We start from the raw sequence: 55,366 nt of genomic DNA, 5'->3' as shown, positions 1-55,366 counted from the left end.
GGTCGGTGATGGTAGCAGAGAAAGACGAGTCGGGGCCGAGCATCACGCGCTGGAACATACGCAGCAGGTACACGGCGGCCAGAATGATGGTAATACCAGCTACGGCACCCATCCAGGCATTGTACTGGTACACGCCACCAAGCAGCAGAAACTCCCCCACAAACCCGTTGGTGAGCGGTAGCGCCACCGTACCTAATAGGAGCACCAAGAAGCACACCGTCAGGATAGGGGTGTTGCGGGTAAGGCCGCCAAGGTCCGGAATCAGGCGGGTGCCAGTACGGCGCTCAATGCAGTCGGCAATGAAGAACATCCCCACCACGTTCACACCGTGGGCCAGCATCTGAATGCTGGCGCCCTGCAAGCCAATTTGGGTGAGCGAAAACACACCGGCTGCCATCAGCCCCACGTGGGAGAGCGAAGAGTAAGCAATAAGCCGCTTCACATCCTGCTGCCGAATGGCAATGATGGCGCCGTAGATGATGCCGATGATGGATAGAATCAGTACCAGATTCTGCCACTGGCTCACGCCTAGCGGCACCACCGGCAGCAACCAGCGCATGCAGCCGTAAATACCCATTTTCAGCATGATGCCCGAGAGCAGCATAGTTGCCGGGGCCGGCGACTCGGTGTAGGTGTCAGGCTGCCAGGTGTGGAAAGGGAAGATGGGCATCTTTACGGCAAAGGCCGCGAAAATCAGCCAGAACAGCCAGGACTGCTGCTGCGCGCTCAAACTCAGGTTGTAGAACGAAGCTAGGTCGGAGTTGTGCGCTGCAAGGCCGTTAGCGGCCGGACCAGTCTGGAAATACAGGTACACAAAGCCCGCCAGCATGAACAGCGAACCGACGATGGTGTACAGGAAAAACTTGAACGTGACCTTGGCGCGGTTTACCCCGCCCCACACGCCGGCCAGGAAGTAAATCGGAATGAGCGCTACTTCCCAGAAAAAGTAGAATAGAAAGGCATCCTGCGCCGTGAATACGCCCACCAGTCCGGTTTCCATGAACAGCACCAACGCATAAAACGCTGAGGCATTCTCGAAGCTGCGGCGAAACGAAGCCAGCAGGATAATGGGTACCAGAAACGTAGTGAGCAGCACCAGCAGTAAGCTCAGCCCGTCCATTCCCACATGGAAGTTGATGCCAGCCGAAGCAATCCAGGGCAGGTTCACTGAGAACTGGTCGGCGTTGCTACCGTTGAAAGTAAGAGCCGCGTAAGCCGCCAGTACAAATTCAATCAGCGCCGCGCCAAATGCTGCCACCCGGGCAACACTGCCTTTGAAGAAGTGCAAAAGCAGGGCGGCCGCCACGGGCCAGAGTAGGAGGAGAACTGTGAGCATTAGCTAAGCAGGTTGTTCCGATGACGTACAGACTGGTAGAGGAAATCTAGGCAGTTGACGACAGTTTAAGCGAAAGATGAATAGCTGTATTCCTACAGCTTTCCGGAGTTCAGCGCCAATATCAACACGATACCGACTACCATCAAGATGAGGTAGGTTTCAACCGAGCCGGTTTGCACGTAGCGCAGCAGTCGGCCGCCACCCATCGTAACGCGGCCAAAGCCGTTCACAATAGGGTCGATAACGCCATTTTCCACGTAGCGATGCAAGCCTTTCGAGAGCCACATAGTTGGGCGCACGAACAAGGCGTTGTACAGCTCGTCGATGTAGTACTTGTGGTAAATCAGAGTTTCAAGGAAGCCGCGCGACTCACCTTCTTCCACCGGGCGCACACCGCGGCTCACGTACTGCACATACGCCAAGATGATGCCCAGCACGCCAGCCCCTACCGAAAGGCCGATGAGCATCAGCTCGGTGGCATGGTCGGCGTGTACGCTGAAGGCCGCCGGATTGAGGCGTTGCGAATAGGTGAAAAGTGGCGCCAGATAATTGGCGAGGTAGGCCTTGTCTTCGCCCAGGAAGAACGGCGCATTCATGAAACCACCCACGGCGGCCAGAATAGCCAGCACAACGAGCGGCAGCGTCATGGAAGCCGGCGACTCGTGTAGGTGATGCTTCTGCTCCTCGGTGCCCCGGAACTCCCCAAAGAAAGTGAGGAACAACAAGCGGAACATGTAGAACGCCGTCAGGAAAGCCGTGAACAAGCCCACGGCGTACAGCACCTTGCTGTGCTCGTAAGCGTGTAGCAGGATTTCGTCTTTCGAGAAGAAGCCCGAGAAAGGCGGGATGCCGGCAATGGCCAGGCAGCCAATCAGGAAGGTGATAAACGTAATCGGCAGGGCTTTGCGGAGGCCGCCCATGCGGCGCATATCCTGCTCGTTGCTCATGGCGTGAATCACCGAACCCGCGCCCAAGAACATCAGCGCCTTGAAGAAAGCGTGGGTCAACACGTGGAACAAGCTGGTGCTGTAGCCCATTACGCCCAAGGCCAGGAACATGTAGCCCAGCTGCGAAACAGTGGAGTAGGCCAGTACCTTCTTGATGTCATTCTGGGCCAAGCCGATGGTAGCGGCAAACAGCGCCGTAGCCGCCCCGATGATGGCAATAACTTCCAGCGTGTGGGGCGCCAGCGTAAACAGCACGTTAGCCCGCAGAATCATGTAGATGCCCGCCGTTACCATGGTAGCCGCGTGAATCAGGGCCGAAACCGGGGTAGGGCCGGCCATGGCGTCGGGCAGCCAGGTGTAGAGCGGCAACTGCGCCGATTTACCCATTGCGCCTACAAACAGCAGCAACGTAATAGCTGTAACCGTGAAAGTGCCAATCTGCAGGGTGCTGGCTTTCTGGAACACCTCGGCGTACTGTACCGAATCGAAAGTGAGGTAAATCAGGAAGATGCCAAGCAAAAAGCCCAGGTCACCAACCCGGTTGATGATGAAGGCTTTCTTGGCGGCGTTGTTGTAGCTGGTGTTTTTGTTCCAGAAGCCGATAAGCAGGTAGGAGCAGAGCCCTACGCCTTCCCAGCCAATGAACAGAATCACGAAGTTGGACCCCAGTACCAGCACCAGCATGCTGAATACGAACAGGTTCAGGAAGCTGAAAAACTTGCCCACGTTCTCGTCGTGGTGCATGTAGCCGATGCTGTACACGTGAATCAGAAACCCAACCCCCGTTACAAGCAGCAGCATAATCAGGCTGAGCTGGTCGATTTGGTAGGAGAAGGGAATCTGCATGGAGCCCACCGAAATCCAGTCGAACAGCTTAACGGTGTACTGATACTGGAAATTCAGGAACAGATACCCCGAAATCAGGAACGAGCCCAGCACTGCCAGGCTGCCTATGGCGCCGGCTAACGTGCCGGAGAGGCGCTTGTTGAGCAGGCCATTGAGGAGAAAGCCCAGGAAAGGCAGCAGCGGAATCAGTACGTACAGGAAAGTTGCGTACGGGGCGCTGGCGGCAGGTAAAACAGTTTCTTGCATCTAGTTAATGGCTAAATGGCTGCATTGTTTAATTGTTAGTGGTTCTGATGAGTTGTTGAACTACCTCAACCATTTAACAATTAAGCAATGCAGCCATCAACTTAGAACTTCAGTCGGTTTAACAGATTGACGTCGGTGTTCTGTAGGTTACGGTAAATCATGACGATAATAGCCAGCCCCACTGCTACTTCGGCGGCGGCAACAGCCATGATGAAGAACACGAAAACCTGGCCATTGGCATCGGAACGATACGCTGCAAAGGCCGTTAGCAGCACGTTAACCGCATTTAGCATCAGCTCTATGCACATAAAGATGATGATGGCGTTGCGCCGGGTAAGCACCCCAACAACGCCAATAGCGAAAAGCGCCGTGGCGAAGAAAACGTAGTATTGAAGCGGAACCGTTTGAATAACCTGCGGTATGTTCTGATCCATGCGGGGCGGTTGACGGCAAAAATGAAGCGGCACGCCGAAGCGCAGCCGTAATGAATAGGCTGGCAAAGGTATCCTGAAAATTGGAAAACGCCACCCTTAAATAGCATGCTACGCATGGCCATTGGGGGGATAAATGCCTTATGGCCTTATAATGTAAGGCAAAATGCGCTTCACCTACCAACCCAGTGGCCTTGGCGCTATTCAGCATTTAGTAGCAGCAACTGCCAAGCACAACCGGCAGGCTGAAGAAAATGCAGTAGCAATGAAGTATTTTTCAGCGTCGTTCGTCTGTGCTAGCAGAATGGAAACGCTACCCCTCACCATGACGCTACCGATGACGGCCGGCCACCAGGACCAGCAGATACAGGAGGCCGTGCGCGCGCAGCGCGGCCGGCTGTTGCAGTTCATCCGTCGCCGCATCCCCGACCCCGCTGAGGCTGAAGACGTATTGCAAGACGTCTTTGCTGAACTCGTAGAAAGCTACCGGGTGCTCAAACCCGTGGAGCAAGCCGCAGCTTGGCTGTTTCGCGTAGCTCGCAACAAAATCACCGACCTCTACCGCCGCAAAAAAACCACTTCGCTCGAAGACGAACTGGCCCGTAGCTTCTCCGGCGACGAGGAAAACTCGCTGCTGCTCGCCGACATCCTGCCCGCCCCCGACGATGCCCCAGAGAATCGGCTGCTCCGCGAAACGCTGATGGAAGCCCTTTCGGATGCTTTGGCTGAACTACCGGCTGCCCAGCGCGAGGTGTTCATCTGGCACGAACTGGAAGACAAAACTTTCCGCGAAATGGAGGAGGAAACCGGCGTGCCGCTCAAAACCCTGATTTCGCGTAAACACTATGCCGTGCAGCACCTGCGCAAGCGGCTACAAAAGCTATACACCGAGCTTTTCACCGACTAACATCCCGAAAACGTCATGCCGAGCTTGTAGAAGCATCTCGCGTGCTGACGTTAAAAACAACAAGCAGGAATAGTATCAGCGAGATGCTTCTTTCGTCAACCGACGTTTTTTTAGTAACTCAACCCAATGAATCGTTCATTTCGGCCATTGTTTGGCCTCAAATTCATTCTTCTAGGCGGTCTGTTCGTGGCCGTCATCGGCTTCGTCACAATGACCCTTTGGAACCGGCTGGTTCCAGAGTTATTCAACGGGCCTATTATCAACTTTTGGCAAACGCTAGGGTTGCTGGTGCTTTCCCGAATCTTATTCGGAGGCTGGGGCCGCGGCGGACGTTCCGGAGCGTGGGCCCGCCGCCGCAAAATGATGCGCGAAAAAATGGAGTCCCGTATGGCGAGCCTGTCTCCCGAAGAGCAGGAGAAGTTCCGCCAGAAAATGCGCGCCACCTGCGGCCCCGCCTGGATGCGCCGCCCTGCTCCGGAGGAGCCTCAACAGGTTTCGGTATAACGCAGAAACACAAAGCGGCCCCTGATGTATCAGGGGCCGCTTTGTGTTTCTGCTTCGGGATATTCAACGCAAATAGTGCACAGCCAGGATAATACCATATATCCAAAAATTGTAGAGTAGCGTGTACGCCAGACCATAGCGCAGGCTCATACTGAAGCGCCCTTTGCACATGCGGGAGTGACGAAATACGAGGCGTAATGCCCGGAAAAATACCCAATAGAGCATACCAGCAAATACCAATAGCACAACCCAGGCTACCGCTGCAAAACACCACAGCAAAAATATTGCTGCTACGGCGGCTAGCAACCAAAGAAATACAGCTATGATTATGCCTCCGCACCCTTCACCATCATCTAAATCAGCCTTCGGTAGCTCTAGGCTTACATCTGCAAAGCTTTCAGGGAAAGGCACCCGCCTAATATAATCTAGTAGGTTACCTACGTCATCGTGCAGCCTCACACCTTCATAGAGCCCCACGGTTATGAATGTTAAGAAGGCGGTTGAAAGGATGGTCAACGAGATAAGTGAATCCTTGAAAATGCTCCATTGTTGCTGTAGGCCCACAAACCAAACAGCTAACAGCGTAAGAGTGGCAATAGAAATAGTGGTGTAGAATACTTGTTTAGAAGGTAGTCTCATAAGATCCCCATCGGGTTATAGAACAGGCTAAGGATAGTTAATAAACGAAAAGCGGCAACTGAAACCAGTTGCCGCTTTTCGTTTATTAAATTCAATATCTCTAGAAATGCCGCTCGCCAGTTTCGCGCTTGCCTAGCATTACCGCGCCCACCATAGCTACCAGCAGTAGGATAGAAGCCAGCTCGAATGGTAGTTTATAGGTAGTGAACAACACCATACCAAGCTTGTCTACCATACCAATCTGCGAGTCGAACGTGGTGCCGTTTACGGCAGGCAATTGAATGTCGCGTAGCGCCACAATCATAATGACGAACAATGAGCCTCCGGCAATAGCCGCCGCAATTTTAGCTAATGCTGGCTTGTGAGGCTCCGTGTCCACGTTCAGGTTCAGGAACATAATCACGAACAGGAACAGCACCATAATGGCGCCGGCGTATACGATGATGTTCACCGCCGCCAAGAACTGCGCGTTTAGCAACAAGTAGTGCCCGGATAGTGAGAAAAACGTCAGAATCAGAAACAACACGCTGTGTATCGGATTCTTGGCAAATACCACGCCCAGCGCACTCAGTAGTGCTACAAAGGACAGAAAGAGGAAGAGTGGAGACATTTCGGAAGGTTGTTGCTGTCCTGCGTTTACAAAGGTTTTCGCTCTGTTTAGGACAGCAAATGTAGTAGTTACGCCGGTTGCTGCGCCATCTTGTTGCTGAGCGCTGCTGCCTGCTCAGGTGTCAGCTGAATGCCCCGTACTGAGCGTTTGGTAGGGTCAACGGGCTCCACGAGCCGGTCTTTGCCGTAGATGAACTCGTCCCGCTCGAAACGTGGCGGGGCCATTTTATCGGCTTGGAGGTACACGGCAGCTTTCGGGCAAGCTTCTTCGCAGAGGCCGCAGAAGATGCACCGTAGCATGTTTACCTCGTAGCTGATGGCGTACTTCTCTTCGCGGTACAGGCCTTCCTCGCCTTTTTTCCGCTCGCCGGCTACCATCGTAATGGCTTCGGCAGGGCAGGCTACGGCGCAAAGACCACAGGCCGTGCACCGCTCCCGGCCCTGCTCGTCGCGCTTGAGCACGTGCAAGCCACGGAAGATAGGGGAGAAGGGCCGCACCTCTTCGGGGTACCGCACGGTGGCCTTCTTCATAAAGAAGTGGCGCATCGTGATGCTCAGGCCCTGGAAGATAGCCGGCAAATACGCCCGCTCCGCCAGTGTCATCGGCTTCTTTTCTAGTTTCTTGGCTCTATTGGTGAGAGGCTGCATAAGTCAGTTCAGTTACTTAATCACCCCGAACGTGATGAGTCCGCCGGTAATCAGAATGTTGACAACGGCCAGCGGAATCAGAATGGTCCAGCCGAGGCGCATCAGTTGGTCGTAGCGGAAGCGCGGGAGCGTCCAGCGAATCCACATAAAGAAGAAAATAAAGGCGAAGATTTTGCCGAATAGCAGCACGGTGCCAAGTGCCGTAATCAGGTTTTGGGCCGAAGCCAGCTCCCAGCCTTGGCTGCTCGCCAACCAGTCGCGCAGCTCATATTGGAACGGAAAGTTGAAGCCCCCGAAGTACAGTACGCTCATCACCGCCGAAACCACGAAGATGTTCACATACTCCGAGAACAAATACAAGCCCAGTTTCATTGAGGAATACTCGGTGTGGTAGCCACCTACTAGCTCGGTTTCGCACTCGGGCAAGTCAAACGGCGTCCGGTTGGTTTCCGCAAAAGCGCACACCAGGAAGATGATAAAGCCTAATGGCTGCCGCACAATATTCCACATGGCCCATTCGCCAGGTATCGACTGTTGTATCGTGATTTCGCGCAAGGAAAGCGTGCCCGAAATCATCAACACCGCAATCAGCGACAAGCCCATGGCCAGTTCGTAGCTGATGTTCTGTGAAGCGGCCCGGATAGCGCCAAGCAGTGAGAATTTGTTGTTGGAAGCCCAGCCGCCAATCATCACGCCATACACGCCCAACGAAACCACCCCGAATACCCACAGCATCCCGATATTCACCTCGATTCCTTGCAGGAAAAAGGCGTTGTTACCGAAGCTAATGTTGTTGCCAAACGGAATTACCGCCGACGACATCAGGGCCGTAATCATGGCCAGGCAGGGGCCAAATACGAACAGCGCCTTATTGGCACCGCCGGGAAAGAACTCTTCTTTCGTGAACATCTTCACGGCGTCGGCCAGGGGCTGCGCCAAGCCGTATGGGCCCGCACGGTCCGGACCAACCCGGTCTTGTAGAAACGCGGCAATGACACGCTCGGCATACGTGCAATACGTTGCAATCAGCAGCGAAACTGCGAATACAACGAAGATGACAATGGATTGCCAACCAAGGGCGGGTAGTTCAATCATTAGTGCGTAGTGCTTGGTGCCTAGTGCTTAGTTACTTACTGCTCAAGGATAGAAGATCCGTCTAAGCACCAAGCACCAAGCACTACGCACTATCCTAGTTTCAGTGGAGGATTCTTTTCCAAATCGCGCTGCGTGCTTTCAGGCAAGTCGGCTATTACCGACTGATTGAGTACGGGCAGTTCGTAGTGGTTGGCCGAAATTACTGAAGAACGCTCGATATGTGCCGGTCCTTCGATGGTCCAGTCAGTCGTTTCCTTTTTGTCGAAGCGGCATTCGTTGCAAATCCACTCTTTCACTTCGCCGTACTGGTCTTTGCGGCCGGTTACGCGCAGTACGTCTTTGCCTTTATACCAGAGCGTTACGTTACCGGCGCATTTTGGGCAGTCTCGGTGCGCATTCACGGGTTTGGTGAACCACACGCGCTGCTTGAAGCGGAAGGTTTTATCGGTGAGGGCGCCTACCGGGCACACGTCGATGACGTTGCCGGAGAAGTCGTTGTCGATGATGTTCTCGATATACGTGCCGATTTCAGCCGCGTCGCCCCGGCCCAATACGCCGTGTACCCGGTCGCCTTTGGCAATCTGGTCGGCGGTGTACACGCAACGGTAGCACAGGATGCACCGCGTCATGTGCAACTGAATCAGCGGCCCGATATCGATTTTCTCGAACGTGCGACGCTCTTCCTGGTAGCGGGTAGTAGATACGCCGTGCTCAAAAGCAAAATCTTGCAGGCTGCATTCCCCGGCTTGATCGCACACGGGGCAGTCCAGCGGGTGGTTGATGAGCAGCATCTCCACAATGCCTTTGCGCACATCCAATACCTGTTCAGATTTGGTGTTTTCGACCACCATACCGTCTTGTACGGGTGTCACGCACGACGCTACCAGTTTGGGCATCGGGCGGGGGTCTTTGGTGGAGCCGGCCGCTACCCGCACCAAGCAAGCGCGGCATTTGCCACCCGAGCCCTTCAGTGGCGTGTAATAGCACATGGCCGGAGGCACAATGCTACCACCGATCTGGCGGGCTGCGTTGAGGATGGTTGTTCCGTCCGGAACTTCCACCTCGATGCCATCGAAAGTTATTTTAGCCATTGGGTTTCTATAGAAGAGCTTAGAAGTGAGAACTTAGAGCTTAGACCAGATAAGCCTTACACTTTTGTCGTTCAAAAAATCTAAGCTCTAAGTTCTCACTTCTAAGCTCTAACTAATACGCCTTGGTACACCGCGCCGGGTTGGGCGGCTTCCTTGGCGTGGGTGACGTGCCACTCGAATTCGTCGCGGAAGTGACGCACGGCGGCGGCCACCGGCCAAGCCGCGGCTTCCCCAAGCGGGCAAATGGTGTTGCCCTCAATTTGCTTGGCTACACTCACCAGCAAGTCGATGTCTTCCATGTGACCGTGGCCGTGCTCCAAGCGGTGCAGCACCTTTTCCAGCCAGCCCGTACCCTCCCGGCAAGGTGAGCATTGCCCACATGACTCGTGGTGGTAGAAGCGGGAGAAGCTCCAGGTGTTGCGCACAATGCAGGTCGTTTCGTCCATGGCAATAAAGCCACCCGAGCCAAGCATGGTGCCCGTCACGAAACCACCATCCGAAAGCGACTCGTAGCTCATGAGGCGAGGCTCACCAGCCGCCGTTTTCAGGATCAGCTCTTTGGGCAGAATCGGAACAGACGAACCACCGGCCACTACCGCCTTCAGGTCGCGGCCTTTCCAAATGCCGCCGCAGTACTCATCGGAATAGATGAATTCCTCAACCGGCAAGCCTAACTCGATTTCGTAGATACCGGGCTTGTTGAGGTGGCCGCAAGCCGAGAACAGCTTGGTACCGGTGCTCCGGCCCACGCCAATCTTCGCGTATTCCTCGCCGCCATCGTTCACGATAACCGGCACGGCCGCAATAGATTCCACGTTGTTTACCACTGTCGGGCGGGCGTAGAGGCCCTGCACGGCTGGAAATGGCGGCTTGTTGCGCGGGTTGCCCCGCTTGCCTTCCAACGATTCCAGCAAGGCAGTTTCTTCACCGCAGATATACGCGCCGCCACCAGGGTGCACGTGCAAATCCAGGTCGTAACCCGAGCCTAAGATATTCTTGCCGAGGAAACCAGCCGCGTAAGCTTCTGCAATGGCTTTTTCCAGAATGCGCAGCACGTACAACAACTCGCCGCGGATGTAGATGTACGAGGTATTAGCGCCCAGCGCATACGAGCTCGTAATCATGCCTTCCACCAGCAAGTGCGGCAGCTTCGACATCAGCTGACGGTCCTTGAAAGTGCCTGGCTCCGATTCGTCGGCGTTGCAGACGAGGTAGCGCGGCACACCTTCTGGCTTGGCCAGAAAGCTCCACTTCATACCGGTAGGGAAGCCAGCACCGCCGCGCCCACGCAGGCCCGACTTCTTCACTTCTTCCACTACCTCATCGGGGGTCATCGTTTTCAGCGCTTTCTCCACCGAGCGGTACCCGCCGTGTTTGCGGTATATCTCAAAGGTGTCGATGCCTTCAACGTTAATATGTTCGGTCAGCAGTTTGCGTCCCATATCGTTTATTTCTTATCGTCCTGTTTGCGCTCTACTCGTTCCAGCCGCTCATCTACTTGATCGATGCGCGTTTGCACCATGTCGAAGCCCCGATTGAATACTTCCAGCAGGCGTTCCGTATTCTTGCGGCTCTCCTCAACTATGAGTTGCATGAACTGCCGATTTTCTTCGCGGTCCTGCTGCCGCTCATGGCGCATCTGCTGCATCTCAATCAGGATTTCTGACACAATCAGTGGTAGATCCTTGTTGCGCTCATCCATGACAGTTGTGGATTAATTGTTAGCCAGGGCGTTTGGCAAACCAGTTTCCTCCCATGGCAAAGCCGGACGGTGAACTTGGTTGCGCAACTCGGTGAGCATGGCATCTACGGCAGCCGGGGTATCCAATTGCTCGTAGTACTTCTCGCGCACCTGCACAATGGGGGCGAAGCCGCAAGCGGCCAAGCACTCCACTTCCTTAAGCGTAAAGAGGCCATCGGGAGAGGTAGCGCCGTTCACCTTCGCGCCGGTGATGCGCTCCAAGTGAGCGGTTAGCTCATCGGAGCCGCGCAGCATGCAGGGACCCGTGCGGCAGATTTCCAGCACGTGCTTGCCAACTGGCTTGAGGTTGAACATGGTGTAGAAAGACGACACCTCGTATACCTCAATGGGTTTGATGCCGATAACCTCGGCTACCAAATCCTGCACCTCCGGGCTTACCCACCCGCCAAATTCGGCCTGGGCAATGTGTAGCACCGGCAGCAACGCCGACTTGCGGCGCTCCGGTGGGTATTGCTTGCAAATGCGCTCAATCTCCGCTTTAGCGGCTTCGGAAAATTGCGGCTTAACGCTCGTCGTCTCCATGTACTTACTTGAAAATCAACAAAAACTACGCGTCCAGCTCGCCAGCAATTACGTTCATCGACGACAGCGTCACGATGGCGTCGGAGAGGGTCTGGCCCACTACCATTTCCGTGTAGGCTTGGTAGTAGATAAAGCACGGACGGCGGAAATGCAGGCGGTACGGTGTGCGGCCGCCGTCCGAAACCAAGTAAAAACCTAACTCGCCGTTGCCGCCTTCCACACTGTGGTATACCTCACCAACCGGGGCGTCAATTTCGCCCATGATGATTTTGAAGTGGTAGATGAGCGCCTCCATGTTCTGGTACACGGCCTGTTTGGGCGGCAGGTAGAAGTGCGGTGCATCGGCGTGGTAAGGTCCTTCGGGGAGATTTTCCAGGGCCTGCTCGATAATGCGCAAGCTCTGCCAGATTTCCTCGTTGCGCACCATAAACCGGTCGTAGGTGTCGCCTTTGGTGCCCACCGGAATTTCAAAGTCGAAATCCTGGTAGCTGGAATAGGGGTTCATCACCCGCACGTCGTAATCAACGCCAGCGGCGCGCAGGTTAGGACCGGTGAAACCGTAGTTAAGGGCACGCTCAGCAGAAATACCGCCCACGTCCACTACCCGGTCCATGAAGATGCGGTTGCGGTTGAACATCTTCTCAAACTCACGCATTACGGCCGGGAACGACTTCAGCCAGGCCCGCAGCTTCTGAATAGCTACCGGCGTAAAGTCGCGCTCCATTCCGCCTACGCGGCCCATATTGGTGGTCAGACGGGCGCCGCTTACTTCCTCGTAAATCTCGTACACCTTCTCCCGCTCATCCATCAGGTAGAGGAAGCCGGTGAAAGCACCGGTGTCCACACCCAAAATGCCGTTGCAAATCAGGTGGTCAGTGATGCGGGCTAGTTCCATCAGAATCACGCGCATGTACTGCGCACGCTTCGGAACGGTTACGCCGAGCAGTTTCTCCACTGTCATGTGCCAGCCCATGTTGTTGATGGGCGACGAACAGTAGTTCATCCGGTCGGTGAGGGGCGTAATCTGGTAGAAAGGCCGCCGCTCGGCAATCTTCTCAAAGGCGCGATGGATGTAGCCGATAGTAGGCACTCCCGATACAATCCGCTCGCCGTCCATCTGCAGAATATTCTGGAAGATGCCGTGCGTAGCGGGGTGAGTCGGCCCGAGGTTGAGCGTGGTTAGCTCCTGGTTGAAGTCGTTAACGGTTGGAGCCAGCGGATGAAGGTTGGGCCGTTGCTCTTCGGCCTCTTCAACAATCTTGCGGGTGCCTTCCAGCGTGTCGTTTACTGCCATTGTATAGTAGTGCTTAGTGCTTGGTGCCTCGTGCTTAGCTGGTTTCGATGAATTGCCTATGCACGAAGCACGAGGCACCAAGCACTAAGAGTTTATCGGCCGAAGAATAAGTCGGTTTTGTCTTCACGGGTACCATCCTCCAGCGCGTATTGCTTGCGCATGGGGTGGTAGTCCATGTCTTCCACATTGAGGATGCGGATCAGGTTGGGGTGCCCAACCGCAATGATACCATAGAAGTCGAACGCCTCACGCTCCATCCAGTTGGCGGTGGAGTAGAGGTCGGTCATGGTAGGTACGTGCGGATCGCCAATGGGGAAGAAGATTTTCAACCGCAGGCGGATGTTGTGCACCAGGCTGTGCAGCATATACACCATGCCAAGCTCCTGGTCTTTGCGCTCCGGCCAATGCATACCGCACATCGTGGTCAGGAAGTTGAGTTGCAACTCCTGGTCTTGCTGTAGACCGGCAATGATGTCATGGATTCGCTCCCGTGTGGTCGTGACGGTCAGGAAGCCGTAGGGCTCTTCCACATCAGTGAAAGTATCCTGTCCAAACAAACGATACAGAAGGTCGAGCAACTGCTTGTTCTTCTGCGCGGCCGGATCAAGTTCAGCAGCGGTTTCCTGAGCGTCGGGTGATTCTACGGTTTGGTCAGCCATTTCCTAGTATTGAGTATTTGGTATTGAGTATTGAGATGTCGACTGGCTAAAGTCTAACTACTCAATACCCAATACTCACTACTTATTTAATGTTGTAAGAAGCCAGCAGGGCTTGGTATTCAGGCGAGTTGCGGCGGCGGATTGACTCGTTTTTGGCGAGGTCCTGCACGCGCATCAAGCCGTCGAGTACTTGCTCGGGGCGGGGTGGGCAGCCCGGCACGTACACGTCAACCGGAATAATGCGGTCGATGCCTTGCAGCACCGAATAGGTATCGAAGATGCCACCCGAAGAAGCGCAGGCACCCATGGCCAGTACCCACCGAGGCTCGGCCATCTGCTCGTACACTTGCTTTACAATGGGGGCCATTTTCTTGGCAATGGTCCCCATTACCATCAGCAAGTCGGCTTGGCGGGGTGAGAAGCTGGGGCGCTCGGAACCGAAGCGTGAAATATCGTAGCGGGCCCCCATGGTAGCCATGAACTCGATGCCGCAGCACGAGGTAGCAAAAGGCAGGGGCCAGAGCGAGTTGGCGCGGGCAATACCCACCACTTTCTCCAGCGACGTAGCGAAGAAGCCAGCTCCTTCGAGGCCATCCGGCGCCTCCGTCATTTTGATTTCAGGAACTCTATTATCCATGATAAAAAGTCAGATTGAAGAAGTATAACCTCCTCTTAGCCAACACCAGCCAGCCAATAAAGGTTTGCTGGCTTACGCCTCGTTCCAGCGCAAAATTCCCTTTTTAATGACGTAGCCGAAGCCCGCCAACAGGAAGGCCAGGAACACCACCATTTCAATAAAGCCACTGGTGCCCAACGCCCGAAAGTTTACGGCCCAGGGGTACATGAAAATTACTTCAATGTCGAAGAGCACGAACAGGATGGCCGTGAGGAAGTACTTCACCGAAATCGGGGTGCGGGCATTGCCCACCGACTCGATACCGCACTCGAAGGCTTCGTCCTTCACCACGCTTTTGCGGCGTGGCCCGAGGAGGTGCGAGGTTATCATGGCAAAGGCCACGAAAGCAACCGCCAGCCCAAACTGCACGATGATGGGCAGAAAGTCCTGCGGCTGATAATTGGTAGTTACAGCGAGAAGCATAGACGACAACGGGAAAAGGCCGTTCAAGAACAGCGTTGAAGGGCAAAGGTAACGCGAAATGCCAGCGGAACAAAGGTGAAATCAAGCAGCCCCGGAAAGGCGTATCTTTGAAGAGAAACCCAGTCAGTTTGTATGGAACAAACCCAGCCACCGCAGTATACAGTGGAAGAATACTTGGCCCTGGAGGAAGCGTCCGAGATACGGCACGAATACTACCAAGGTGAGATATTCGCAATGTCCGGCGCGTCACTGGCGCATAACCGGATTATTGGTAATGGATATCGCGCATTAGATGATAGGCTGAATCCTGATCAATGTGAGGTGTTTATTGATGGGGCGTTGCTGAAAATCGACGCTTCTACCATCCTTTATCCTGATCTGATAGTATCGTGCCATCCTGACGACCTGGAGGCCGACCGAATATTGCAACATCCATCGGTGATTGTAGAAGTATTGTCCCCCAAAAGCGCCGATTATGACCGCACGGCCAAACTTCGTTTCTATCAGCGCCTGCCGAGCCTACGCCATTACGTACTGATTCGCCAAGATTATTGCTGGGTGGAATGTCTAACGCGTGTGGTAGAACAGGCAGCCACGGAAAGTGAGTGGACGCTGCAAGTATATGATATGCTTACAGACGAGATTCATCTGGCGGCGCTTGGTATCCGAGTGCCGCTAGCCGAACTCTACGCCAGAGTCAGGCTAGGCGTGCCACCTCAAATGCCGGGTGGGTCAGAGTAATATATGAAAAAGCCGCTTCAGTCATCTGAAGCGGCTTTTTACTGCTGGCTGAGTACCGGCTTAGAAGCCGCCCTGGCCCGTTACGTTCAGGTTTTCGCCGGTTTCTACGCCCATAAAGGGGTAGCGGTAATCAACGGGCGGCACGAAGGTTTCCTTGATGGCGCGCGGTGATACCCAGCGGAGCAGGTTCAGGATGGAACCGGCTTTGTCGTTGGTGCCGGAGGCGCGGGCGCCACCGAAGGGCTGCTGGCCCACTACGGCGCCGGTGGGCTTGTCGTTGATGTAGAAGTTGCCGGCGGCGTGTACGAGGCGCTTGGAGGCCAGGTCGATGGCGTACCGGTCTTGCGAGAAGATGGCGCCGGTGAGAGCGTAGGGCGAGGTGCCATCCACGAGGTCCAGGGTCTTTTCGAAATCCTGCGAATCGTAGACGTACACCGTCAGGACGGGGCCAAACAGCTCGTCGCACATGGTTACGTACTGCGGGTTCTTGGTCACGATAACCGTGGGCTCGATGAAGTAGCCTTTCGACTTGTCGTGGTTGCCGCCGGCCACAATTTCCACCGACTCGTCTTGTTTGGCGGCGTCGATGTAGCGGGCCAGTTTATCGAAGGAAGCCTCGGTGATAACCGCGTTGATGAAGTTCGAGAAGTCCTCGACGTCGCCCATTTTGAACGACTTCAAATCTTCCTGCACGTAGCCTTTCACCTCGTCCCAGATGTTGCTGGGGATATACACTCGGCTGGCGGCCGAGCACTTCTGGCCCTGGTACTCGAACGCACCGCGGCTGATGGCCGTGGCCACCTGGCGCGGGTGCGCCGAGTGGTGCGCCAGAATGAAGTCTTTGCCGCCGGTTTCGCCCACGATGCGCGGGTAGCTCTTGTAGGTGGTGATGTTCTGGCCGATGGTCTTCCAGATTTGCTGGAACACGCCCGTAGAGCCGGTGAAGTGGATGCCCGCAAAGTCGGGGTGCGAGAAGATAACGTCGCCGGCCACGGGGCCGTCCACGTAAATCAGGTTGATAACCCCGTCGGGCAGGCCCGCTTCCTTGAACAGCTCCATCAGCACCTGCGCCGAGTAGATTTGCGGGTAAGCGGGCTTCCAAACCACCACGTTGCCCATCATGGCCACTGAGGCGGGCAGGTTGGCGGCAATGGAGGTGAAGTTGAACGGCGTGAGGGCAAACACGAAGCCTTCCAGCGGCCGGTGCTCCAGGCGGTTCCACATGCCCGGCGACGACACCGGCTGCTGCTTGTAGATTTCCTGCATGAAGTGCACGTTGTAGCGGAAAAAGTCGATTAGCTCGCACGCCGCATCGATTTCCGCTTGGTAGGCATTCTTGCTTTGAGCCAGCATGGTAGCCGCGTTGAGGCGGGCACGATAGGGACCAGCCAGCAACTCGGCAGCTTTCAGGAAGATGGAAGCCCGGTGCTCCCAAGGCAGGGCGGCCCAACTGGCGCGGGCGGCCAGGGCGGCATCAATGGCCTGGGTTACGTGGCCGGCGTCGCCCTCGTGAAACTGGCCCAGCACGTGCTGGTGGTCGTGGGGCGGGCGGATATCCAGCGTGTTGCCGGTGCGTACTTCCTTGCCGCCGATGTGCATAGGAATGTCGCGCTGCACCTGCTTGAGCTCCTTGAGGGTTTTGAGCAGCTCCAGACGCTCGGGCGAGTTGGGCGCGTAGGCCTTCACCGGCTCATTAACGGGGGCGGGAACGTTGAAAAAGGCGTTGGACATGGGTGGTATGGCTGGTTTACGATGGATGATTGCCACTTCGGGAGGCGCAGCAAAGGTAGCTACCTCCCCGAAATGACGCGCGGTACACGGTGCACCCGAAAGCCCGCCCGCCAGTGGCCCTATCCAACCTTGTGTAACCCAACATCCGTACGGATAAGCATACCCGAAGCCACAATTACCGCTATGCCGCCTACCACCTATACCAACCCCATCTGGGACTACGACTTTGCCGACCCCACCATTATCCGGGCTTCCGACGGCTTGTATTATGCGTACGGTACCCAAACCAAGCGGCCCGGCGGCGTTATTGTCAATATGCAGGTGGCGCGTTCCGCGGATTTGGTGTACTGGGACTACCTCGCCGACGCGCTACCCGTGAAACCTGCGTGGGCCAGCAGCACCCAGAAGCTCTGGGCCCCGCACGTAAGCGAGCATGCCGGGGTGTTCTACCTGTACTACTCCGCCAAACCCGACAACGACCCCGACGGCTTCTGCCTGGCCGTGGCTACTGCCACCACGCCGGCTGGTCCGTTCACCGACTGTGGCACGCCGTTACAGTGCGGCCCCGGTTTCCTGCACATCGACCCCATGGCGTTTGACGACCCGGCTACCGGAAAACGGCTGCTATACTGGGGTTCCGGCTTCGGCCCCTTGATGGTGCGAGAGCTAGCCGAAGACCGAATTTCTTTCGCGCCGAATAGCGAGACGCAGTATCTGATTCAGCCGGCCGGCGCCGGTGACCCCAAGCGCTATGACCAGCTGATTGAAGGCAGCTGGGTGGTGCTGCGCAACGGCTGGTACTACCTGTTCTATTCCGGCAACAACTGCTGCGGCGACGATGCCCACTACGGCGTGCTGATAGCCCGGTCCCGCGCCGCCACCGGCCCCTTCGAAACCCTGGCCGACGCTACCAACAACCCCTACGCCATGCTGCTCGAAGGCAACGAACACTGGCTTGCCCCCGGCCACAACTGCGTGGTAACCGACGCCGCCGACCAGGATTGGCTAGCCTACCACGCCATTGACCCGCGCCAACCCAAATTCGACGCCATCGATGCCGAGCAGGGCTACTCCCGCCGCGTCCTGCTTCTCGACCGACTGGAATACGTGAACGGCTGGCCCCGGCTGGTTACGGGCGGTACTCCGTCGTGGGAGGCGCAGGAGGGGCCGGTGGGGTAATGAATTCTAGTTCCTATAATTCGTCGTCAGAGAATGAGTGGGTATAGAATTTGTGTGGCGCAAAGCTCCCTCTAATCGATATTCAGCTAAGTTGATAATCAAATCTGGGTTAGTAGTGCTGTGAATCAACAAACGCTGCTTACCCTTCCACTCGGTTGTAAGGTCGTTGTAGGTGAGAAACGCATCCGGCGCATACAACTCGTACACACCAATTTCCTTTTTCTGGTCCTTCCGAAATAAGCTGGTCGGACAACCGTAGATAATATGAATGAACTGATGGGCTGTTAACCAACCACCTTCTCGTAGCTCTACGTCAATATAGGCTCCGGTCTTATCAGTCGGAATGAGAATTCTAAAACGCTCTTGAGGAACACATCTACTCACTCCATAGGCCAAGCCAATAAGCAAGAGTAATGTTTTAGGTCGTAATAGCTTCATATAGAAATGACCGGTCCTAAACTGACCACTGTTTCAACCACTCCCGCACCTGCCGTTCTAACTCCTCAATCGAGCCGCTATTCTGAATCGTAGCGGCGAAATGGGGATAGTCATCAAGGGCGGTTTCGCTGGGGTGGGTGTCGTCGCGGGTGCCGTCGCCGCGCTGCTGGAGCGGGTCGCCTTCTACGCGCAGCATGAGGCCGCCGCGGCTGCGGATGAGGTCGGCTTCGTTGGGGAAACGGACGTCGGCAATTACGATGAACTGTTCGGGCGGCAGCTGCGAGAAGAACGCCTGCACCCAGATGTCCGGCTCCCACTGGCGCAACGCCAGCCCCACTTGTTGCAGCATCTCACCGCGGGTACGGCCGAATATCGGCAGCAATTCTGTTTTGCCTTCCTGCGAGAAGTAAGGGGCCACGTCCTCGCCGGCCAGGGCGGCGCATACCGCTTTAATTGGCTCGCCCACCGAGCGGATATGCCACTGCCGCTCCGGCTGCAACTGCTGAATAAGCCGTGCCACCGTGTCTTTGCCGCTGCCCCGCCGCCCCGAAAGGCCTATTAGCTGTATCATAGCCGGCAAAGGTAGCCGACCACTACGGCTTGTCATTCCGAGCGGAACGAGGAATCTGAGTGAGCCGGAACAAGGCGGTAAAGCAGATTCCTCGCTCCGCTCGGAATGACAGTCGTGCTTACAAAAACGACTTCAACTCGCTCAAACAGCTGATTTCGTAGGTGGTTTCGGCGAAGTGGCGGCGCTTTTCGGGGTTGAAATACACCTGGTCGATGCCGGAATTGCGGGCGCCCAGCACGTCGCACTCCAGGTTGTCGCCTACCATCAGGCTTTCGGCGGCGGTAGCCCCGGTGCGTTCCAGGGCGTGCTCGAAAATGCGGCAGTCGGGCTTGAGGTGCCCGCAGCATTCCGACGTTACGATTTCCTGGAAGTACTCCGTCAGGCCCGACGAGTTCAGCTTGGTGTACTGCATGTCGCGGAAGCCGTTGGTAATCAAGTGCAACTCGTACTTCGGCTTCAGGTAGTCCAGCACTTCAAACGTAAATGGAAACACGGCTGCTTTCAGCGGCAGAATGTCGGTAAATTCCTCCGATAAGCCCGCCGGCGCATCCGATTCCTGCAAACCCAGCTTCACGAAGGTGCGCGGAAAACGGGTAGCGCGAAGTTGCGTCTGCGTGATTTTGTTGCTTTGGTAGAGCCGCCACAACCCGTGGTTGATGTCGCTGTACACCCGGATGAACTCGTCGACGGTGAACGCGCCAAACCGGGCCATATCGTGCTGCTGGTACAAGTGGCGCAACGTTTCGTTGGCGTTGGCTTCAAAATCCCAGAGCGTATGGTCCAGGTCGAAAAAGATGTGGCGGTAGGGTTTCAATTAAAAATTATCAATTAAGAATTAAAAATTATGGCAAGTGATTCGCCTCCGGAACACCGCGTCCTCTGCGCGAACCTCAACGTCTTCTGCGGGCTAAAAATGACTAAGAGCACAGTCTTGCATTTACTCTAGCAACAAACGCTTCACTGGGTGGCCTTCGCCGATATGGTCGCGCACGATGTCGGCGGCGTCTTTGGGCTTTACGTCGCCGTACCAGATGCCTTCGGGGTATACGACTACGGCCGCGCCCGCGCCTTTTTTGCAGTGCTTGCACTGGTCGAGGCAGCTGCACGTTTGCACGCGGGTTTTGTGTTTCTGGCCGCCGGCAAACAACGACTTCAGCCCCTGCTTCTTCAGCTCGATTTTCAGTGCCCGCGCAACATCCTTGCCGACTTCGGTTTTCTGGGCATTACAAACAAACAGGTGAATCACTGATTTCGGGCGTTAAGCAACTGGTGATGGGAACGGAAAACCTAACAAGCTGTGTAGAATAGCAAACGCAGGAACCGGCGCTACTGTTCGGTGGGCGTGCCAGTCCAGCGGCGGTTTTGCAGCTTGTACGCGGCCAGTTCCCGGTTCGACCAGAGCGTTTGGTAAATCTGCTGGTCGCGCACAAGCTGGGCGTCGCGCTCCATGTAGCCCAATAGCTGCTGCACCAGCTCGGTGCCTTCGCCCTGAATGGAGTAGAACATCCAGTTATCGAGGCGCCGGAAATTCACCAAACCTGCATTTTTCAGGTATAATAATTGGCGGGAGGTTTTGGTCTGGGTGAAGTCCAGCACCTGTTCCAGGTCGGAGATGCACATTTCCTGGTTGCGCCACAGCAAGTGCAGGATGCGCACCCGGCTCTCGTCGCCGAAAGCTTTAAATAGTTGCTGGCCGAATGCAACGCTGACGTGTTTGAGGCGCATCTTTAGACGAATGATGGCAGGAAAGGAGCCCCGGCCGTCGTTCAAATTTAGGGGAAAGCCGGCAGCGGGCCCCGAAGAAGTGGTATACTTGTAGTCTGTAATTCCCCTATGCCTGTGATGGTTCGATTTCGTTTTCTGCTGGTTTTCTGCCTGTTGCTGGCGGGGCTGGCCCCTGGTGCCGCGCGGGCACAAGGCCAGCCGCGCGTAGTGCAGTTCACCGGCATTGTAGCCACCGGCGACTCGCTGCTGGGTGTGCCGGGTGCTACGGTGTTTGTGCCCAAAGCTGGCCGTGGTACCGCCACCAATGCCTACGGCTACTTCTCGCTGCCCGTCCTCACCGGCGACAGTATCGTGATTCGGAGCTTGGGCTACCGCAACCAGTACGTGGTTATTCCACCCGATTATCAGCGCCAGAGCTACTCGGTAATTGTGCAGCTGCGCGAAGACGTAACCGTGCTGCCCGAAGTACGCGTGTTCCCGTATGCCACCGAAAAAGCGTTTAAAGAAGCGTTTCTGGCGTTGCGCCTGCCCAAAGAGCGGGGTTCGGCGGCGGCTGAAAACCTGAACCAGGATATTCTGCGCCGTATTTTCAACAATGCCCCGGTTACCAGCATGGGCAACTACCGCCAAACCATGCAGATGCAGCAGCTAGAGCAGCAGCGCCGCATGGGTATGGGCCCGTCGTTGCAAAGCAACAACCCGCTCCTGAACCCCTTCAGCTGGCTGCAACTTATCAAGCAGGTGAAAGACGGCGAGTTCAAGAAGAAAGAAGGCGTTGATTACTAGAGTGAATGAGCGAGTGAGTGAATGAGTGAAGTGGCCTCCGGCGGTACTGGCAAGAACGTCAACAGACGTAGGCTACTTCACTCATTCACTCACTCGCTCATTCACTCTAACACCTCCACCACAACCTCAGAAGCCATTTCGCAGTTAAGGAAGTGTTTGACCTTTCCTTCTCGAAATGGATACCAACATACCTGTCACCTCGCAGCCGCGAATTGTGATTGTAGGCTGCGGTTTTGCCGGGCTACGGCTGGCAAAAGACCTGGCTGATTCGCCCGTGCAGGTGGTCGTAATTGACCGCAACAACTACCACAACTTTCAGCCGCTGCTGTACCAGGTAGCCACCGGCGCACTAGAGGCCGACAGTATTGCCTACCCGATTCGCAAGATTTTTGCGGGGCAGAAGAACTTCTTTTTCCGCATGACGGGTGTGCAGCACGTAGATACCGCCCGCAACACGGTAATAACCAGCATCGGCGAAATTCGCTACGACCATCTGGTGCTGGCTACCGGCTCGCTCACCAACTTCTTTGGCATCGAGAGCATCGAGCGGAACGCCATGCAAATCAAAAGCATCCCGAATGCCTTGAACTTGCGGAGCTACCTGTTCCAGAACTTCGAGAAGGCCCTGCTAAAAGAAAACCCCGAGGAGCGCCAGGCGCTGCTAAACGTGGTGATTGTGGGCGGCGGTCCTACGGGCGTCGAAATTGCTGGTTCGCTGGCTGAAATGCGTAAAGACGTGCTGCCCAAAGACTACCCCGAGCTGGACTTGCGCCAGATGGAAATCTATCTGGTGGAAGCCGGCCCGGCCGTGCTGGGGCCCATGTCCAAAGATTCGCAGGAGAAAGCCAAGCGCTACCTCGAAGACAAGAACATTCATGTGCGGCTGAACACGTCGGTGAAGCGGTTCGAGGATTGCAGAGCCTACGTGTCGGACACCGAATTTATCCGGACCGAAAACCTGATTTGGGCGGCCGGCGTGAACGGGGCCGAGGTGCCCGGCTTGCCAGCCGAAGTGGTGGCCCGCAACAAGCGCATCAGCGTGAACAACTGGAACCGCGTGGAAGGCCAAACCAACGTGTATGCCATCGGCGACGTGGCCAACATGGTGACCGAAGATATGCCCCGCGGCTTCCCGATGCTGGCGCCCGTGGCCATTCAGCAGGCCGAGCAACTCGCCGATAATTTCAAGCGCCTATTGCGCGGTGATGCGCCGGTGCCGTTCAAGTATTTCAATAAGGGCAGTATGGCCATTGTGGGCCGCAACAAAGCCGTAGTAGACTTGCCCGGCGACAAGCATTTTGGCGGTTTCTTCGGCTGGCTTACGTGGCTGTTTGTGCACCTGATGACGCTGGTAGGCTTCCGCAACAAAGTGGTAACGTTCATCGACTGGGCCTTCAGCTACGTTAGCTCCGACCGGGCCCTGCGCCTCATTATCCGGCCCTACAAGCGCACCGATTTCAAGGACGACAAAGGCAAGGCCACTGCCGAGCACAACGCCCAAACCCCGCAGTACAACCCCTCAGTGCCTTCCCCCGACGCGGAAGTGGTCGGTCGGTAGAAGTGAGGTGGCTGTGCAGCCCCAGCGGGACGGTATGTTGGTAGGAACATAGGCAGCCGCATACAGCAAAAGCCCCAGCGGGGCGACACAACTCGTTGAACGGTTGATGTCGCCCCGCTGGGGCTTGCTTGTTTTACTAGTATCCTTTCTGCTACCAACATGCCGCCCCGCTGGGGCTAATTGAGCCGTTAGCACGTCAAAATCACCATTTCACTATCTCACTTCTACAGCGCGTATTCAGCCAGGGCCCGCGCCACGTCGTGGATACTTTTATCGTTGCGGAAGGTTTTGCTGATGGGCTCGGCCTGGCCCCGCACCCAGATTTTTAGCTCCGATTCCAGGTCGAAGTGGCCGGTGGTTTCCATCGAGAACCGCTCTACGCTTCGGTAGGGGATGCTGAGGTATTCGCGCTTTTTGCCCGTTACGCCCTGCTTGTCCACCAGAATCAGGCGCTTGGTGGTAAACACAATCAGGTCGCGCAGCACGGCGTACGATTTTTCCACCCGCTCGCCAGCGGCCAGCACCTGCGTCAGGTCCTGCTGAATTTCCTGCGCGTCGTTTTCCGATGCGTTGCCGAGTAAGCCGTCGAGTAGTCCCATGTGGTTGAGATTGTTAGCGTCTTTAAGTGTTATTGAGTTTTCTTTCTTTTAGTAATAAGAGAAATTAAGCCCTTATTCGACTCATAAATCAAGGTTGAATCTGTGCAGGTAATGTTATCCAAATTTTCATTAATAGGTGAGCAGTTTGATTGGCTAACAACAATGCTCAATTCTTGCCTGGCTCCCCAACTCAGATTAGAGGTGCGAACATAAACGTCGCCGGCATCGCCAAACGTTTCTGCCACCTCACAAGTCGAGGTAACTTGGCCTGTTTGATTGTCAAATACGAAGAGAATTATTTTACTCGGCATATACATTCCCGGAACCCTGGTGAGAAGTCCTGTTTTTTGACTTGGTAAGGGAAGCTTTGCCACGGCGAACATACTACTGTCCTCTCCGGTACTATATTCGCCAAACAGGAACCAGAAATTCCGTGGAATTGGCTGACCCTCCGCCAAAGGGCTTCTATGCCCTGGTCCTTTCTCCAGCACTTCCGTTGATAGTTGTAGTGGGAGAGGATACTCTAGATACAACTTTACCAATTGTGCTAAAGAGTCGCTGAGTGAGGGGCTGGCCGTGGGAAGACTAGGAGGTAGTTTGGTTGTAGCTTCCTCTGATTCATTTTGGTTGTGACAACCTGCTAAGGCAATAGCCAGGAAAACAGTTATGAGAAACAGATTGCGCATAAGCTTAATAAAACGGATAATAAATTGATTGTGAATAACAAGCCGAACATAATGCAAAAAAGAGCCCGGTGACTATTCACCGGGCTCTTTTTTGCTTCTATATAGGCTAAAGCAAATTAGTTGGTCCCGCCGCTGGCGCCGGTGCTGCTGCCCGGCTTCTGCTCCTTCTGCTGCATCGACGTTTGCTGTTGCATTGGGTTCGGCTGAACGCGCTGCTGCTGCTCGAACAGCTCAAAGCGCGACGGGGCGGCTTTCTGCGGCCAGGCGTTGTTGCTCAGGTCGGTGTCGGCGGTTTCCAGGTAGGGGTCCAGCACGAAGCTTACGACGGGCTTTTCGGTGATAAACACCTTGGTTACCTCAGCGTTGTTTTTGCGCCAGATTTCGGCCGGAATGTTCACCACTTCCTGCTTGCCGTCCTCGTAGGTCATCTGCACGACGACCGGCATGGTGAGGCCGCCCAGGTTTTTCAGGCTTAGTTCGTAGAAGTTCAGGCCGGCGCTGAGGCGCTGCTGCTGCTCGGGCGAGAGGCCCTTCACTACTTGCTGGTAACGCTGCTTGTCGGCATCGGTGGTAGCCAGCGGGTCGTAGTTGTTATAGAAGTCCTTCAGCTCGGGCTTGTCGTCTACCAGGGTTCTTTTGATGTCCTGAAGGTTGCGCTGCTGCGAGAGAGTTTGGGGGGCGCTGTTGAGCTGCTGGCGCTTGAAGGCGTTTTCCAACTCCGGGTTCTTGGAGTCCACCTTGTACCACTTCACGCCTTCCAGGGCCAGGTCGGTGTGCTCGGTGGTGTAGAACCAGCCGCGCCAGAACCAATCGAGGTCGGTACCGGAGGCGTCTTCCATGGTACGGAAGAAGTCGGCAGGCTCGGGGTGCTTGTAGGCCCAGCGGCGTGCGTATTCCTTGAAGGCGTAGTCGAAGAGCTGCCGGCCCAGAATGGTTTCGCGCAGAATGTTGAGGCCGGTAGCGGGCTTGGCGTAGGCGTTCGGCCCAAATTGCAGCACCGATTCCGAGTTGGTCATAATCGGGGTTTGCAGGTTGGTGCCGGTGCGCATGTAGTCCACAATGTTCTTGGGCTCCCCGCGGCGCGACGGGTAGTTCCGCTCCCATTCCTGCTCGGTGAGGTACTGCACGAAGGTGTTCAGGCCCTCATCCATCCAGGTCCACTGCCGCTCGTCGGAATTCACAATCATCGGGAAGAAGTTGTGCCCCACCTCGTGGATAATCACCGAAATCATGCCGTATTTCCGGTCGGCGGTGTAGGTGCCGTCTTTCTCGGGGCGGCCGCCGTTGAAGCACAGCATCGGGTACTCCATGCCGCCCACCGGCCCGTGCACCGAAATAGCTACGGGGTAGGCGTACGGAATCGTGAATTTCGAGTAGGTTTTGATGGTGTGCGCCACCACTTCCGTCGAGTACTTGCCCCACAGCGGGTTGCCTTCTTTGGGGTAGTAGCTCATGCACATCACCGGCACGCCTTCCTGCTTGATGCCCATGGCATCCCAGATAAACTTGCGCGACGAAGCCCAGGCGAAGTCCCGTACGTTTTTGGCGGCGTAGGTCCAGGTTTTGGTGCCACCCTTGCGCCGCATTTCAGCCTGCTCGGCTTCCATCGGGGTTACAATCAGCACCGGTTTCTTGGCATTCACGGCCTGCGCCAGCCGCTGCCGCTGCGTAGACGTTAGCACTTCCGAGGCGTTCTGCAGCGTACCGGTAGCGCCCACAATGTGGTCGGAGGGGGCCGTAATGCTTACGCGGTAGTCGCCGAAGGGCAGCGCAAATTCACCGTTGCCGAGGAACTGCTTATGCTGCCAGCCTTGGTTGTCACTGTACACGGCCATGCGCGGGTAGAACTGCGCTATTTCATAGAGGTAGTTTTTGTCCTCGGGGAAATACTCGTAGCCGCTGCGCTGGTTGATTTTGGTTTGGTCGTTGATGTTGTAGCTCCACGCCAGGCTGAACGTTACGGCCTGCCGGGGCCGCAGCGGCGTGGGCAGATCCACGCGCATCATGGTGTGGTTGATAACGTACGGCAAGGCCTTGCCGCCCTTCATTTCCACCTTGGAAATCTTGAACCCGCCATCAAACTCGCTCCGTTGCAAATAGTCCAGCGCCTGAAACGGCATCCGGTCCTGAATCTGCCCCACCTGGGTGGCGGTGGTAATCGAGTTTTTGTCGAGGATGTTTTGGTCGAGCTGCACCCAGAGGTAGGTCAGCACATCGGGTGAGAGGTTGGTATAGGTGATGTCCTCGGAACCGGTAATGGACTGTTTATCATCGTCCAGCTTCACCCGAATATTGTAGTCGGCGCGCTGCTGCCAGTAGTCGGTGCCGGGGGCACCGGAGGCGGTGCGGTAGGCGTTGGGCGTAGGCAGCGTGGTGCCTAGCTGAGCAAACTTATCAGTGCCAGAATTCGTGGTTTGAGCCGTTGCGATACTAGCGCAACAAGCCACCAGGCCCGCTGATAAGAGAAAACGTAGCTGCATGGATTAGTTAGTGAGGCGAAAGTGGGCGTGTAAAGTCAAGCTGTTCTGCGAACAGATAGATGGTTTTAAAAGGTTCTGGCTGCATGAAAGAGCTCCTTTATTCCAACAAATATGTTGGAAACCTGCGCAACAGGCAGCAGTACCCGCCAGATTTTACGGGAGTGGAGTAGCCAATAGGGGGCTGCTGGTGCGGCGGCGGTAGGTGCTCAGGTGCAGTAGCAGGTTGGCAGCCAGCAGCGGGGCCACCAAAAAGCAAGGGTATAAATAGCGCACGTGCTGCACCGGAATAGTAAAAGCAACGCCCACAATAATGCTGGCAATAGGCGCAAGTGCCACCACGTATTTACGGCTGCGGGTAAGCAGAATGGTGAGTAAGCCGCTAATTATAATAAGATAAATATAAAAAGCCGGTCGGTAGAGAATAATGCGGAACAAGGTTTTGTAAAGTGTGGAATAATATTTCTGCTTAATAAATTGATTGAGGGTAGGGGAGAGACTTTTTGTTGTAAGCCCCACGTTATTGGTGTCAATTAGCGGGTGAGCAGCATACGTGTAGCTGCCTTCCTGATGATCGAGCCGCCACACTAATTCCGATACTTTTAACTGATGTTTAATTAACGAATTTGGGTAGCGTTTGGCCAACGAAAACCAGGTTTGAATATACGCCTCTCTGGCGCCGGGCTGCGCTAAATAAGCGTAGTTGAAATGCTCGTTGAACACCAGATTGTCACTGGTAAATGGGTTGTACTCCTTCTGCCAAACGGACAGCGGCTGCACTTTTTCCAACACTTGCTTTTCTGACGCTGAAAGCTGCGCGCCATCGTGTAGCATAGCACCTATCTGGTGGGTAAGCAGAATTTCCAGCGCATACACTTTGCCTTGCACATGAATTGCGCGGTACAGCGGGACTTTCACGACAAACACCAATCCAAAGCAGCAAAGCGCCGCAAGTAACACCCGGTTGCGGTACCGGAAATAGAAACCGAACAGGCAGGCAATAGTGAGCAGCGAGGTAAGCAAGCCGTTGTGCCGAATCAGCCACACGCAAGTAAGGGCCAAGGCTAGGCAAAAGATATTCCGATTGGATTGCAGCCAGGCGCCCTTCGATTCGAATATTTCTACGGCGTAAATCGATAAAACAAAGACAGCTATACCAAAAGGCACGTCTTTGAATAGAGTATTTACATAAAAGCCGTTAAGCGGGAAAAAACTAATGCATAGCGTGAGAAATAACAGCAGCCACTTTGGTGCTCCGCGTTGCTGCAACTTAGTTAGGGCATAAGTAACCGCACTGGCTAAAGCGAGTAGTTGAGCGAGGCAAATAATAGCCGGTGAAAACCAAATGCGCGTTAGCAACCAATAAGAAAACGATACAATAGCCGGGTGCCAATCGTTGAAGCTAAACGTAATAACCTCCTGCCACTGGTCGAGCGAATCGCGGGACATCATGCCCGGAAAGAAAGCCAGGAAGTACAGCAGCCAAACCACTACGCAAGGGCCACCATACAAAATGAATTGCCACGCGTAGTATGGTAGAAAATTAGGCTTTCTAAGTTGCAATAAAGTCATGTGTGATATGTATAAACTGAATATATAAACAAGATATGCTATATAAACCAGAAGGTTATTTTCAAGAAAATAGATAGAAAATAAGCGCGTGTGATAGAGGTGTAAATAAAGTGTAATACGCCACTTGCTCACCTACATCCGTAAGCAAGAAAACCCAAAGCGGCGCGTATCCACACCGCGCCTGGAACGGATAGGTAGCAGCTGCTACCAACGAAACGTACTAAGCAAGCTGCCCCAGCAGCAATACCAGCGCAATGCCTGCCGCTGCGCCGCTCACTACCAATAACCAGTCGCGGTGAGCAGCATTGAAGACCCGGAGTATGATAAAGCCGAGTACCAGGATAACACTTACGATAAGCAACTGCCCCAGTTCCACGCCTACGTTAAAAGCCAGCAACTCGATAATAGGGCGGCTTTGACGGCCCAGCAGCTCCCGCAGGTAGCTGGAAAACCCAAGGCCATGAATCAGCCCAAATACGGCGGCCAGCAAGTTAGGCAGGGCCAGCACAATGGGTTCGGGGCGTAGGCGGCGGGCCAAACGCGGCTCTGCTTTCCCGGCTTTACCCAAATTAACAAGGCAGGTGAGCAGAATGGTAATCGGAATCAGGGCTTCAATAAGCGCGGCACTATAGTTCACTACACCCAGCGTAGCTAACGCCAGCGTCAGGGAATGGCCTACCGTAAAGCTAGTTACCAGGGCTACCACGCGGCGCCAGTCGGCCAGCACGTAGGGGGCGCACAAAGCCAGCAGGAACACGATGTGGTCGTAGGCCCGCAGGTTGAAGATGTGGTAGAAGCCGAGTTGGAGATACGTCTGGAAAACGGACATGCTGCAAAGCTACAGGATGTCCGGATTTTAGGGCATGCCGGCAGTAGCGGAAGCGGCTGGTGGCAAACGCTTGACGCTCAGGCGTTGCCGGAATGCCAGTGGCAACTATCCGCAAATACGCCACGCACTGGTAGCAGATGAAACGAGGCATCTGGCACCAGTGCGTGGCGCGAATCAGTATTCTGGGGCTACTCCGCCTTACGTGGCGGCCGGCCCTGACTATCTTTTGGGGGTTGCGGCCGGTCCTTCTTTTTAGCTTGGTACTTGGTGTATTGCTCGGGCGTCAGCACTTGCTTGAGTTGAGAATCGGTATCGTCGTCGAGGCGGCGCATGGCCGTCATAGTGGCTTCCCGGTCGGTACTGCCGTTGCCGTCTTTGTGCAGCGCCTCCATTTCCTGGCGCTGTTTTTTCATAATCGCCTCAACCTTGGTTTTCTGCTTGTCGGTTAGGTTGAGGTCTTTCAGGTGGTCGGCACCACCTTTAGGCGGGCGCGGGCCATCAGGGCGGCCTTGGCGTGGTCCATCCTGCCCGAAGAACGACGGCAGAACCAGCTTATCGGAATTGGCAACGCTGGCTGTGGCGGCGTACGAAGCGCTAAGCGAAACGCCCAGCAGGCACAGGCGCAAAGGAGAGGTATACATGCGGAAAAAAGAAAAGTGAAATATGCCGGCCCGGGTAAGAAGCAACCCAGTAACGATGCGGCGAAACTACTTGCCAGCTGCTGGCGGCACCCAGCGAAATCGGCCAGGTCTGCACTTTCACCGACTATCCTCGCGTTTCAGTCTCCTGATGGTACCGCGTGCTAGCGTTGCATGGTGGGCTTTGGGGCTAAACCCCAGGTTAACCTTCCGGGCGCGTCCATTGGTCGATGGAAACGCCGCATAGGCAGAGTAGACCAAGCAAGTACCGCAGTTTTAGTGTTGTTTTGAATGCTGCCAACCCTCACGTTCAATCCGGAGCCTACTGCTAAAACGCGCTACTACACCAATTTGCTTTCTGTAATGTCGTTCTTCGTATCACCACATGAAATGGAGCAGGCAGGCTTTCTGCCGGCTGTTGGCTTGCCTTCCGGCACCAGCTACGAGCAAGGCCAGCTATACGTGTGCCTAACCCCGCAAGGAACACTACGCCTCTACGTACCCGATGGCGACGACAACTTGGTGGAACTATCGTCGGGCAACCTCTACGACCCTGTAGTGCATTATGCCGGACCCGTAGCCAACCATGCCGAGCTGTTTCGGCTGATGAGCTACGTGCGCACTGCTGGGTTAGCAGCCTAAAACCGCAATAACTAAGCAGCAAAAGTCCTGTGCAAAGCCGGTTGTCGGCCTATGCACAGCCAAAAAAATCCCGCTGGCTCGGCGCCAGCGGGATTTTCAATAGTAAGCGGTGTTAAGCAGCAGCTGACTATTGCTTAGAATTTCGCCTTTACTATGGCGAAGCGCGGAGAAGTGGCTTGGTAAGGGTAGAGCACGTAAGCATCGGTGCCGCGGCGTGTGATGGTGGTGGGGCTCACCGCACCCGTGGCAAAGCTGCCCGCACTGCTGGCATTGGCCCAGCCGTCGGAGCTGGAAATGCGGAATACGGTCTGCTGGCTACCCGAAACGACCAATAAAGTGCGGTTGTCAACCAGCAGCAGGCCATCGGCACCGGTCAAGCTCTGGCTGGTGGTTACCCGCGTGAAGCCGGTTGGGTTGGTAATAGGTACTTTGAACAAAGCACCGTCGTTGGCCTTCGCCACCAGCAAATACCCATCAGGGTGAAACACAATGCCATTCAGCCCGAAGCCGGTACCACCACTCAACTGCGCGTTTTCCAGAAAGATGCTGGCAATGCCTTGCGGCGTAACCTGGTAGATAATAGGCGAGAGGCTGTCGGTAATGTATGCATTGCCCTGGCTGTCAACGGCAATGTCGTTGGCGAAGTGGTTGCCGGCTTTCAGCGTACCCAGATTGATAAAGTTGCTGAGTGTGCCATTAGTAGTATTGTAGATAGCCAGCGCCGCCAGCTGCCGCAACGTAGCCGCCGTGGATCGGCTGGTGTTGGCCCCATTATCCGACACGGCTACCAGCAGGCGGTTGCGGCTGGCATCCAGGTTTAGGCCAATAGTGGACACCAAGCGGCTGTCATCGGCAAACTGCGTGTACGTGCTGTCATCTGTCACGGTGCCAATGCGCCCCTGCGTGCGCGAACTGACGAAGAACCGCTTACCGGCCTCATCATACTGAATACCTTCGGGGTGGAGTCTTGCCTGCGGCACCGTAATCTTGTCGGGGCCGGCTGGGTCGGCAGAGGTGTCGTCATCGTCGGAGCAGCCGGGAAGTACAAGGGCAAGCCCCGCTAATACTGCCGCCACCCGAACAAAGCGGGGCAGTGCAAACTGCTTGGCGGGGAAAGGAAGGAAAGAATGCATCATAGTGGTAAGTAAAAGTTTGCGGTGCAAGTACTTACCCATACGCTCATAATGATATAAAAGATGACTTTCAGAACATAGCGTAACTGCTGAGTTAGTTTGCCGGATTATCAGGTGAAAACACACTCAGATTTAGGCTTCCAACAAAATGAGCGTTTGGTGTAGACTATGATAATAAGCTGAATGATATATACTAGTTTCGTCCTGACTGTTTACCTCAGATTAAGCTATAGTTTCTTAGTAACACCTCGCTCAGCTTCTATGTAACAACTATGAAAAAAGGAATACTTATCACGGCGCTAGTCTTAAGTAGTGGAATTAATAGCTTGGCTCAGCAGTCTGCTGTTGACTCAACTACCGCCGCAAGTCCTGCCAGCAGCACACAAGCATCGCCTGCCGATGCTGCGGCTCCGCCGGTAACTCAACTGCCGGGTACCTACGCTCCGCTGACCCGGGCCGATACTGCCCGAGCTGTTCACGAACTATTCAAGAGCCGGCGGGGCGGTGGTGCTGGTTGGTTGGCATTAGGTACGGCCGGTATGCTAGCTTCTATTCTGCCAGCTCAGCAGTCTACCAGCGCTGGGGTCTGGACACCTGGTGTGGTGGCAGGTACCGCTTTGGTTGGCATTGGGTTAAATAAGAGTATCCAGTTTTGGTGGAGCCGTGAGAAGCGCGTACTGCGCGAGCTAGCTGCTACCGGCCATTTGCCATATAGTATTAAACGACGTTTAAAGGGCAATTTCATGCCTCTGCACGGCACGGCTTCTGAATACAACCCGTTGCTGGCAAAAGGGGTGGCCCCCAATGGGCCTGCGCCCAGTGTTTCAGTCTCCACGGCGGCCCAAACTCTTGCCGATGCTCGGCAGGATACGCTTGATGCAGTGCAAGGCTTTTTCAATGCCAAGCGCCTTGGTGGACAACTGCCTATCTTGCTGGCGTTACCGGGGCTACGCCTCATGACGGGGTCTAATGCTAGCAGCAGTTCAGGTTCACCTTACGCCCCAACTCAAAACAATGAACCATCTGGGGGGCAGGTAGCTGCGGGGCTGCTATTGGCGGCAGGAGGGGTTGCGTACATGTTTGTGCATAACGCTCCTTACTCCGACGCTAAGTTTGCTGAATTACGCACCAGTTATTTGGCTGGCACGCCATTGCCTGCCGATATTCGGGAACGGCTAAAAGAGAAGCATGTGGCCGCCGGACGTGTCTACCGCGCTAGGATGGAGCGCAAAGCTGCCCGTCGCCGTCGTTAGGCTAGCGTTACATCATATAGTGCCAAACATTCAGACACGGTTATACAAACAAAAAAGCCCCGCCGGCATTGTGCCAGCGGGGCTTTTCTATGCAGTTCAATCCACTTAGCCGACAGCGGGAATTTCCACGTTCAGGAAGCGGATGCTGCCGTCTTCCAGTACGGCTTCCACCACGGCGTCCTTGCTCACGCGGCCGGAGAGAATGTCTTTCGACAGCTCATTCAGCACCAGGCGTTGCAGCACGCGCTTCAATGGCCGGGCACCAAACTGCGGATCGAAGCCCTGCTCGCCGAGGTAATCGAGCACCTCGTCGGTGGCTTCCAACCGGATGCCGGCTTCTTCTAGGCGCAACTGAATCTGCCGGAACTGGATGTCCACAATTTTGCGGATTTCCTTGCGCTTCAGCGGCTGGAACATCACAATCTCGTCGATGCGGTTCAGGAACTCGGGGCGCATGTGCTGCTTGAGGCGGTCCACCACTTCCTCGCGGGTGCGGTCCACTACCTCCTCGTGGTTGTACTCATTCAGCTCCTTGAAATTCTTCTGAATGATGTCGGCCCCGGTGTTGGAGGTCATGATGATGATGGTGTTCTTGAAGTTTGCCACCCGGCCTTTGTTGTCGGTGAGGCGGCCATCATCCAGCACTTGCAGCAAGATATTGAACACATCAGGGTGGGCCTTCTCGATTTCATCGAGCAGAATCACCGAGTACGGCTTGCGGCGCACGGCCTCGGTCAGCTGCCCGCCTTCGTCGTAACCCACGTAGCCGGGAGGTGCCCCGATGAGGCGCGACACGGCGTGGCGCTCCTGATACTCACTCATATCAATGCGCACCATGGCGTTGTCGTCGTTGAACAAGTACTCGGCCAGGGCCTTGGCCAGCTCGGTTTTACCCACGCCGGTAGTACCCAGGAAGATAAACGAACCAATGGGCCGCTTGGGGTCCTGGAGGCCAGCGCGGGAGCGGCGTACGGCATCGGAAATAGCCGCAATGGCTTCGCTCTGGCCCGCCACGCGGCGACCTAGCTCCGCTTCCAAGTTCAGCAACTTCTCGCGGTCCGACTGCAGCATCTTGCTTACCGGAATACCGGTCCACTTGGCTACTACCTCGGCAATATCCTCGGAGGTTACCACTTCCTGCAGCATCGAGTTGCCGTCCTTGCCTTTGTCGGCTTCGGCCTGGGCTTGTAACTCTTTCAGCTTGGTTTCGGCTTCCTGAATCTTGCCGTAGCGCAGCTCCGCCACGCGGCCATAGTCGCCCTGGCGTTCGGCCTGGTCGGCTTCCAGCTTGAAGCGCTCAATGTTCTCCTTCTCAGTCTGGATGCTGGTGAGGGCCGATTTCTCGTTTTCCCACTGCGCTTTCAGGGTGTCGCGCTTGGCGGTCAGCTCGGCCAGCTCCTTGTTGAGCACGGTTTCACGGTCCTTGTTTTCCTCGCGGCGGATGGCCTCGCGCTCAATTTCTAGTTGCATGATGCGGCGCTGCACTTCGTCCAGCTCTACGGGCATGGAGTTCAATTCAATGCGCAGCTTGGCGGCGGCTTCGTCCATCAGGTCGATGGCCTTGTCGGGCAGGAACCGGTCGGTGATGTAGCGCGAACTGAGCTCTACGGCGGCAATTACAGCGTCGTCGGTGATGCGTACGCCGTGGTGCAGCTCGTACTTCTCCTTGATGCCGCGCATGATGCTGATGGCATCCTCAATAGTCGGCTCATCCACCATCACGGCCTGGAAACGGCGCTCCAGGGCCTTGTCCTTCTCAATGTACTTCTGGTACTCCTTGAGGGTAGTGGCCCCGATGGAGTGCAACTCGCCGCGAGCCAGAGCCGGCTTGAGCAGGTTAGCCGCATCCATGGCGCCTTCACCACCGCCTCCGGCCCCAATCAGGGTGTGCATCTCGTCGATGAACAGAATGATCTGGCCTTCGGAATCGGTTACTTCCTTGATGACGGACTTGAGACGCTCCTCAAACTCGCCCTTGTACTTGGCACCCGCAATGAGCAGGCCCATATCCAGGGACATGATGATTTTGTCCTGGAGGTTCTCGGGCACGTCGCCGGCCACGATGCGCTGAGCCAGGCCCTCCACAATGGCGGTTTTACCCACGCCGGGCTCACCGAGCAAGACGGGGTTGTTCTTGGTGCGGCGGCTCAGAATCTGCAGTACGCGGCGGATTTCCTCGTCGCGGCCGATTACTGGGTCCATCTTGCCGGTGCGCACCTGCTCGTTGAGGTTGCGGGCGTAGCGGTTGAGGCTCTGGTACTGGTCTTCGGCGGTTTGCGAGGTCACCTTACGGCCTCCGCGCAGCTCCTTGATGGCCGCTTTCAGGTCTTTCTCGTTGAAGCCGGCGTCCTTCATCAGGGTAGCTACGGCGTCTTTACCGCCCAGCAGCCCCAGCAGCAGGTGCTCCACCGATACATATTCATCGTCGAACTCCTTCAGAAAGCCGGTGGCACGCTGCAGAGCGGCGGCGGCTTCGTTGGAGAGGTAGGGCGAGCCCCCACTTACTTTAGGGTAGCCCGCTACTAGTGCATCGAGGCGGGGCGTGAGGATGTTGAGGTTCACGCCCAGCTTCTTAGCTAGAAACGACAGTACATTCTCGTCGCTCTGGAAGAGGCCTTTCAGCAAGTGGCCGGTTTCAATGGCCTGCTGCTGGTTGCCCCCAGCAATTTCAGTGGCCTTCTGCACGGCCTCCTGTGCCTTGATGGTATAGTTATTAAAGTTCATGGCTTGCTAGAGTCTTGATAGGTGCTTCGGGTTAGTAAGTCTACGAGGGGACTAGCAAACAGGGTGCAGAAGTGGTTTTACTGACGTTTTGGCGGGTGTGCTTTAGGCGAAACCCGTGTAATCAGACAAAATATCAGATTTCGCAGTGTTGGTCTATATCAATAGGATGAATAGACAGTTTTAAGGATGCATGAACTTGTCAAGCGATTTCTCAGGATAGTAAGAAACCAGCATGGTATCTATAAAACAGAATTCCCAATTAATAGGATGTCTTGGGGGAATATAATCGTAATGTCTCTGCTTGAGAGGAGATAGACGTTTTGCTTTAATTCCGTACAGATTGTTCTTCGTATCTGAGTGTATTAAGTAAACGTGTATAGAGTCGTTAAATAGGTCATATGTATCGATAGTATCAATTCTCCATAATGGTAGTTCGTTGGATAGCAGGATGAAAGTGGTGTCTTTATGCTGGTTAATATAAATAACTACCGAGCTGTCATTTTTTGGATGGTATTGTTTGATGCATCTAGCATATGCAGTAATGATGTTGCGGGAAAGCTTTGACTTATATTCTATTGCATTAATGGGTAGCTCTTTTCTGGAATGACTACAGCCTGCTGTTGTGACTACCAATAGAATGATTAATAACCTCATCACGTCAATACTACTCAAGAATTAAGCCTGGAGTGGACGGTGTATCAGTCCAGTTTTCTAACTGAATACCAGTTAGCTCCGCAAAGTGGCGGGTGTTGCGGGTGACTAGGGTGAGGCCGTGGGCTAGGGCGGTGGAGCCAATTAGCATATCAAACTCCCCTTGTAGGCGGCCGATGCGTTTGAGGTGAGCTTTCTGCTGGGCGTAGACTTCGAGGCAGTTGGTGATGGAGAGGATGCGACCGGCGAAGGCTTGTTGCAGATGCTGAACAGATTGGCGGTCTGCTTGGTTGGGGCGCTGTTAGCGACGCCGTAAAGCATCTCGGCAATGGTTATCTCAGAAAGAAAGCAGTTGGCGTACCCCACTTGCCGCAGCTTGGCTACCAAGTCGAATTCGTTCTTGGTTAGGTAAACACAGATGTTGGTGTCGAGCAGGTACTGGCTCATAGCTCGATATCACGGGGCTGATCTTGGCGGGCCTCGCGGAGCTGGCGGTTCAGCTCGTCGCCGTTTTCGTCGGATTGCCAGGAACCGACTAGCTGTTGAAACAGGGCTTCCAGCTCGGCTTCTGATTTGGAAGCGGAGGTGGGCACAGAAGCCGGGTGCGTGAGGATACGGGCCGTGGTGTTGGGTGTATTTTGGAGCAGGCGGAGCACGTTGGCGGCTTGGTCGTCGGGAAATTCGAGTTCGAGGGCGAGTTTCATAACCGGAGCATTAGGAGAGGATGTAAAAAACGAAAAACGCGGCGAAGCGGCGAAATTTATTCTCTCCGCTTCGCCGCGTTTCGTGGGCTGTTCTTTCTACTTTGTTTGTAGCGCTATGACCGTTACCGAGTACGGGTCGAGCATTCGGGTGAAACGCGGCGCTACCCGTTTGATTTTAGATGTGGTTGGGACAATCTTTTTGGGCTCGGTAATGCTGTTCGTTTCCTCGGGCTTGGTGCCTTTCAGCACTACTAGCGTGGCATTTGAGGCCACTTTCGGAACGCCTTGCAGGTTGATGTCAACGGGTTGTTTGGTGCCCAGGGTGTTCACCATTTTCAGGTACACCGTACCCGTTTGCTGGTCCTTGGTGGCGGCGTAGAACAGGGAGGGTACGGGCTGCGGCGTTTTCCCCTCCGCACTGTCGCGCCGGGTGAGCGGGCGCTTGCGCATCGGGATGCTGGCGCCGGTTGTGGGTACGATGTGGCTGCCCAGATACTCACTGAACATCTTTTGCACGTAGTACGAGGGCGACCCGTAGCTGGTCAGCGCATCGTAGCCAATCAGGTCCGAATCCCACTGCCAGGCTTTGGGAGCAGTAGCGGTGGCCGTATTGACATTGACAAACAACGGCGCGTAGCATGACATGACCACCAGGTCGGCGTTGCGTTCCATGCCGATCATCCAGGCGGCATCGCCCAGGGCAGCGTTCAGATTGGTAGTGGGGGCGCCTTCCCGCGTGGCCCATTCGCCCACAAATATCTTCGGTCCGTTGCGGTCGTAGGCGTCGTACTGCGCGGCATTCTGCCACATATCCCAGGCATTGCGGTAGTAATGCTCATCCAGCAGCTCCGGCTTTTTCCCGCTGGTTACCTTTTGGGTCGGAAACTGCGCATCGGCGATGGTGGAAATGCAGTGCAGCTGGGGGTACTTGGCCTCAATGGCTTCCCGAAACTGGTTGAAGCGCCCGTCGTAGCTGTTGGACCGGTCGAACCAGTCTTCGTTGCCAATTTCCACGTACCGCAGCTTGAACGGCGCGGGGTGGCCGTCGGCGGCACGTTTGGCCCCCCAGTAGGTGCTAACGTCGCCTATTATGTACTCTATTTCGTTGAGGGCGTCCTCCACGTGCGGTTTCAGGAGCGGTCCGGCATCAATATGGTCCCCGTTCAGCGAGTAGCCGGCGTACACGCCCAGCAGTGGTTCGGCCTTTATCTCCTCACACCAAAGCAAAAATTCCAGCAGCCCCATGCCGTCCGAGGCGCGGTACCCCCAGGAGCCGCGGTGGCCCGGCCGGCTTTCCAGCGGCCCCAGGGTCGTTTTCCAGGGGAAGGCATCGGTGAGCAGGGGCCCTTCCAAGTAGTTGCCGCCCGGAAAGCGCAGAAACTTCGGCTTCATGTCCAGCATCATCTGCGTCAGATCGGGCCGGTTGCCGTTGGGGCGGTTGTTGTACGTGGGCGGAAACAGCGACACGAGGTTGAAGTAGTACAGGCCCGAGCGGTTGGTGGACAGAACGAACCGGGCGTCTTTGGTCGGTTTCACGTTCGCGCCGGTGGTCAGGGTCACCTGGTACTTCTTCCAGAAGGTACTTTTCTCCAGGTTCACGGTGCCCGAGGCATACACTGTTTTGCCGTCGTTGCTCTCGATGGTCACCTGTATCGGGCCTGCGGTATTGTCTTCGATAACCGGCTTGGCGGGTGGGGCCGGCTGCCCGGGGCGGGGGCGGGGCGGCGGAATACTGCCCGTTCCTTTTAGGTAGAAAGAGGCCTGGTAGGTGGTGGACGGCTTCACCGGAATGCCCCAGTACCCTTCGTTGGCGACGCCTACCCGGCCGTCGGCCTTTTCCACGGTCAGGCGTAGGCAGGTGGTCAGCGCCTCATTGATGGCGTGCCGGCGCTCGTCATACGGCACGTTGTCTTGGGTGGCCGCTACCAGTTGCATGGAGGCTTTGGAGCCGGCGTTGTCTTGCACTAGGCTCCACCCCTCGGCCGCGGTTGGGCTGTCCTTGAAGGTGCGGTTGCGGACAAGTTCGGCGTACAGCCCTCCGTCGTAGGAATGGTTGATTTCCTCAGTCATGAGGCCGTAGAGCATCGGGCTGACTTCGGCACCCGGCTTGGTCAGGTCCAGCGTGACGGTGGGCTTCTGGGCCTGCGCCGGCGAGAGCAGGGCAAGGCTGGTTAAAGCCAAGATGCCAACGCTTGCTTTCGCAAACGCGGTTTTGGTAGCAGTTTTTTTCATGCGGTGGGTAGAGTAGGAACAAAGAGCGTTGAAAAGATGCGCATATCTTATCGTAGTTGCCTTATTCGCTGTGTTTCTGCCCACTCATAGAAAGTGCTGGGTACGACTGTGCCTCGCCAGTTAGTTATATTTCAATTTTCGCCTCGTATAAGTAGCATTCCTCAGGCATACACAACGCCCTGAAACCACTTAGATATCAGGTCGTTGTGTATGCCTGAGGAATGCTACCGCGTAATTCTATACTTTATAGAATGGTCAGCGGCTGCATAATCGAGCCGCTGTTAGTGGTAGCTTCGCATTTCCTGCTGCTACCCCACCTGCCGGCCCAAACCCACGCCAGCCACACTCGCCCGCCGAAACAGCCATCCCGCGGCCACCCACAACCCAGCGAAGATGGTGTTGAGCACAATCACCCACAGCACTCCCATGGTCAACTCGGGCCGCCAGATGGACATTGCAATAAAAGGAACGGCGAACTGCGTAAGTGCCGCAGCAAACATGGCCTTCGCCATACCCAGCGGCTGGAGTTTCGCCAGAATGGCCCCGAGGAAGCCGACAACCAACACCCCGGCATACAGCAGGTTGGCAGGGTTGTCTTCGCTGCCAATGAATCCCACGGCCAGGTTGCCCCACACGAGCAGGAGGGAAGCCGCCACCGCCACGCCCGCAGCCAGCTTATAGGCGCCATTGCGGCCCCAGCTGGCGACCAGCAAATACACGAGGCCAGCAAGCAGTAGCACGATGCCAGCCATTACGAATTGTGATACGGTCATGGAAGTACAGAGTAAGATGCAGAAGTGAATTCAAGATGCTGCGCTTCTAAGCCAGCTGCTGATGTGCATTGGTGGCGCGGCGGAACAGCCAACCCGAAACAGCCCACAGGGTAGCGAAAACACCATTGGCAACCAGCACATTCACTAGGTATACCGAAGGCTCGGCGGCGGCCCCGGTAGGTTTCCAAACGAACAGAGCAATAACTGTAACGGCCACGTAGGTAAGAGCGGCGGCAAACATGGCGTTGGAAGTGCCTAGCGGCCGGAAACGCGCGGCAATGGCGCCGCCAAGAGCCACCAGTAGCACCGCTCCATATAGCAGGTTGGCGAGGTTATGCTCACTACCTACCAGGCCCACGGCCGCGTTGGCCCACACGAGTAGCAGCCCCGCTACCACCCCCACACCAGCCGCCAGCCGGTACGTGCCGTTGGTACCCATTCGGGCAATAAGCACGAACGTGGAGCCCGCCCCAAACAGCACAACAGCGGCAAATACAAAGTCGGAGAAAGTCCAGTTGACTTCGGTGGTGTACTGCATGGCAACCAACGGAATCAGCAAGAGCAGCCCGGTAGCTAAGGCAACCAGAAGAAGGCTTTTGGTGAGTGACATGGGAGGTATAAATTAAGGTTGAGTATGAGAAGTAGCACTGAAAAAGCGGCCCGGAAAAGCCTAGCCAACCGCAACGATACAAAGGATGTAAAAGAACTTTGAATTTCAAAGTGAAAGAATCGTTTTTTATGAATACAGCGTTGCTTTAAGTTGCAAGCCAGTTCTAAATCTGCTTCACCGCACTGAAACCAGCATGATAGTATTTCACTGGCTTTGTGTACCTTACTCTGCGGCGCCGGTTGCCGCACTCATTCCACTCTCTCCCCACCGAACCATGGATATTGCTACGCTTTTAGGTCCTTTGAAAGATGCCACCCGCCGCGAAGTAGGCGGCGTTCAGGTTGATGTAGTGCGCACCGGCAACTCGCGGGTGAAGCGGGTGGTTTATCCAGTGGGCTTTCGGTGGTCGAAGGACATGAAGCCGGTAATTGGCACCGAGCTGTGCCAGCACGCCCACGTGGGGTTTCTGGCGGCCGGTAAGCTGGGCATTCAGTACGCCGATGGCACGCAGGAAGAGTACACGGCGCCGCAGGTAGTAGCCATTGCGCCCGGCCACGATGGTTGGGTGATAGGCGAGGAGCCCGCCGTACTTATTGAGTTCGACTTTGAAGGCGAAACGGTAGAGCGCCTCGGGCTGAAACGTGCGTAGTGAGTGAGCAATAGCCAGTGAAACAGGCACATAGGTTGTTCAGGAGGTAGGCTCAACAACAACCTTACTGGGTAGAGCCAGTAACAAAAGCAGTACCTCTGTTTCTGTTACTGATAACTGCCATGACCACCCACCAAGACTCCAACGAGCTTAACCGCCCCACCGACCCTGCACAACTAGGAGCAGACCAAGGCCCCGGCCTTACCCCGCAAGAAGACCCGCAGGATATGTCGACCGTCGTGACTGATGCCAACGACAATGCAACCAACTCCGCCAGCCAGCCGCAAAGCCACAACGAGCATTCTGCATCAACACAGGCTTCTGATTTCAATCAGTTGCGGCGGCAGGGAGCGGAAGGCACCGCAGACAATTCGCGGGCGGTAGGCCAGGGCGAGGGAATGGGCCGGGCTGGATTTAATGGCGACGAAGACCGGGGCTATGATTCCAGCGGCCACCGTGGCGGCTTAGGAACCAGTGGCGGCCCCGAAGACCTAACCGACCGACAGTTCGACGAAAAGCAAAACCCATTTGCCGGTGGCTACGGTGGTGGCAACTACGCCCAGCCCGATGAGGCCGATAGTCAGCGCATGGGCATGAACCGCTCTGCGCCACCCGCTAATGCAGATGCGCAACAAAACGATATGGAGGAGAAGAGTTGACGCTAGCTCAGCAGTACGCTCACCGCTGCTCATGCGGAAAGGGTACAGAAGCCGCAACAGGGATGTGGCAATATAGCTGCGTGCTGTTGCGGCCTTTTTCTGTGGCACTACTGGCATACTTGCTTTGGCCCCGGCATCTATGCGCACAATACAGGGCCAGCACGTCCACTGAATCGTGCTGATGAGCCATATTGGGGATGGTCAGGTTGGTGGCCTAGCCTTCGGGGTGGCCTATTTTGCGCAGGTCGTTGCCGCGGAGCTTCGAGGTTGCCAGAGCTGGAAAGTGTGGGTGGAACGAGTTGCAGCGCGGTTTCCAGCCACTTGTTTATGGCCGAGTTATTAAGCTACCAGGCAGGCTTCCATGGCCAGCAGCGTTTCAACGGGCGCGCTCAGCTGGGGGCAATGGCCGGCAACGGGCAGCGTAATTAGGGTGGAGCCTGGAATGTGCGCCTCCATGTAGGCCCCCACTTCGGGAGGCGCAATCAGGTCGTTGGCGCTTTGTAGTACCACACAGGGCGTTTTGAGGTGCGCAATGTCCAAGCGGTTGTCGGAGAGAAACGTAACGCGCGCAAACTGCTGCGCAATGGCCGGAATGGTTTGGCAAAAGCTGTGGCTAAGCTCATCGGCCAACGATGGCTGGTCGGGGTTGCCCATGATGAGTGGGGCGAATGTATCAGCCCAGCCCACGTAGTCGGTCTGCATGAACTGAAGCATGGCGTTGATATCGTCCTTGTCGAAACCGCCGTAGTAGCCGGGCTCATTGAAGTAACAAGGCGAGGGACAAAGCAGCAGCAACTGCTGAAACCACTTAGGCTCCGCCACCGCCGCCAGCACCCCAATCATGGCTCCTACAGAATGCCCAATCAGGGTAACTTGCTGGAGGTCGAGTTGCTTGCAAATAGCCAGCACATCGTGGGCGTAACCGTGCAGAGTGGCGTATTTCAGCGGTTCATAGGCATTGGTATCAGACAAGCTACCGCCAACGTGGTCGAATAACACCAGCTTGAAATGCTCGAAAAACGCCGGAGTGATGTAGCGCCACATGGTTTGGTCGCAGCCGAAGCCGTTCACAAATAATAAGGTCCGGGGGCCGTGGCCGCCCATTTGGACGTTGTTGCGTTGTAGGATATTGGTAATCATACTAGGGCGGGTGGGATAGTCTCTTATACGGAATATATAGGCTTTTGCTTAGCGAATACAGTGGTTTACCAAAACAGGATACCGGGCTAAACTGAGAATAGCACCCGAAACAGACTAAAGTGTACGTAAAATAGAAATAAGCCAGAAAATAGAACTTTGCTTTGATAGGATTAGTCTCTAATTGGGATGCAGACCAAGGTTACTTCGTTACGAACCTGCTACCAGAACGGCGCGTTATAGATTTAGTAGTGCCATAAGGCGCTTCTTTCTCTCAATACCTTTCGTTATGTGCGGCCGCTATACCACCCTCGCCCCCAAGCCCGTGCTTGAAAAACGCTTCGACGCTTCTTTCAAGCCGGAAGCCACGCCCAACTACAATGCGGCACCATCGCAGCAGCTTCCCGTCATCCTGAACACCGAGCCCGGCCAAATTCAGTTGTTGCAGTGGGGCCTGATTCCGGGCTGGGTGAAAGACCTGAAAGCCGCTCCCAAACCCATCAACGCCCGCGCTGAAACCCTGCCCGAGAAGCCTTCGTTTCGGCAGTTGCTTCAGCGCCGCCGCTGCCTAGTACCCGCCGACAGCTTCTACGAGTGGCAGGCTACCGCCCAGGGCAAAGTGCCGCATCGTATTCTGCTGCGCAGCGAGCAGCCGTTTGCCTTTGCTGGCCTCTGGGACGAGTGGCTCGACAAATCCACTGGTGAGGTGCGCCCCACGTTCACCATCATCACCACCGAGCCCAACGAACTGATGGCCCCGATTCATAACCGGATGCCGGTGATGCTGCAAAACCGGGAAGCCGAACTGGCCTGGCTCGACGATTCCGTGAGCTTAGCCGATCACCAGGCATTACTGCTGCCGTACCCTGCCGAGCTAATGAAGGAGTACATCATTACCACTCGCGTGAACTCGCCGGCGCACAACGACGCCAGCGTGCTGGAAGCCGCTTAGCCCACTTTCGTCAACAACCAAAAAGCCCCACCTGAACACATTCAGGTGGGGCTTTTTGGTTGAGCGCGTAATCAGAATTACTCTGCTTTGCTGAGCTTGGGTTCCGAAGCGTCGGTGGCTTCGCCTTCATCATCGGAAGCAGCGGCACGGCTTACTACCACTACGGCAACGGCAGCAATGGCGGCAATACCCAGAATCATTTGCGTGGAAGTGAAACGCTGGGCTGCCTTCCGGATCAGGGTGCCGCCGTGCTTCAACAGGTCATCTACGTGGTCATAGTCGCCTTGGAACACCACGTGGTAGGCACTTTCCAGGGTGCGTGAAATGTCTTCGGGCAGAATTTTGTCGATTTGTTTCTCTAGTTGATTGTCCATCGTGACGTTGGAGTAGCAGGTGTACGGTTGGCTTGACAATGGCTAGGCCATCGGAGGGCGTGTACGCAGAAAGCAGGGCTGAGGCTGCCTGTTTGGCTGCTTTTTTCAATAGAATTTCAACAGAGAAGCACGTAGCTGAGCATTAGAAGTACCAGAGGCCAACGGTAGCTTTCCCAGCTAAAAGCGCCGTTGGCCTTTCTGACAATTGCGGTTGCCAGCGGCAGAAACACCAATTCGCAACCTTGGCTAACGCCGCTACGCCGCATAGCGGCGTTAGGGTTGTAGCCCTCTTGCCTTGCGTGGTATAGCGCCGCGTAGCGGTGCAAGAAGCGCCAGATGGTCTTGCACCGCTACGCGGCGCATAGTCTTTCAACTCTGGTATGCTACATGCCTGACGCCGTTACGCGGCTATCCTGCTCTTGCGTTGGCTACTCCACTACCACCAGCCGGGTACTGATGCGCTGACCTTCCTGCACCTGGCAGTGGTAGGAGCCAGCCGCCAGTCCCGCCGCATCCAGCGGAATCTGGCGCAAGCCCCGCGACATAGGTCGGTCGAGGAGGCGCACTACTTCGCGGCCCAGGTTGTCGTAGAGTAGCACTTGCACGTGGCCACCTTCCGAGGTGAATTCCACGGTGGCCCGGTCCCGGATGGGGTTGGGGTACACGCTGAAATTGGCCACATTGGTAGCAGCCGCCGAAGCCGTACCGTTCACCACCGATGGCCGGATGATGGGCATGTAAGGAAACGGGCTGTTGGTGGAAGGCAGCAAGGCATTCAGCGTAGTCTGCGGCACCCGGAACCAGTCTTTCAGCAAGCTGGCGTACACGGCCCGGAAGTCGAACTGCATAGCCACCTGGTCGTTGACGCCAGCATTGGCGGGCAGTACCGGGTTGGTGCCGTGCAGGATTGGGTTTACACTGGTACCAAACACAATGAGCGGCGCAGCGGCGCCGTGGTCGGTGCCCTTGCTGGCATTGGCCTTGATGCGGCGGCCAAACTCCGAGAAGGTCATGCCCACCACCCGGTCCTGCACGTTCAGGCGGCGCAAATCGTCTTGGAAGGCTTCCAGCGCCTGCGAGATTCTACCGAGCAGGGTGGCGTGCGTACCCGTGGTGGTGCTGCCCGTGGTGGGCACCTGGTTGGAGTGGGTATCGAAGCCGCCGAGGTTGCACACGTAAATGCGCGTCTGGAGGCCGCCCGCTACCAGCTGTGCCACAATCTTGAGCTGGTCAGCCAGTGAATTCTGGCCGCTGGCCGGATAGAGCGGCGAGAGGTTGGAGGCCCGGCCCGCCGCGGCCTGAATGGTGGTGGTGTACACCTGCGTCTGGGAAATCACCTGCCTAATAAAGGTCAGCTCGTGGCCGGCGGGCGTGTTGGGGGCTGCATCTACGCCACCGGAAAGCAATTGGTAGAACGAGCTGGTGCTGGCAATGGCCATGCCCATGTTCACGCTCGGGCCCTGCACGCAGTTGCTTACCACCGAGCCAATACTGATGGCCAGCGGGTCGGGGTTGGCGGCGCTGGGGTAGCCGGTGGGGTAGTTGGCGTATTCGCCGTTGAGGTAGCGCCCGGCCCAGCCCGAGGTGATGGTCACGTTGGAATCGGAGCCGGAAGTCCAGATGTCGGTGGCGCGGAAGTGCGAGTAATTGGCATTCGGGTAGCCTACGCTCTGCACCACCCCAATCTTGCCGTTGTCGAACAGGTTTTTCACGCCGGCCATAGCCGGATGGATGCCGGTGGTGGCGCTCAGCGGCAATACCTGCGCCTGCGGAATGGCAATATCGGCCCGCGCGTTCATCAGGGCCGAATACTGGTCGGTGGGGATAATCATGTTCAGCCCGTCGTTGCCACCGTTCAGCTGAATCAGCACCAGCACCCGGTCGGTTTGGGTGGCGCCCCCGGTGATGTCGAAAAGCTCAGGCGAAAACCCGTAGGCGCCAATAGGCAAACCGCCCAGCAGCGTGGGCAATACGGTAGCAGCAGCCGTGGTCTGGAGGAAATGTCTGCGTTTCATACTTTGTCTGGTAACTGAGTGAAAGAGTAACTGAGTAAAGAATAGCCGCGCAAGCAGTTGAGTAAGGTCACCTCTCTGCGTCCTTACTCAGTTGCTCAGCTACTCAGTTACTCTTCAGCTAAGATGATATTCGGCCAAGCCCATCATGGCGCGCAGCAGGGCGCGGAGCTTGGTTTCGACGGCGGTTTTCTTGGCCGTGTTGTTGGGCGCCGCCAGATATTCCTGCCATTCCACGGTCCACTCGAAATCGGGCAGGCCCGGCAGCAGCGTATCGTTGAGGTAGGTGAGCTGGTTGGCCGTCAGCGGGATGGGCAGCAGTAGTTTGGCCAGCTCGGCAATCAGCAGGTTGGGGTCGGAGGCCGTGGCGGGTGGCAGCGTGAGTACCAGCTCCACGGGCCGAATCTTGATGTTGACGCTGTTGCGGGTGTAGCCGTTGGTGCTGATAAAGAGGTCGGTGAGCTGGTTGCGGCGGGGCAGCGTCACGGCATTAATCCACATTTCGTAGTACTGCGGTGTTTGCCAGTAAGCGGCCCAGCCAGCTACGTTGGGCGGGTCGCCGAGGTACTGCTGCTGCACATTCGTGACGCTGTTCAGGTAGTCCCACATGCCGTACTGCGCCACCAGGTTGCTGGCCGTCGGAAACACCATTTGCAGCTGCCGGCAAGTACCCACCGTGAAATCGAGGGGGCTTTTAATCACGCAGCCCATGTTCACGGTGTCAAAGAAATGCTCACTTGAAAGCAGCACCCGCAGCACCGGCGCCACGTTGTAGTTGTTGGTAATCAGCAGCTGCGCCAGCGGCTGAATCACCTGCGCTTCGGTGGTGGCGTCAATTACGTAGTACACAAACCAGCGGTAGAGCTTGCGGCACAGGAACTCGGCGGTGGCCTGCTGCGCGAAAATCAGGTTGATGAGGGCTTTGTACTCCTGGTCGCCGAGGTTGCCGATGGTGGCGTTCTGAAACGCCGCGCTGAACTGCTTGGTGGTGGTATTGTGCCGGGAGGCCGTGTAGTAGCCCGCAATAGTGGTAGCATTGTCGCGCCAGCCCGTCAGCACCTTAGCGGCGGCTTGCACGTCGGCTTCGGTGTAGGTGGTGTAGTTGCCGGGGCCAATGAGCGGACCTTTGCCTACCGTAAACAGCTCCAGCAGCTCCCGGCCGTAGTTTTCGTTGGGGGCCGTAGCCGTGCTCTGGTTGCCGTTCAGGTAGCGCAGCATGGCCGGGGCCACGGTAATGTCTTCGGTGAGCTGCTTGATGTTGCCCAGCGCGTGCTGCCGCAGCAGAGCACAGTAGTGGTAGCCGTAGCGGGCATCGTTGATGTCTCCCAGCTCAATCACAAAATGGTTGTGCCAGAACAGCGTCATCTTCTCCACCAGCGTAGGGCTTTGGTCTAACAGCTGGCCCAGCCACCACGCCCGCAACGAGGAACGTCGCACGCCTTCAAAGTTCTGGTCGAAGGGCTGCGTCGTCCAGGTCTGGCCCTGCGGCACGCTGGTATCCGTTGCCGATACGTTGAGCGGGGCGGCGGGCGCGGCCGGGGCCGTGAGCAAGCCGTTCATTACCTGCGTCAGCGTTTGGCCGGCAGCGGTGGTTATTTCGGTACGGGTGGGCCCAAACAGGCAGCGGCGGAGCAAGTGCGCCGCCTGGGTGTAGCCCCACGGCCCGGTGTAGGGATTGAGGCCTGCCTGAGAACGAGCGGCGGTAGGCAAACTGGTGTTGGCGAACCGGCTGATGATTTCATCGTCGCCCGGCGGGTCACCGGGGCCGGGAGGCGCCGCCGGTTGCGCTAGTGCCGTTGTTAGGGGCTTGGCCAGGGGGGCGGGTTTGCTGAGGAAAGCTCTACGGTTCATAGGCGGGTGAGCTACGTGTGGTTGATGGAAAAGAGCGCGCGAAATAATTCGGAAGTAATCAATTACTTGCTTCAATAGCAAGCTGTAATCCAAGGACTTAATTAAATAGTGAAAGTTTAATGAATTGCTTGTCTATTTGTATTGAAAAGCTGCGGCGCTGCTGCCTAGCTCAACCTTAAAAACGCCCACTATCGGACACCAAGCCACTTTGTTAAGCTGAACTGTAGAAACAGAAAAAAGCCCCACCTGAAAAGGCGGGGCTTCGGTAAGCATAACAGGGCTGGCAGCTCGTCAGTAACGACGGCGGGGCACGCTAGCGGCTACAGGGTTTCACTCATACACTTTCACTACAAACACATAGTCGCGGAGCTTGCGGATTTGCTGAGGGCGGGAGTTGCCGGCCAGCTGGTTGCCGCGCGGCATCGAGTACGACTGCCCCGAGCCCGCCGCCGCCGACAACGAATCCACGAGGTGCATCAGGTACGACGACTTGGTGGCGAAGGCGGCACTCTGCACGTCCATCTGCCGGCCGCTGATAACGCCAATCAGGTTGCCCCGGTCGTCGAGCAGCGGGCCGCCCGAGTTGCCGGGGTTCACCGGAATGCTGATCTGGTAGAACGCCGAGTCGCCCTCGAAACCCGAGCGGGCACTCAACGAACCGTCGTTGAACACCAGGTCTTCGCGGGGGTAGCCGATGGTGTACACTTTCTCGCCCAGGTCGGCGGTGCCGCGCTTAAACGAGTACGGCAAGCGGCCGAAGCCGTTGAAATCCTTGTCCTTGATGCGCAGGATAGCCAAATCGTGGGCTACATCAGAAAATACCGGCTCAGCGCGGAACCGTTGTTTGTCGCGGCCCTCAATCAGCAAGGAGTCGGCCCCCTGAATAACGTGGTAGCTGGTCACCAGGTAGCCGTCAGCCGTCAGCGCGAAACCCGTGCCGCTGAACTTGCCATCCTTCACGGGCAACTCTTCCTGGCCCTGGAGGGCGAGGGTCATGGCCCGCTGCTTGCGCTTGATGCGCTCCACCTCGCGGCGCAGCACGGTGTAGCCATACAAGGAAGGCTTCTGTGAGGCGCGCCACCACTCAATACCCAGCAGCGTGGTAAACACGGCCATTACGGCTACCGAGGCGGCCACCATCATGGTGGCGCGGTGGCCGCGCCAGAACTCCCGCAGCTTCTGCTCGGTACGCGAAATATGCACCGTGGGCATAGTGGGGTGGCCGGTTTGCAGGGTTTCACCTTCCAGCTTCACGGCCTGTTCGGCATCTATTTCGGCCTGAATGGCGCGCAGCTTGCGGCGTGTGCTCAGGCGTTGGCCATAGCCGCGCAAGGTGCTGCTTACGTCCTCAAACTCGGCGAAGCGCTGCGCCAGGGCCGGGTCAGCAGCCAGGCGACGCTCCAGGTTCTGGCGGGCCGGGGTGTCCAGCTCGCCTTGTCGGTAGGCGTCAAATAAAGCGTAGTAATCAGCTTCAGTCATCATAGCATTATGTAGAGCTTAGTGCTTCGTTGTTAGTGCTTGGTGCTTGGAATTATTTTTCCGCTCTCAACTCCAAGCACTAATAACGAAGCACTAAGCACTAACCTTCTTAGGTTTCCGATTCCTGGTAGTTGCTGAAAAAGAGCTTCTTCAGCCGCACCAGGCATTTGTATTTCTGGTTTTTGGCATTGTCGGCGTTGGTGTAGCCGAAGTCTGCCGTGAGTTGCTGCATCGACTTATCGAGCAGGTAAAAACCTTCTAAAAGTGAACGACAAGGCTCCCCGATTAGATCCAACGCCTCGCTCATGGTGGCAAAGCGCCGGTCCCGTTCCTCGGCTTCCACCAAGTCAGCCTCGGCGCCGGTTTCCAGGTAGGGCTCATGGTCATCGAGCGAGCCGCCGAAACGGGTTTTCTCGGTGAGCCGCTTCAGCCACAACCGCCGGCAGACGGCATACAGGTAGGTCTTGATCTGGCAGCTCAGCTCCAGAGAACCGTCGCGCACCTTTTCATAGAACACCATGATGCCTTCCTGGTACACGTCCTTGGCTTCGTCTTCGGTACCGCTGTTTTGCAGTACGTAGTGCGAAATCATGGGGAGGTGCAGCCGGTAGAGTTGCGCCAGAGCCCGGTCGTCGCCGTTGCGGATAGCCGCCACGAACTCGTCGTCGGTGTAAGAAGCAGTGGCCTTCGCCATTCACTTTAGGTATTAATACAATGAAGGAAGCACGGTAACCCAGCGGAAAAATAAATTTTTACTGTCGGGTTACTTTTCAAACAGCCCGGTATAAAGGACGTTTTTCAAACAAAATTTTTCAAACCTACGACCAAATGAACAACCTGCTGAAAGTATCCGCTCTGTTTTTCGCTGTAGCTCTGGCCTCTTGCGAATCGAAGCCGGCTACTACCGAGGGTGCTGCCACTGAGGCTCCTGCTACCACCGAAGGTACAACTGCTGAAACCACTGCTCCTGCCACCATGGACACGACGGCTACGGCTCCTGCTACCACTGATACTACGGCTGCTGCTACCGCTGCTCCTGCTACCACCGAGGTTAAGTAAGTAGGCGGCCTTTCAGAGGCCCATATATAATTGCCCGCAAGCCCGGACCTTATTTGATAAGGTCCGGGCTTTGTTTATAGTGCAAGCGGTAAGCACTGGCTCGATGCACGCAAAAACGAAAGTTAGAACCGCGTGGTTCAGGAAAGAAATCAAGGAATATCAAAGTATTTAAATTTAATAATGCAATATTGTAGCCATGCCTTTGCTGATTAGGCAGTTCAATAATTCCTGGTCTTTCCCCCAATTATTCGTCTTGACTACACGCAGCCTGGGTTTTTCAGAATTGTCGGAGCAGCACGAATGGTTGTCAGCGGCCACCAAGGTCGTGCTGGCAAGTGAGTTAACCGAGCAAAGCTTTGTACTCTCGTTTATGGTGGTGATAGACGGCTATGTGCTTGGGAACCTGGGTGATATTGACATTCAGCTCGGGGGGCACCCAGATATTCGCTATTGAGTGTTGAGGCATGCGGCCGATAACGCACACCAAGGCATCGGTAGAAACAGAGTTGGGACGTAACCCTGCGCCAACAGGAAACGCTACAGCTTTTCTTCGAGCCACAGAAACCCGGCAGCAAGCACAAACAGCGCGAAAAACCAAGCTGCCGGCCAAGGCTCTTTGCGCGCAAGGGCCGGTAGGGGCTGGGTAGCGCCTGCCAGCCAAGGTTGAGCAGCCTGCTCCCAGCGTTGGGTTTCGGGACCCAGCCACTCCTGCTCCCCGAAAACGTAAAGCCACTGTGCCGGCTGCCCGGCTACCTGCACCTGCTGCCAGCCCGCGGCGCCAGGCCAATACGTGGCCGTGCTCCATTCCGGTAGTTCAGTGTCTTGCTGCAACGGTAGCCGAGCTGAGCCAGCGGCAGTAGCTAGTACGGCTGGGGTACTCGGGAAAGTGCCTGTTCGGCGCAGAATGACGGGCAGTTGCGGGCGGGGCCAGGGCGTGGTTATCAGCCACGAGGCCGCAGAGGCAGAAGGCGGCGCTACGGCCGTCAGGAGGTGGCTCCAATAGCTGCCATAGGTGGCCGCGGCGTTTTGCAGAAGCCAGGGGTAGGTTTCCAATAAAGTGGAAACCACCACGCCGCCGGCTCCGCTACGTTGGCTGGCCACTACCACCTGGCCGCCGCCCGCCAGCGTTACCAACGGCCGCGCCGTACCCGGCTGCAATGCCAGCGTGGTAGGTGCCAAAGCCGTAGCTGCCGGGGCTTCGGGCCAGGACAGGCGTTGCGGCCGGGTGGCGGCTGCGCCGGTCTGCGCCACCAATCGTAAGCTCGTTCGGTTAGGTACTATGGCCGGCAAACCAGCAACATCGGCCAACACAACTAGGCCGAGGCTTCCGGTACGTTGGGCCAACCGTAGCGCCTGCGCTTCGGCACTCGGCAAGGCAGCCAGCACGCCCGCTTCGGCTATCAGTACGTCGTAGCGCGCCAGCAAGGCCGGCGTGAGGCGGCTTAGGTCGGTGGCCGATTGGTTGCTGAATTCGGTTTGGGTGAGGTTGCGGCTGATGCCCACGCGCCACGCCACCGCGTGCTGGCGGGCGGCCAGGTGGTTTTTCAGGAATTTCAGCTCGAACGAAGGCGTGGCAGCCAACAGCAACACCCGCAAGGGCCGCGTTGGTAGCACCTCAGTAGGCACCGGCTCAGTAGCCAGCCCCCGACCACTCTGCCGGGCTGAAACCGTAGCTACCAGCCGGCCAACGGCGCGGGGCACGTAGCGCAGCTGAAAGCGCCCCTGGCCGTTGGGTAGCTGTACTGAGTCGCGGGGGGCGCCGGCCACTTGCAAACGCACCCACACGGGCCCCGTTACGCTGGCCGCAAAATACCCTTCCACAACCAGCGGCTTGCCCAGTTCCAGCTGCCGGTTCCAATGCGCCGCCCGAAACCCTACAAAGCGTGGCGGTGCGTGGTGCACCAGCCGCACCGAATCCAACGCGGGCAGTGCCGCCGCGGGTACTCCCTGGCCCAGCACGTGCAGGCGGCGCAGGGCCGGCATCTGCTCCCGCAAGGTGGTTAGGCTGGCTACGGCGGGCGTGTCGTTGGGCGTTTCTGCATCCGTAGTTAAAGCGTAGCGCCATACTTGGGTATGTGCACCAAAGCGGGCCAGCAACGCACGCAGCGTATCAGGTTGGTAGTGGCTGGTGAGCAGAATAGCTTCGGCCTGGAGTATGGACACGGCGCGCTCCGGCGGATAAGCCGTTAGCCACAACCCTGTTGCCGCCAGCACGCTGGCCAGTGTCCGGAAGCCCCGCCGCTGGGTGTTGGGCCGGCGCCAGACGGCCAGCATCAAGCCCAGGGCCAACAGCGCGCAACCCGCAAGCAGGACATAATAAATAGAGGGCTGGGGCATATCAACGGGCAACTGCTGACCTTATTGGGTGTTCAAACGTTGGAAATAGCGCTGACTCAGCCGGCCACCAGGCACCGGCCGGGCCGGGGCCGCCGGAGGTACCGGCAATAGCGCCGTAAGAGCCGCCTCCGCCGGGCCGAAGCACGACGCACACAACTGGCGGCCCACCCGGGCATCGGCGGCCAGCTGGCGCAACGCCCGAACAGCCGCGAGATAGGCACCGGGGCGTTGCAGGGCAGCCTGGGCCACGGCCTGGCCGGCGCGTTCCAGCGTGACGGCATCAGTGGGGCGAGCGGGCTGGCCGGTACGCATGGCCGCCAGTAGCCGCACGGCATCCCGCAGCTCAGGCTGCGTGGCCGGGCGCGGGGCTTGGTGCTGAAGCCGAGGCGTAGCTGCCCCGGCCAGGTCGCCGGAGAGGCGGGCGGTGGCTTCGGGCAGCACGGGCGCCTCAAAGCCGGATTTGCGGACGTAGGCGCGGGTTTGCTGCTGCACCTGTTTGAGCAAGCGGAGCGCACGGTACTCGAACGGCCGGGCTTCGGCGGGTTTGGCGAGGCGCAGGCGCAATTCGGCTTCCCACATCTGGTTGAGTACGCCCCGCAGCTTGGCTTTCACGGCTGGTTCCAGAAAGTCGGCCGTTTCGGCATCGTCGTGGCGGTGCATGTAAGGCTCCATCAGCTCGGCGGTGGCACTGGCCGCGTCGCCCTGGTCGGCGGGTGACGAGCTGGCGGCGGCGGAATGGTCGTGGCCGTCGTCGGCGGAGTGGCCGTCAGTTAATTTGGTGGAATCAGATGCCGCGGGGGGCGGGGCCGAGCCAATGCTGTTTTCCGATTCTTCGCCCAGAAACTTGCCGTAGCGCAGGCGCAGCATTTTTTGGTCGAACCCCAGGTTGTTGGCGCGCTCGGTGAAAGCTGCGGCTGGTAGGCTGGCACGTTCGGCCATTAGCTTTTCGGTGTCGATGATGATCTGGCGCTGACTACGGAAGTACGCCGGCACCACATTCACACTGAGCGACATATCCGTAAGGCCGTCCTGCACGGTGGTGTCTTCCCACTGCACCAGATAGGTATCGGAGCGGGTGAGGTGGCGGGCGTTGTCGCGGGCCCGCACATAGAAATACACTTCGTCGCCGTAGGTGAGGCCCAGCGCCGGCAGGCGGAGCGTGGTGCTAACGGTAGCTTGGCGGGGCTGGCCGCGCAGCTGCCCGCTGAGGTTGGTAACGAATTCCTTGAACTTCACGGCCTCGCCCTGGCCTTGCGCCACCGTGGCTACCAGCTGCGCTTCGGTCAGGCCGTAATCATCGCGCATCAGCACCCGCACCGGCACTGTAGAGCTGGCCCCAAACTCAATGAGCGTATAAGGCTTAGGTGTTTGAATTTGCAGGGTGGGCGCGCGGTCGGGTACCACATCAAGGGCGTAATCATCAGACACTTGCCCATTGAAACGCAAACGGTACAGCGCGGAGGCCGTTACGGTGGCTTCGGCCACAAACTGGGTCGGCTGGCCCGGTACCGCCCGAAACAAAATGCGCTTTGCCCCCATTTCCAGCACCGGGGCGCTACGGGTTGGCCGGCTCACCTGAGCCGTCCAGCGCACCCGAGAACCAGCCGGACAGCTAAACGACAAGCTGGTGGGCGCAAAACTGGCTTGGCGCGTGTACGCTGGCGGCAGCACCAACAGGCGCGTGTTCAGCAGCTTGGCCGGCGCCGGCTGGCCTGGTGCTACCGGGGTTTCGGCATCCGGAAAGCGCACTGGCAATGCCGCCGAAGCCGTGGCAGTGCGGGCCGGCTGCTGCCACCATATGCCCCCGGCCAGCAGCAACAGCAGCGCCGCAGTAGTCAGTAGGGCAGGCTTCCACGAAAATGGCAACAAGTAAGGTTGCGCCGCTTGCCGGGACGTGAGGCGAGCCCGCACGCGTTGCTGCTGCAATTGCTCCAACAGGTTCAGGGGCGGCTGGCTTTCATCATGCAGCA

Annotated in this window: 56 protein-coding genes (2 of these 56 running past the window's edge); 13 read left to right on the top strand and 43 right to left on the bottom strand. The window is 56.6% G+C overall.

Annotated elements, in window-relative coordinates; all coding sequences use genetic code 11:
- The 3 genes from J0X19_RS07125 to nuoK all read right to left on the bottom strand — a co-directional run.
- Positions 1 to 1,336, bottom strand: the 5' portion of a protein-coding gene (locus J0X19_RS07125) for a complex I subunit 4 family protein (RefSeq protein WP_206983131.1). Its footprint begins 134 nt before the window's first position; only the first 1,336 of its 1,470 coding nucleotides appear in the window; the start codon lies at positions 1,334 to 1,336; its stop codon lies off the left edge, out of view.
- A 92-nt stretch (positions 1,337 to 1,428) separates the two neighbouring features.
- The gene (nuoL, locus tag J0X19_RS07120) at positions 1,429 to 3,375 is read right to left on the bottom strand and encodes an NADH-quinone oxidoreductase subunit L (protein WP_206983129.1); all 1,947 of its coding nucleotides are present in this window, start codon (positions 3,373 to 3,375) and stop codon (positions 1,429 to 1,431) included.
- 101 nt (positions 3,376 to 3,476) lie between these two features.
- Positions 3,477 to 3,809 (bottom strand): NADH-quinone oxidoreductase subunit NuoK, encoded by a 333-nt coding sequence (gene nuoK / locus J0X19_RS07115; RefSeq protein ID WP_206983127.1) that lies wholly within the window; start codon positions 3,807 to 3,809, stop codon positions 3,477 to 3,479.
- Positions 3,810 to 4,110: 301 nt separating this feature from the next.
- Here nuoK and J0X19_RS07110 point away from each other — a divergent pair, with 301 nt between their 5' ends.
- Both J0X19_RS07110 and J0X19_RS07105 read left to right on the top strand, forming a co-directional pair.
- Complete coding sequence (locus J0X19_RS07110) at positions 4,111 to 4,713, top strand: RNA polymerase sigma factor (protein WP_242582189.1); 603 nt, start codon at positions 4,111 to 4,113, stop codon at positions 4,711 to 4,713.
- A 126-nt stretch (positions 4,714 to 4,839) separates the two neighbouring features.
- Complete coding sequence (locus tag J0X19_RS07105; protein WP_206983125.1) at positions 4,840 to 5,217, top strand: hypothetical protein; 378 nt, start codon at positions 4,840 to 4,842, stop codon at positions 5,215 to 5,217.
- A gap of 63 nt (positions 5,218 to 5,280) precedes the next feature.
- Here the strand turns inward: J0X19_RS07105 and J0X19_RS07100 are convergent, their stop codons facing one another.
- The 12 genes from J0X19_RS07100 to J0X19_RS07045 form a co-directional block, all read right to left on the bottom strand.
- Positions 5,281 to 5,856, bottom strand: a complete 576-nt coding sequence (locus J0X19_RS07100) for a phosphatidylserine decarboxylase (RefSeq protein WP_206983124.1) — start codon at positions 5,854 to 5,856, stop codon at positions 5,281 to 5,283.
- Between the two features lie 100 nt (positions 5,857 to 5,956).
- Positions 5,957 to 6,466, bottom strand: coding sequence for an NADH-quinone oxidoreductase subunit J family protein (locus J0X19_RS07095; protein ID WP_206983121.1), 510 nt, complete (start codon positions 6,464 to 6,466; stop codon positions 5,957 to 5,959).
- Between the two features lie 68 nt (positions 6,467 to 6,534).
- Positions 6,535 to 7,113: a NuoI/complex I 23 kDa subunit family protein gene (locus J0X19_RS07090; protein ID WP_242582186.1), complete on the bottom strand. Its 579-nt coding sequence runs from the start codon at positions 7,111 to 7,113 to the stop codon at positions 6,535 to 6,537.
- Between the two features lie 12 nt (positions 7,114 to 7,125).
- The gene (gene nuoH / locus J0X19_RS07085; RefSeq protein ID WP_206983119.1) at positions 7,126 to 8,208 is read right to left on the bottom strand and encodes an NADH-quinone oxidoreductase subunit NuoH; all 1,083 of its coding nucleotides are present in this window, start codon (positions 8,206 to 8,208) and stop codon (positions 7,126 to 7,128) included.
- A gap of 89 nt (positions 8,209 to 8,297) precedes the next feature.
- Complete coding sequence (locus J0X19_RS07080; protein WP_206983117.1) at positions 8,298 to 9,299, bottom strand: 2Fe-2S iron-sulfur cluster-binding protein; 1,002 nt, start codon at positions 9,297 to 9,299, stop codon at positions 8,298 to 8,300.
- Positions 9,300 to 9,400: 101 nt separating this feature from the next.
- Complete coding sequence (gene nuoF / locus J0X19_RS07075) at positions 9,401 to 10,741, bottom strand: NADH-quinone oxidoreductase subunit NuoF (RefSeq protein WP_206983114.1); 1,341 nt, start codon at positions 10,739 to 10,741, stop codon at positions 9,401 to 9,403.
- A gap of 5 nt (positions 10,742 to 10,746) precedes the next feature.
- On the bottom strand, positions 10,747 to 11,001 hold the full coding sequence (locus tag J0X19_RS07070) for a hypothetical protein (RefSeq protein ID WP_206983112.1): 255 nt from the start codon (positions 10,999 to 11,001) through the stop codon (positions 10,747 to 10,749).
- A 12-nt stretch (positions 11,002 to 11,013) separates the two neighbouring features.
- Complete coding sequence (locus tag J0X19_RS07065; RefSeq protein ID WP_206983104.1) at positions 11,014 to 11,583, bottom strand: NADH-quinone oxidoreductase subunit NuoE family protein; 570 nt, start codon at positions 11,581 to 11,583, stop codon at positions 11,014 to 11,016.
- A 25-nt stretch (positions 11,584 to 11,608) separates the two neighbouring features.
- Positions 11,609 to 12,877 carry an NADH-quinone oxidoreductase subunit D gene (locus J0X19_RS07060; protein WP_022824373.1) on the bottom strand — a complete coding sequence of 423 codons (1,269 nt, stop codon included), beginning with the start codon at positions 12,875 to 12,877 and terminating at the stop codon, positions 11,609 to 11,611.
- Positions 12,878 to 12,969: 92 nt separating this feature from the next.
- Entirely contained in the window at positions 12,970 to 13,536 is a 567-nt protein-coding gene (locus tag J0X19_RS07055; RefSeq protein ID WP_206983102.1) for an NADH-quinone oxidoreductase subunit C, read from the bottom strand.
- Between the two features lie 82 nt (positions 13,537 to 13,618).
- The gene (locus J0X19_RS07050) at positions 13,619 to 14,173 is read right to left on the bottom strand and encodes an NADH-quinone oxidoreductase subunit B (RefSeq protein WP_022824371.1); all 555 of its coding nucleotides are present in this window, start codon (positions 14,171 to 14,173) and stop codon (positions 13,619 to 13,621) included.
- 72 nt (positions 14,174 to 14,245) lie between these two features.
- On the bottom strand, positions 14,246 to 14,635 hold the full coding sequence (locus tag J0X19_RS07045; protein ID WP_022824370.1) for an NADH-quinone oxidoreductase subunit A: 390 nt from the start codon (positions 14,633 to 14,635) through the stop codon (positions 14,246 to 14,248).
- Positions 14,636 to 14,767: 132 nt separating this feature from the next.
- Here J0X19_RS07045 and J0X19_RS07040 point away from each other — a divergent pair, with 132 nt between their 5' ends.
- Positions 14,768 to 15,376 (top strand): Uma2 family endonuclease, encoded by a 609-nt coding sequence (locus J0X19_RS07040; protein WP_206983100.1) that lies wholly within the window; start codon positions 14,768 to 14,770, stop codon positions 15,374 to 15,376.
- 60 nt (positions 15,377 to 15,436) lie between these two features.
- Here J0X19_RS07040 and pruA read toward each other — a convergent pair whose 3' ends face one another.
- Positions 15,437 to 17,107, bottom strand: a complete 1,671-nt coding sequence (pruA, locus tag J0X19_RS07035) for an L-glutamate gamma-semialdehyde dehydrogenase (RefSeq protein WP_206983098.1) — start codon at positions 17,105 to 17,107, stop codon at positions 15,437 to 15,439.
- A 183-nt stretch (positions 17,108 to 17,290) separates the two neighbouring features.
- Between pruA and J0X19_RS07030 the strand changes: the two genes are divergently transcribed.
- Entirely contained in the window at positions 17,291 to 18,286 is a 996-nt protein-coding gene (locus J0X19_RS07030; protein WP_206983096.1) for a glycoside hydrolase family 43 protein, read from the top strand.
- Between the two features lie 6 nt (positions 18,287 to 18,292).
- On the opposite strand, the gene J0X19_RS07025 is transcribed toward J0X19_RS07030, so the two are convergent.
- From J0X19_RS07025 to J0X19_RS07005, 5 genes are all read right to left on the bottom strand, one after another.
- Positions 18,293 to 18,724: a hypothetical protein gene (locus tag J0X19_RS07025; RefSeq protein ID WP_206983080.1), complete on the bottom strand. Its 432-nt coding sequence runs from the start codon at positions 18,722 to 18,724 to the stop codon at positions 18,293 to 18,295.
- A gap of 16 nt (positions 18,725 to 18,740) precedes the next feature.
- Positions 18,741 to 19,295 (bottom strand): nucleoside/nucleotide kinase family protein, encoded by a 555-nt coding sequence (locus J0X19_RS07020; RefSeq protein ID WP_206983078.1) that lies wholly within the window; start codon positions 19,293 to 19,295, stop codon positions 18,741 to 18,743.
- 118 nt (positions 19,296 to 19,413) lie between these two features.
- Entirely contained in the window at positions 19,414 to 20,109 is a 696-nt protein-coding gene (locus J0X19_RS07015) for a YjjG family noncanonical pyrimidine nucleotidase (RefSeq protein WP_206983076.1), read from the bottom strand.
- A 123-nt stretch (positions 20,110 to 20,232) separates the two neighbouring features.
- Positions 20,233 to 20,541: a (2Fe-2S) ferredoxin domain-containing protein gene (locus tag J0X19_RS07010; RefSeq protein WP_206983074.1), complete on the bottom strand. Its 309-nt coding sequence runs from the start codon at positions 20,539 to 20,541 to the stop codon at positions 20,233 to 20,235.
- An 80-nt stretch (positions 20,542 to 20,621) separates the two neighbouring features.
- Positions 20,622 to 21,020, bottom strand: coding sequence for an ArsR/SmtB family transcription factor (locus J0X19_RS07005; protein WP_206983072.1), 399 nt, complete (start codon positions 21,018 to 21,020; stop codon positions 20,622 to 20,624).
- 117 nt (positions 21,021 to 21,137) lie between these two features.
- Between J0X19_RS07005 and J0X19_RS07000 the strand changes: the two genes are divergently transcribed.
- Entirely contained in the window at positions 21,138 to 21,806 is a 669-nt protein-coding gene (locus tag J0X19_RS07000; protein WP_206983410.1) for a carboxypeptidase-like regulatory domain-containing protein, read from the top strand.
- Between the two features lie 175 nt (positions 21,807 to 21,981).
- Positions 21,982 to 23,364, top strand: a complete 1,383-nt coding sequence (locus J0X19_RS06995) for an NAD(P)/FAD-dependent oxidoreductase (protein ID WP_206983070.1) — start codon at positions 21,982 to 21,984, stop codon at positions 23,362 to 23,364.
- 224 nt (positions 23,365 to 23,588) lie between these two features.
- On the opposite strand, the gene J0X19_RS06990 is transcribed toward J0X19_RS06995, so the two are convergent.
- The 6 genes from J0X19_RS06990 to J0X19_RS06965 form a co-directional block, all read right to left on the bottom strand.
- A complete protein-coding gene (locus J0X19_RS06990; RefSeq protein ID WP_206983068.1) occupies positions 23,589 to 23,963 on the bottom strand; it encodes a PH domain-containing protein in 375 nt (124 codons plus the stop codon).
- 29 nt (positions 23,964 to 23,992) lie between these two features.
- On the bottom strand, positions 23,993 to 24,649 hold the full coding sequence (locus J0X19_RS06985) for a hypothetical protein (RefSeq protein ID WP_206983066.1): 657 nt from the start codon (positions 24,647 to 24,649) through the stop codon (positions 23,993 to 23,995).
- 116 nt (positions 24,650 to 24,765) lie between these two features.
- Positions 24,766 to 27,129, bottom strand: a complete 2,364-nt coding sequence (locus J0X19_RS06980) for a M1 family metallopeptidase (protein WP_206983063.1) — start codon at positions 27,127 to 27,129, stop codon at positions 24,766 to 24,768.
- Positions 27,130 to 27,282: 153 nt separating this feature from the next.
- The gene (locus tag J0X19_RS06975) at positions 27,283 to 28,830 is read right to left on the bottom strand and encodes a DUF6020 family protein (RefSeq protein ID WP_206983061.1); all 1,548 of its coding nucleotides are present in this window, start codon (positions 28,828 to 28,830) and stop codon (positions 27,283 to 27,285) included.
- A gap of 88 nt (positions 28,831 to 28,918) precedes the next feature.
- Positions 28,919 to 29,527 (bottom strand): HupE/UreJ family protein, encoded by a 609-nt coding sequence (locus J0X19_RS06970; RefSeq protein ID WP_206983059.1) that lies wholly within the window; start codon positions 29,525 to 29,527, stop codon positions 28,919 to 28,921.
- A gap of 188 nt (positions 29,528 to 29,715) precedes the next feature.
- Entirely contained in the window at positions 29,716 to 30,168 is a 453-nt protein-coding gene (locus J0X19_RS06965) for a Spy/CpxP family protein refolding chaperone (protein ID WP_206983056.1), read from the bottom strand.
- Between the two features lie 288 nt (positions 30,169 to 30,456).
- Between J0X19_RS06965 and J0X19_RS06960 the strand changes: the two genes are divergently transcribed.
- Positions 30,457 to 30,807 (top strand): hypothetical protein, encoded by a 351-nt coding sequence (locus tag J0X19_RS06960; protein WP_206983054.1) that lies wholly within the window; start codon positions 30,457 to 30,459, stop codon positions 30,805 to 30,807.
- 134 nt (positions 30,808 to 30,941) lie between these two features.
- On the opposite strand, the gene J0X19_RS06955 is transcribed toward J0X19_RS06960, so the two are convergent.
- Positions 30,942 to 31,943, bottom strand: a complete 1,002-nt coding sequence (locus J0X19_RS06955; RefSeq protein ID WP_206983052.1) for an SMP-30/gluconolactonase/LRE family protein — start codon at positions 31,941 to 31,943, stop codon at positions 30,942 to 30,944.
- Positions 31,944 to 32,683: 740 nt separating this feature from the next.
- Between J0X19_RS06955 and J0X19_RS06950 the strand changes: the two genes are divergently transcribed.
- On the top strand, positions 32,684 to 33,193 hold the full coding sequence (locus J0X19_RS06950; RefSeq protein ID WP_206983051.1) for a hypothetical protein: 510 nt from the start codon (positions 32,684 to 32,686) through the stop codon (positions 33,191 to 33,193).
- Between the two features lie 105 nt (positions 33,194 to 33,298).
- Here J0X19_RS06950 and clpB read toward each other — a convergent pair whose 3' ends face one another.
- The 7 genes from clpB to J0X19_RS06920 form a co-directional block, all read right to left on the bottom strand.
- On the bottom strand, positions 33,299 to 35,917 hold the full coding sequence (gene clpB / locus J0X19_RS06945) for an ATP-dependent chaperone ClpB (RefSeq protein WP_206983048.1): 2,619 nt from the start codon (positions 35,915 to 35,917) through the stop codon (positions 33,299 to 33,301).
- A 664-nt stretch (positions 35,918 to 36,581) separates the two neighbouring features.
- A complete protein-coding gene (locus J0X19_RS25225) occupies positions 36,582 to 36,797 on the bottom strand; it encodes a PIN domain-containing protein (protein ID WP_394369099.1) in 216 nt (71 codons plus the stop codon).
- Positions 36,713 to 37,015 (bottom strand): PIN domain-containing protein, encoded by a 303-nt coding sequence (locus J0X19_RS06940; protein ID WP_242582180.1) that lies wholly within the window; start codon positions 37,013 to 37,015, stop codon positions 36,713 to 36,715. Before J0X19_RS06940 ends, J0X19_RS25225 begins: the two co-directional genes overlap by 85 nt.
- Positions 37,012 to 37,272 carry a hypothetical protein gene (locus J0X19_RS06935; protein ID WP_206983039.1) on the bottom strand — a complete coding sequence of 87 codons (261 nt, stop codon included), beginning with the start codon at positions 37,270 to 37,272 and terminating at the stop codon, positions 37,012 to 37,014. Before J0X19_RS06935 ends, J0X19_RS06940 begins: the two co-directional genes overlap by 4 nt.
- Before the next feature lie 96 nt (positions 37,273 to 37,368).
- Positions 37,369 to 39,504: an alpha-L-arabinofuranosidase C-terminal domain-containing protein gene (locus J0X19_RS06930; protein WP_206983037.1), complete on the bottom strand. Its 2,136-nt coding sequence runs from the start codon at positions 39,502 to 39,504 to the stop codon at positions 37,369 to 37,371.
- Between the two features lie 308 nt (positions 39,505 to 39,812).
- Positions 39,813 to 40,277 carry a hypothetical protein gene (locus J0X19_RS06925; RefSeq protein ID WP_206983035.1) on the bottom strand — a complete coding sequence of 155 codons (465 nt, stop codon included), beginning with the start codon at positions 40,275 to 40,277 and terminating at the stop codon, positions 39,813 to 39,815.
- 46 nt (positions 40,278 to 40,323) lie between these two features.
- Positions 40,324 to 40,887 (bottom strand): hypothetical protein, encoded by a 564-nt coding sequence (locus J0X19_RS06920; protein WP_206983033.1) that lies wholly within the window; start codon positions 40,885 to 40,887, stop codon positions 40,324 to 40,326.
- 274 nt (positions 40,888 to 41,161) lie between these two features.
- Here J0X19_RS06920 and J0X19_RS06915 point away from each other — a divergent pair, with 274 nt between their 5' ends.
- Both J0X19_RS06915 and J0X19_RS06910 read left to right on the top strand, forming a co-directional pair.
- Positions 41,162 to 41,536 carry a cupin domain-containing protein gene (locus J0X19_RS06915; RefSeq protein ID WP_206983031.1) on the top strand — a complete coding sequence of 125 codons (375 nt, stop codon included), beginning with the start codon at positions 41,162 to 41,164 and terminating at the stop codon, positions 41,534 to 41,536.
- Positions 41,537 to 41,658: 122 nt separating this feature from the next.
- Entirely contained in the window at positions 41,659 to 42,195 is a 537-nt protein-coding gene (locus J0X19_RS06910; protein ID WP_206983029.1) for a hypothetical protein, read from the top strand.
- Between the two features lie 339 nt (positions 42,196 to 42,534).
- Here J0X19_RS06910 and J0X19_RS06905 read toward each other — a convergent pair whose 3' ends face one another.
- Positions 42,535 to 43,335 (bottom strand): alpha/beta fold hydrolase, encoded by an 801-nt coding sequence (locus J0X19_RS06905; protein ID WP_206983027.1) that lies wholly within the window; start codon positions 43,333 to 43,335, stop codon positions 42,535 to 42,537.
- Between the two features lie 286 nt (positions 43,336 to 43,621).
- Between J0X19_RS06905 and J0X19_RS06900 the strand changes: the two genes are divergently transcribed.
- The gene (locus tag J0X19_RS06900) at positions 43,622 to 44,284 is read left to right on the top strand and encodes an SOS response-associated peptidase (RefSeq protein WP_206983025.1); all 663 of its coding nucleotides are present in this window, start codon (positions 43,622 to 43,624) and stop codon (positions 44,282 to 44,284) included.
- Positions 44,285 to 44,361: 77 nt separating this feature from the next.
- On the opposite strand, the gene J0X19_RS06895 is transcribed toward J0X19_RS06900, so the two are convergent.
- The 5 genes from J0X19_RS06895 to J0X19_RS06875 form a co-directional block, all read right to left on the bottom strand.
- A complete protein-coding gene (locus J0X19_RS06895) occupies positions 44,362 to 44,697 on the bottom strand; it encodes a hypothetical protein (protein WP_206983023.1) in 336 nt (111 codons plus the stop codon).
- 389 nt (positions 44,698 to 45,086) lie between these two features.
- Positions 45,087 to 46,673, bottom strand: coding sequence for a DUF1501 domain-containing protein (locus J0X19_RS06890; protein WP_206983021.1), 1,587 nt, complete (start codon positions 46,671 to 46,673; stop codon positions 45,087 to 45,089).
- 114 nt (positions 46,674 to 46,787) lie between these two features.
- On the bottom strand, positions 46,788 to 48,521 hold the full coding sequence (locus J0X19_RS06885; RefSeq protein WP_206983019.1) for a DUF1800 domain-containing protein: 1,734 nt from the start codon (positions 48,519 to 48,521) through the stop codon (positions 46,788 to 46,790).
- Positions 48,522 to 48,851: 330 nt separating this feature from the next.
- Positions 48,852 to 50,003 (bottom strand): trypsin-like peptidase domain-containing protein, encoded by a 1,152-nt coding sequence (locus J0X19_RS06880; protein WP_206983017.1) that lies wholly within the window; start codon positions 50,001 to 50,003, stop codon positions 48,852 to 48,854.
- A gap of 106 nt (positions 50,004 to 50,109) precedes the next feature.
- Positions 50,110 to 50,694 carry an RNA polymerase sigma factor gene (locus J0X19_RS06875; protein WP_022824338.1) on the bottom strand — a complete coding sequence of 195 codons (585 nt, stop codon included), beginning with the start codon at positions 50,692 to 50,694 and terminating at the stop codon, positions 50,110 to 50,112.
- Between the two features lie 134 nt (positions 50,695 to 50,828).
- Here J0X19_RS06875 and J0X19_RS06870 point away from each other — a divergent pair, with 134 nt between their 5' ends.
- Positions 50,829 to 51,059: a hypothetical protein gene (locus tag J0X19_RS06870; RefSeq protein ID WP_206983015.1), complete on the top strand. Its 231-nt coding sequence runs from the start codon at positions 50,829 to 50,831 to the stop codon at positions 51,057 to 51,059.
- 196 nt (positions 51,060 to 51,255) lie between these two features.
- Positions 51,256 to 51,513 (top strand): hypothetical protein, encoded by a 258-nt coding sequence (locus J0X19_RS06865; protein WP_206983014.1) that lies wholly within the window; start codon positions 51,256 to 51,258, stop codon positions 51,511 to 51,513.
- Between the two features lie 83 nt (positions 51,514 to 51,596).
- Here J0X19_RS06865 and J0X19_RS06860 read toward each other — a convergent pair whose 3' ends face one another.
- Complete coding sequence (locus J0X19_RS06860; protein WP_206983012.1) at positions 51,597 to 53,396, bottom strand: hypothetical protein; 1,800 nt, start codon at positions 53,394 to 53,396, stop codon at positions 51,597 to 51,599.
- 21 nt (positions 53,397 to 53,417) lie between these two features.
- A protein-coding gene (locus J0X19_RS06855; RefSeq protein ID WP_206983010.1) for a hypothetical protein crosses the window boundary here: on the bottom strand, positions 53,418 to 55,366 show its 3' portion. 295 nt of this gene lie beyond the right edge of the window; only the last 1,949 of its 2,244 coding nucleotides appear in the window; its start codon lies off the right edge, out of view; the stop codon is at positions 53,418 to 53,420.

Source organism: Hymenobacter telluris, from assembly GCF_017313265.1.
Lineage (GTDB): Bacteria > Bacteroidota > Bacteroidia > Cytophagales > Hymenobacteraceae > Hymenobacter > Hymenobacter telluris.
The sequence above is the reverse complement of the archived record's forward strand: the minus strand, read 5'-3'. Positions and strand labels throughout refer to the sequence as shown.

What these genes read in the sequence shown, in the direction of transcription:
- nuoL (WP_206983129.1), bottom strand. Translation starts at nt 3,375, where the DNA reads ATGCAAGAAACTGTTTTACCTGCCGCCAGCGCCCCGTACGCAACTTTC.
- nuoK (WP_206983127.1), bottom strand. Translation starts at nt 3,809, where the DNA reads ATGGATCAGAACATACCGCAGGTTATTCAAACGGTTCCGCTTCAATAC.
- J0X19_RS07110 (WP_242582189.1), top strand. Translation starts at nt 4,111, where the DNA reads ATGGAAACGCTACCCCTCACCATGACGCTACCGATGACGGCCGGCCAC.
- J0X19_RS07105 (WP_206983125.1), top strand. Translation starts at nt 4,840, where the DNA reads ATGAATCGTTCATTTCGGCCATTGTTTGGCCTCAAATTCATTCTTCTA.
- J0X19_RS07100 (WP_206983124.1), bottom strand. Translation starts at nt 5,856, where the DNA reads ATGAGACTACCTTCTAAACAAGTATTCTACACCACTATTTCTATTGCC.
- J0X19_RS07095 (WP_206983121.1), bottom strand. Translation starts at nt 6,466, where the DNA reads ATGTCTCCACTCTTCCTCTTTCTGTCCTTTGTAGCACTACTGAGTGCG.
- J0X19_RS07090 (WP_242582186.1), bottom strand. Translation starts at nt 7,113, where the DNA reads ATGCAGCCTCTCACCAATAGAGCCAAGAAACTAGAAAAGAAGCCGATG.
- nuoH (WP_206983119.1), bottom strand. Translation starts at nt 8,208, where the DNA reads ATGATTGAACTACCCGCCCTTGGTTGGCAATCCATTGTCATCTTCGTT.
- J0X19_RS07080 (WP_206983117.1), bottom strand. Translation starts at nt 9,299, where the DNA reads ATGGCTAAAATAACTTTCGATGGCATCGAGGTGGAAGTTCCGGACGGA.
- nuoF (WP_206983114.1), bottom strand. Translation starts at nt 10,741, where the DNA reads ATGGGACGCAAACTGCTGACCGAACATATTAACGTTGAAGGCATCGAC.
- J0X19_RS07070 (WP_206983112.1), bottom strand. Translation starts at nt 11,001, where the DNA reads ATGGATGAGCGCAACAAGGATCTACCACTGATTGTGTCAGAAATCCTG.
- J0X19_RS07065 (WP_206983104.1), bottom strand. Translation starts at nt 11,583, where the DNA reads ATGGAGACGACGAGCGTTAAGCCGCAATTTTCCGAAGCCGCTAAAGCG.
- J0X19_RS07060 (WP_022824373.1), bottom strand. Translation starts at nt 12,877, where the DNA reads ATGGCAGTAAACGACACGCTGGAAGGCACCCGCAAGATTGTTGAAGAG.
- J0X19_RS07055 (WP_206983102.1), bottom strand. Translation starts at nt 13,536, where the DNA reads ATGGCTGACCAAACCGTAGAATCACCCGACGCTCAGGAAACCGCTGCT.
- J0X19_RS07050 (WP_022824371.1), bottom strand. Translation starts at nt 14,173, where the DNA reads ATGGATAATAGAGTTCCTGAAATCAAAATGACGGAGGCGCCGGATGGC.
- J0X19_RS07045 (WP_022824370.1), bottom strand. Translation starts at nt 14,635, where the DNA reads ATGCTTCTCGCTGTAACTACCAATTATCAGCCGCAGGACTTTCTGCCC.
- J0X19_RS07040 (WP_206983100.1), top strand. Translation starts at nt 14,768, where the DNA reads ATGGAACAAACCCAGCCACCGCAGTATACAGTGGAAGAATACTTGGCC.
- pruA (WP_206983098.1), bottom strand. Translation starts at nt 17,107, where the DNA reads ATGTCCAACGCCTTTTTCAACGTTCCCGCCCCCGTTAATGAGCCGGTG.
- J0X19_RS07030 (WP_206983096.1), top strand. Translation starts at nt 17,291, where the DNA reads ATGCCGCCTACCACCTATACCAACCCCATCTGGGACTACGACTTTGCC.
- J0X19_RS07025 (WP_206983080.1), bottom strand. Translation starts at nt 18,724, where the DNA reads ATGAAGCTATTACGACCTAAAACATTACTCTTGCTTATTGGCTTGGCC.
- J0X19_RS07020 (WP_206983078.1), bottom strand. Translation starts at nt 19,295, where the DNA reads ATGATACAGCTAATAGGCCTTTCGGGGCGGCGGGGCAGCGGCAAAGAC.
- J0X19_RS07005 (WP_206983072.1), bottom strand. Translation starts at nt 21,020, where the DNA reads ATGCGCCTCAAACACGTCAGCGTTGCATTCGGCCAGCAACTATTTAAA.
- J0X19_RS07000 (WP_206983410.1), top strand. Translation starts at nt 21,138, where the DNA reads ATGGTTCGATTTCGTTTTCTGCTGGTTTTCTGCCTGTTGCTGGCGGGG.
- J0X19_RS06995 (WP_206983070.1), top strand. Translation starts at nt 21,982, where the DNA reads ATGGATACCAACATACCTGTCACCTCGCAGCCGCGAATTGTGATTGTA.
- J0X19_RS06990 (WP_206983068.1), bottom strand. Translation starts at nt 23,963, where the DNA reads ATGGGACTACTCGACGGCTTACTCGGCAACGCATCGGAAAACGACGCG.
- J0X19_RS06985 (WP_206983066.1), bottom strand. Translation starts at nt 24,649, where the DNA reads ATGCGCAATCTGTTTCTCATAACTGTTTTCCTGGCTATTGCCTTAGCA.
- J0X19_RS06980 (WP_206983063.1), bottom strand. Translation starts at nt 27,129, where the DNA reads ATGCAGCTACGTTTTCTCTTATCAGCGGGCCTGGTGGCTTGTTGCGCT.
- J0X19_RS06970 (WP_206983059.1), bottom strand. Translation starts at nt 29,527, where the DNA reads ATGTCCGTTTTCCAGACGTATCTCCAACTCGGCTTCTACCACATCTTC.
- J0X19_RS06965 (WP_206983056.1), bottom strand. Translation starts at nt 30,168, where the DNA reads ATGTATACCTCTCCTTTGCGCCTGTGCCTGCTGGGCGTTTCGCTTAGC.
- J0X19_RS06960 (WP_206983054.1), top strand. Translation starts at nt 30,457, where the DNA reads ATGCTGCCAACCCTCACGTTCAATCCGGAGCCTACTGCTAAAACGCGC.
- J0X19_RS06955 (WP_206983052.1), bottom strand. Translation starts at nt 31,943, where the DNA reads ATGATGCATTCTTTCCTTCCTTTCCCCGCCAAGCAGTTTGCACTGCCC.
- J0X19_RS06950 (WP_206983051.1), top strand. Translation starts at nt 32,684, where the DNA reads ATGCCTCTGCACGGCACGGCTTCTGAATACAACCCGTTGCTGGCAAAA.
- clpB (WP_206983048.1), bottom strand. Translation starts at nt 35,917, where the DNA reads ATGAACTTTAATAACTATACCATCAAGGCACAGGAGGCCGTGCAGAAG.
- J0X19_RS06940 (WP_242582180.1), bottom strand. Translation starts at nt 37,015, where the DNA reads ATGAGCCAGTACCTGCTCGACACCAACATCTGTGTTTACCTAACCAAG.
- J0X19_RS06935 (WP_206983039.1), bottom strand. Translation starts at nt 37,272, where the DNA reads ATGAAACTCGCCCTCGAACTCGAATTTCCCGACGACCAAGCCGCCAAC.
- J0X19_RS06930 (WP_206983037.1), bottom strand. Translation starts at nt 39,504, where the DNA reads ATGAAAAAAACTGCTACCAAAACCGCGTTTGCGAAAGCAAGCGTTGGC.
- J0X19_RS06925 (WP_206983035.1), bottom strand. Translation starts at nt 40,277, where the DNA reads ATGACCGTATCACAATTCGTAATGGCTGGCATCGTGCTACTGCTTGCT.
- J0X19_RS06920 (WP_206983033.1), bottom strand. Translation starts at nt 40,887, where the DNA reads ATGTCACTCACCAAAAGCCTTCTTCTGGTTGCCTTAGCTACCGGGCTG.
- J0X19_RS06915 (WP_206983031.1), top strand. Translation starts at nt 41,162, where the DNA reads ATGGATATTGCTACGCTTTTAGGTCCTTTGAAAGATGCCACCCGCCGC.
- J0X19_RS06910 (WP_206983029.1), top strand. Translation starts at nt 41,659, where the DNA reads ATGACCACCCACCAAGACTCCAACGAGCTTAACCGCCCCACCGACCCT.
- J0X19_RS06905 (WP_206983027.1), bottom strand. Translation starts at nt 43,335, where the DNA reads ATGATTACCAATATCCTACAACGCAACAACGTCCAAATGGGCGGCCAC.
- J0X19_RS06900 (WP_206983025.1), top strand. Translation starts at nt 43,622, where the DNA reads ATGTGCGGCCGCTATACCACCCTCGCCCCCAAGCCCGTGCTTGAAAAA.
- J0X19_RS06890 (WP_206983021.1), bottom strand. Translation starts at nt 46,673, where the DNA reads ATGAAACGCAGACATTTCCTCCAGACCACGGCTGCTGCTACCGTATTG.
- J0X19_RS06885 (WP_206983019.1), bottom strand. Translation starts at nt 48,521, where the DNA reads ATGAACCGTAGAGCTTTCCTCAGCAAACCCGCCCCCCTGGCCAAGCCC.
- J0X19_RS06880 (WP_206983017.1), bottom strand. Translation starts at nt 50,003, where the DNA reads ATGATGACTGAAGCTGATTACTACGCTTTATTTGACGCCTACCGACAA.
- J0X19_RS06875 (WP_022824338.1), bottom strand. Translation starts at nt 50,694, where the DNA reads ATGGCGAAGGCCACTGCTTCTTACACCGACGACGAGTTCGTGGCGGCT.
- J0X19_RS06870 (WP_206983015.1), top strand. Translation starts at nt 50,829, where the DNA reads ATGAACAACCTGCTGAAAGTATCCGCTCTGTTTTTCGCTGTAGCTCTG.
- J0X19_RS06865 (WP_206983014.1), top strand. Translation starts at nt 51,256, where the DNA reads ATGCCTTTGCTGATTAGGCAGTTCAATAATTCCTGGTCTTTCCCCCAA.
- J0X19_RS06860 (WP_206983012.1), bottom strand. Translation starts at nt 53,396, where the DNA reads ATGCCCCAGCCCTCTATTTATTATGTCCTGCTTGCGGGTTGCGCGCTG.